Origin of the sequence: Janthinobacterium sp. EB271-G4-7A (assembly GCF_020858075.1) — a bacterium.
Lineage (GTDB): Bacteria > Pseudomonadota > Gammaproteobacteria > Burkholderiales > Burkholderiaceae_D > Janthinobacterium > Janthinobacterium lividum.
In genome coordinates this window covers 1,575,273-1,631,769 of record NZ_JACYMI010000001.1, presented here as the reverse complement: position 1 = coordinate 1,631,769, position 56,497 = coordinate 1,575,273, and the positions used below count along the sequence as shown (strand labels likewise).

The following is a 56,497-nucleotide window of genomic DNA, read 5'->3' as shown; positions in this document are numbered from 1 at the left end:
ACGGCCGGGTCGCCATTGAACAGGCCCAGGGTATTGTTGTTCTCCACGCCGTCGACCACTTCGGCCACGTCGTCGAGGCGGATGGCGGCGCCGTCGCGCCAGGCCACCACCAGGCTGCGGTAATCGGCGGCGCTGCGCCCGCCCGACGCCGTCGTCGCGCCCGAATAGATCTGCAGGCTGCGCTCGTCGCCGGAAATCGCCCCTTTCGGGCGGTTGGCGTTGCTGGCCTGGATGGCCGCGCGCACGTCTTCCATCGACACGGCATAGTGATTGAGTTGATACGGCAGCAGTTCCACGCGCACGGCCGGCAGCGAGCCGCCGCCCAGTTCCACGTCGCCCACGCCCTTGACTTGCGCCACCTTCTGCTGCACCAGGTTCGACACGGCGTCGTAGATCTGGCCCGGCGTGCGCGTTTTCGACGTCAGCGCCAGGATGATCACGGGCGCGTCGGACGGATTGGCCTTGCGGTAGGTGGGGTTGCTGCGCAAGGTGGCCGGCAAGTCCACGCGCGAGGCGGCAATCGCGGCCTGCACTTCGCGCGCGGCCGAATCGATCTTGCGGTTCAGGTCGAACTGCAGGTTGATGCGCGCCGACCCCGTGCCCGACGACGACGTCATCTCGTTCACGCCCGAGATCACGCCCAGGCGCCGCTCCAGCGGCGTGGCCACCGACGTGGCCATGGTCGCGGGGCTGGCGCCGGGCAGGCTGGCGCTGACGGAAATGGTCGGATAATCGACCTGCGGCAGCGGCGAGACGGGCAGCACGAAGAAAGCGCCGATACCCGCCAGCGCGATGCCGATGGTCAGCAGCACGGTGGCGATGGGGCGCTTGACGAACGGTTCGGACAGGTTCACGCGGCGCTCCCCGCGTTATCGCCCGGCTTGTCCAGGCTCACGCCACGTGTCTTTGAAGCGAAACGCTGGCCCAGGCGGTCGAAGCCTAGGTAGATGACGGGCGTGGTAAACAGGGTCAGCACCTGGCTGACGATCAGGCCGCCGAAGATGGCCAGGCCCAGCGGACGGCGCAACTCGGCGCCCTCGCCCCAGCCCAGCATCAGCGGCACGGCCGCGAACAGCGCCGCCAGGGTCGTCATCAGGATGGGGCGGAAGCGCAGCAGCGCCGCCTGGTGAATGGCTTCCTGCGGGCTCTTGCCCTCGTCGCGCTCGGCCTCGATGGCGAAGTCGATCATCATGATGGCGTTCTTCTTGACGATGCCGATCAAGAGGATGATGCCGATGATGCCGATCACGCCCAGGTCCTGCCCGGAGAGCATCAGCGCCAGCAAGGCGCCCACGCCGGCCGACGGCAGGGTCGACAGAATCGTCAGCGGGTGGATGTAGCTTTCGTACAGCACGCCCAGCACGATGTACACGCAGACGACGGCGGCCAGAATCAGCCACAGCTGGTTCGACAGCGAGTTTTCATACGCGCCGGCCGCGCCGAGGAAGGTCAGGGTCACCGATGGCGGCAAGGCGATGTCCTTTGCGGCCTGGCGGATGGCGTCGACGGCACTGCCCAGCGCCACGCCCTGCGTCGTATCGAAGCCGAGTGTCGTGGCCGGGTATTGCGCCACGTGCGTAATCTGCAGCGGCGCCTGTTTTTCGCTGACGCTGGCAAACGCGGACAGCGGCGTCGACTTGCCGGAACCCGTGCGCACCTGCAGGTCCGACAGGTCGGACGGCGTGGTGACGATGCCAGGCTGCGCTTCGAGGATCACGCGGTACTGGTTGGTTTCCGTGAAAATCGTCGAGATGATGCGCTGGCCGAAGGCGTTGTACAGCGCGTCGTCGACGGTAGCCGTGGTGACGGACATGCGCGCGGCGCTGTCGCGGTCAATGCCCACGGTGACGGCGGCGCCCGTGGCGCCCGCATCCGTGACGACATTGCGCAGCTGCGATTTTTCGCGCATGCGCGCGGCCAGCTTGCCGGCCCACTCGGTGACGGTGGCCGTGTCGGCCCCTTCGAGCGACACGCGGTACTGCGTCGGCCCCGATTCCGCATCGATGGTGAGATCCTGCGTCGGCTGCAGATACAGGGTCACGCCGGCCACCTTGGCCACGCGGTTGCGCAGGCGCTCCATGATCTCGTCCTGGTTGCCGCTGCGCGGACGCTTCAGGTTGATCAGCATGCTGCCCGTATGCAGCATGGTGTTGTTGGCCGCATCCACGCCCACCAGGGAACTGAGGGTATCGACAGCGGGATCTTCCAGCAGCGCGCTGGCGGCAGCCTGCTGCAAGGCAGCCATGCGCTCGTACGAGACGGCTTGCGAAGTTTCGATGCGCGCCTTCAGCTGCCCCGTGTCCTGCGTGGGGAACAGGCCTTTCGGGATGGTGATATACAGGACGACGGTCAGCAGCAAGGTGGCCAGGGCCACCAGCAGGGTCAAGCCCTGGCGTTTCAGCACCCACACGAGCGCATGGTCGTACTGCACGATGACGCGGTCGAGGAAGGCCTGGATGCGCTGGCCCGTGGCGCTGACCTTTTCATCGGCATGGCTTTTCAGCCAGCGCGCCGACATCATCGGCACCAGCGTGAGCGAGACCACGGCGGAAATCAGGATCGTGATGGCCAGCGTCATGGCAAATTCGCGGAACAGCCGGCCCACCACGTCGCCCATGAACAGCAGGGGAATCAGCACGGCGATCAGCGAGACCGTCAGCGAAATGATGGTAAAGCCGATCTGCGACGCGCCCTTCAGGGCCGCGGCCATCGGCGTTTCGCCCTCTTCGATGTAGCGGGCGATGTTTTCGATCATGACGATGGCGTCATCGACGACAAAGCCCGTGGCGATGGTCAGGGCCATCAGCGACAGGTTGTTCAGGCTGTAGCCGAGCAAGTACATGACGCCGCAGGCGCCGATCAGCGAGATCGGCACGGACAGGCTGGCGATCACCGTGGCGCGCATGCTGTGCAGGAAGGCGAAGATCACCAGCACCACCAGCAGCACGGACAACAGCAGTTCCATTTCCACGTGTTCGACGGAAGCGCGGATGCCCGTCGTGCGGTCGCTCAGCACGTCGAGCTTCATGGCCGCCGGCAGGCTGGCCTGCAAGTCCGGCAGCAGGGCCTTGATGGCGTCGACCGTCTTGATGACGTTGGCGCCAGGCTGGCGCTGCACGTTCAGGATGATGGCCGGCTGCTTGCCGGACCAGGCGCCCAGGCGCGTGTTTTCCGCACTGTCGACGACATTCGCCACGTCGGACAGGCGCACGGGTGCGCCATTTTTATAGGTGATGATCAGGCGCTTGTAGTCTTCCGCCGTGACCAGCTGGTCGTTGGCGTTGATGGTAAACGAGCGCGTGGGGCCGTCGAAACTGCCCTTGGCGCTGTTGACGTTGGCCGCCGCGATGGCCGTGCGCAGGCTGTCGAGGCCCAGGCCGTACGAGGCCAGCAATTTGGTGTCGCCCTGGATGCGCACGGCCGGACGCTGGCCGCCCGACAGCGAAACGAGGCCCACGCCATTGACCTGGCTGATCTTCAGCGCCAGGCGCGTGTTGACGATGTTCTGCACCTGCGTCAGCGGCATCGTGTCGGAGGTAATCGCCAGGGTCAGCACGGGCGCGTCGGCCGGGTTGATCTTCGCGTACACGGGCGGCGCCGGCAAGTCCGTCGGCAGCAGCGAGCCGCCCGCGTTGATGGCGGCCTGCACTTCCTGCTCCGCCACGTCCAGGGTCTGGCCCAGGGTGAATTGCAGGGTGATGATGGAAACGCCGGCCGCGCTGGTGGAACTCATGCGCTGCAAGCCCGACATCTGCCCGAACTGGCGCTCCAGCGGCGCCGTCACCGTCTGCCCCATGACTTCGGGACTGGCGCCCGGATACAGGGTCTGCACCTGGATGGTGGGGAAGTCCACCTGCGGCAAGGCGGCCAGCGGCAGGAACTTGAAGCCGACCAGCCCCGCCAGCACGATGGCCAGCATCAGCAGCGCCGTGGCGACGGGGCGCTGGATGAATGGCGTCGATGGACTCATTGCGCTGCGCCCTTCGCTGGCGCCGCGGCTGGCGCACTGGCCGGCGCGGATGCGGAGGCCGATGCGCTGGCCGCGCCGCCACTGCCATCAGCGTGCTGGCGGCGGTGGCGGCGTTCGCCGTTGGCGGTTCCCGCGCCACCTGCGCCGCCCATCGCAGGCTTGTCGCCCGCCAGGGTGACTTTCGCGCCTTCCTTCAGGCGGTCGGCGCCTTCCGTGATGACCTGCTCTCCCGCTTCCAGGCCGGCGCGGATTTCCACCATGTCGGTGGTGGCCTGGCCGCGCGTGACCATGCGCACGGTGACGGTTTTATCCGCTTTCAGCACGTAGACGAAGTCGCCGTTATTGCTGTGACGCAGGGCCGTCACGGGTACCAGCACGGCGCCCGTGATATTGCCCAGCTCCAGGCGCACGTTGACGAACTGGCTGGGGAACAGGGCCATCTTGTCATTCGTGTAGCGGGCCTTGGCGCGCACGGTGCCCGTCTGTACGTCGACCTGGTTGTCCAGCGCGCTCAAGCTGCCCTTGTCCAGGGTATGCGTGCGCGTGCGGTCCAGCGCCAGCGCCGCCAGGGCCGAACCCGAATTCAGGCGCTCCTGGATGGTCTGCACCTTATCCTGCGGCACGGAGAATTCCACGTCGATGGGCGAGAGCTGCGTCACCACCACCACGCCGCCCGTATCGCTGGTGCTCACCAGGTTGCCGATGTCGACCACCTTCAGGCCCGCGCGCCCGCTGATCGGCGACACCACCTTGGTGTAGCCCAGGTTCAGCCGCGCCGTGCCTTCGGCCGCGCGGTCCGTCATGACGGTGCCTTCCAGCTGTTTCACCAGGGCGGCCTGCGTGTCGACGTCCTGGCGCGCGATGGAATCCTGGCCCAGCAGGGTTTGATAGCGCTTCAGGGTCAGGCGCGCGTTTTCCAATTGCGCTTCATCGCGCTGGCGCTGGCCCGTGGCCTGCATCAGCGCCATCTCGAACTGGGCCGGGTCGATCTGCGCCACCACCTGGCCCGCCTTGACCATGCCGCCTTCCTTGAATTTCAATTCCTTCAGGATGCCCGACACTTGCGGGCGCACCGTCACGGTGGAGGCGGCCGTCACGGTGCCCAGCGCATCGAGCACCACGGGCAGGTCGGACTTGACGGCCGTGGCCACGCCCACGGTGGTCGAAGGGCCGCCGCGGCGCCCGCCCGGGCCGCCTGGCCCGCCGGCACCGCCGGGGCCGCCCATGCCGGGGCCGCCCTGGGCGCTGGTGCCGGAATGGGTCAGGTACCAGGCACCGCCCCCCAGCGCAGCCATCACGGCTAGCGCGATGACCGTGCCGACGATTTTCGAACGGCGGCTGCGCCGCGGGGTGTTGGGTGTTGTCTGCGAATCCATCGCTTATCCTTGTAGTGGCCGCTGGCACGGCGAGTCTGTGGCGCCGGCCGAGGTGGGACACACTCAGGTCGGACGACCGTTTTTCGGGGTTGTTTCGGTACAAAGCCGGGGGAATCAAGAGCTGAAAATCAGCTGAAAAAACATCGTTCCCTAGCGTGAAACGACTCTAGCATAGTCATGTAACTGTTTCATTTCTACTTGAAACAATTACACACAGCCAGGCAAGCATGGGAGGATCAGGCGGGCCGGCAGGCATGCCACCCCTGTGGGGGAACGGTGGAAAAATCAGGCTTGCGGGGCGCCGCAGGCGGACAACCGCGTGGCGAGGGCGACTCGCATGCAGATACAAACTCGCTACAAATCTCCCGCCAGCCGGCTTGACCTGGCGCCGCGCGGGGACGTTTGCGCTTACAACGTCATGCCGAGGATGACATCCTGATAGTCGGTGCGGCCCACGCGGAAGGTGCGCCGGCCCACCTGCGCAAAGCCGCAGCGCATATAGAACGCCAGCGCATCGTGGTTTTCCGCGTACACGCCCAGCAGCACCCGCCCTGCCCCGCTGGCGCGCGCTTGGCTCAGCGCCGCCTGCATCAGGCGCTGGCCCACGCGCTGGCCCTGGAAGCGGTGCAGCAGGTAGATGCGCTTGATTTCCAGGTCGTCCGGCTGCGGATCGGCCACCGGCAAGCCGGCGGGGCTGAGCACCAGATAACCGACGGGCGCCCCGCCCGGCGTGGCCTCGGCCAGCCACAAGCGCATGGCCGGCAGTACCAGCCAGTCGCGGTACAGCTGCACGTCGTGCTGGCGCTGGCAATGGGCGATGACGTCAGCGCCATCGAGGATGCCCGCGAAGGCTTCCAGGAAGGTGGCCTGCCCTACCAGCGCCAGCGCCTGTTCATCGCCCTTCACGCAAGGCCGGATGGTGATCGCCGCGTCAGTTTCTCCGCTCATGTCGCTTGCCATGCCTTGCTCCTCATCGCTGTCCTGCATATGAAACAAGCCGGGCGAAGCCGGCTTGGGTAGCTTGTCTATGCTGGTGTTACTTGCCGCCGAGTGGCACTTCGCACAGGCAGTGCGTGAGGGCCATGAACGGTTTGTGCTCGCGCGTGATGCCCGACAGCCAGCTCAGCTCCTGCGCCATGCCCAGCGCCGCGTCGGCCGGCAAGCCGGTCGTGGCCAGGCCCAGTTTCACGTGCTCGCCCAGCCCCAGTGTGGCCATGGCCTTGGAGCCGAACATGCCGATCAGGCGATCCACGTTCGACGTTTCCTGCTCCAGGTACGTCACGCGGTAGTCGGCGCCCAGGTTGGCGCGCTTGGCCGCCGAGGCCAGTGCATCGCCATAGCTGCCGATGCGGTCGACCAGGTTGCGCTCCTTGGCCTGCAAGCCCGTCCAGACGCGGCCCTGCGCCACTTCATCGATCTTTTCCGGCGTCGTCTTGCGCGCCTTGGCGGCCAGGTTCAGGAAGTCGCCATACACGTGGTTGATCGAACCCTGGATCACTTGCGCAAAGCGGGGGTCGAGCGGACGCAACGGGTTGCCCGCGTCGGCCAGCCAGGTGGTCGGCGAGCCGGCCGTGTGGATGCCCAGCTTTTCCACCACCTTGTCGGCCGTCGGCAGAATCGCGAAGACGCCGATGGAACCCGTGATGGTGGCCGCGTCGGCGATCACTTCATCGGACGAGGTGCTGATCCAGTAGCCGCCCGAAGCGGCCACGTTGCCCATCGAGACGACCACCGGTTTGCCGGCGGCGCGCGTCAGTTCCAGCTCGCGGCGGATCAATTCAGAGCCGAAGGCGCTGCCGCCCGGCGAATCGACGCGCAGCACGACGGCCTTGATCGATTTGTCTTCGCGTGCCTGACGGATCAAGCGCGAGGTGGACAGGCCGCCGATGGAACCCGGTGCCGCGATGCCGTCGCCGATTTCACCGGAGGCGATGACCACGCCGACAGCGTCGCCGATATGCACGGGGCGCAGGCGCGCCAGGTAATCGGCATAGTTCACCTGGCGGAAATTCGTGCCTTCCGTGTTCTTGGCGCCGCGCGCCATCATGAACTGGCGCAGTTCATCGCGCGTTTTCAGGCCGTCGACCAGCTTGGCGTCCAGCGACAGCTTGCCCAGGTCGCCGCCGGCGGCCGTCATCAGCGCTGGCAGCGCATCGATCGATTGCATGATGGCGCCGGCCGGCAGCTTGCGCGCCTTTTCCACGTCCGTCGTATAGGTGGTCCACAGGCCGTTGTTCAGGTAACGGTCCGCTTCAGCCGCCGCTTCGGACGGGCCGTTGGCGATGAAAGGCTCGGCCGCGCTTTTATACGTGCCCACTTTCAGCAGGTTCACCGTCACGCCCACTTTGTCGAGCGCGTCGCGGTAGTAATTGCGGTAGCGGCCAAAGCCTTCCAGCATGACGCCGCCCATCGGGTGCAGGAATACCTCGTCGGCCTTGGCCGCCACCAGGTACTGGCGCTGGTTGTAGCTCGAACCCCAGGCCGTGACTTTCTTGCCTGTGGCGCGGAAGCGTTCCACGCCGGCCGCCACTTCGCGCAGCGAAGCGAGGCCGCCGCCCTGCAACTCGTCGAGCAGGATCACCATGGAGCCGATGTTCTTGTCCTTGGCCGCCGTGTCGAGCACCGCCAGCACGTCGCGCAGCTGCACGTTTTTCTTGACTTCGCCGCTGACATTGGCCAGCACGGCCTCGCGCACGCCGCCCGGGGTTTCCTCGACCAGCGGGCCTTGCAAGTCCAGCACCAGGGTGGTCTTTTCCGCCAGGGGCTTGGCGCCGCCGCCAAAGATGGCGATCAGGATGGCGATGACGATCAGCAGGAAAATCAGGTTGATGACCGCGCGGCGGGTGGCGTCCAGCGCGCGCCAGAATGCGCCAAAGCCGCGGCGCAGCGGCGGGAAGGGGTTGAGTGACATTGATGCTCCGTGAGGTTATGTACCTAAAGGAAATCAATATAGCTGAAAATGGCCGCGATCGCCCTGGGATTCGTCTTATTTTGACAAGTGTGCCGCGCCTTGGCCGCCCTGCCCTGGCGGCGTGGAAATGAGGAACAGGCCGGCCAGCACGAGGGCGCCATTCAGTATCAGCAATTCCAGGCCGATGCGGTAATGCTCGAACAGCAGCGCCTGCTCCCCTTCGATCAGCGCGCACAGCAGCGGCCCGGCCACGGCCACCAAAGGCACCCAGCGGTCGCGCACGCCGCGCCGGCTGAGCAGGCCAAAAGCGAACAAGCCCAGCAGCGGACCATAGGTATAGCTGGCCAGCTTAAGGATCACGACTATCATGCTGGGATCATCGAGCCATTTGAAGGCCATGATCAGGATCAAAAACAGTGCGGCAAACCCCAGGTGCACGCGGCGGCGCCAGCGCATCTGCGCCGCCGGGCTCAAATCCTGCCTGCGCTGCAGGCCGAGGATATCGATGCAGAAGGTGGACGTCAGCGCCGTCAGCGCCCCATCCACGCTGGGAAACAGGGCGGAAATGAGGGCGATGAAGAAGATCAGCTGCACCACGGCGGGGAAATGCCCGAGTACCACGGCGGGAAACAGTTTATCCCCTGTCGCGGTGACACCCGCCAGCGGCGCATACAGGTGCAGCAAGCCGCCGAGGAAGAGGAACAGCAGCAGCACGCCGGTCAGCACCACGGTCAGGCTGAGCATGTTCTTTTGCGAATCGCGCAAGGTCCGCACGGAAATGTTCTTTTGCATCATTTCCTGGTCCATGCCCGTCATGGCGATGGTGATGAACATGCCGGCGAGAATGTGTTTCCACACATAGGCGGGACTGTCCGGGTCGACGGTGAAGATGCGCGTGAGACCTTGCGCGCGCATGCGCTCTAGGCTGTCGATGAGGGACAGGTCCATCTCGCGCAGCAGGAACACGCTGCAAATCACGAGGCCCGCCAGCATGCACGCCGTTTGCAGGGTATCGGTCCAGACGATGGTCTTGACGCCGCCTTCATACGTGTACAGCAGGATCAGCAGCAGCACGACGCACGACGTCAGCCAGAATGGCACGCCCAGGCTATCGAGAATGGTCGCTTGCAGGATATTGACCACCAGATACAGCCGCGCCGTGGCGCCCAGCAGCCGCGACAGGATGAAAAACGCCGCCCCGCTCTGGTAGGAACGCCGCCCCAGGCGCAGTTCCAGGTAGCGGTAAATCGACGTGAGCTGCAGCCGGTAGTACAACGGCAGCAAGATGAAGGTGATGGCCAGATAGCCCAGCACATAGCCGATCATCAGCTGGATATAGCCGAAACCGTTGCTCCCCACGGCGCCGGGCACGCTGATGAAGGTCACGCCCGTAAGCGTCGTGCCCACCATGCCGAAGGCCACCAGCATCCAGTTGCTGTCCTTGTTGCCGATGAAAAAACTGTCGTTGGTGGCATGGCGCGACGTGCGCCACGCCACGGCCAGCAGGATCAGGAAATACGCGAGGACGACGGCAAACAGGATGAGGGGGGACATGGAGGATACGGCGATGAACAAGGTGGGCGGCAATATACACTGGATTGCCGCGCCTGTTGCTGGCGGGCGGCTAAAAACCGCGTCCGCTAACTGACCCGCTAGCCACCTGAGGCGGCCCGCACGGCATGCAAAGCGGCCAGCGCCGTTCTGAAATGCACATTCGGCGTTTCCTGGAAAAAGTTGTCTGCTGTGCCGCCACCACCCAGCAACGGGCTCGACAGCGGCGCATAATGCATGCCCTGGCGCAGTGGTCCCTGCCGGCTTTCCAGCGCCAGCAAGCGCCGCGCATCGACCAGGGCAAAGCGGTCCGTCAGCACCTGTTCAAACAATTCCTGTGCGCTATGCGCAATCACGAACGCCTCAAAGGTATCAATGGCGAACAGCACATAGAGCACACTGTTGCCGTCGTAGCGATAGCCGAGTTGATCGCCAAAACAGGTCTCGGCAAAGAACACGGGACCGCCCTCTGCAGGACAGGGGAAAATATCCGGCCAGAAATCTTTACGATTCCAGTCCTGAAACGAATCACGCGGCGCGGGTCCATCGCCATCACCAAAAACATACAGATCATTACTGCCGAAATAGCCACCACCCACCTGCCGCAAGACTGCCGCAAGTTCTTCGGGCAAAGCCGCACCCAGCGCCTGCTCCGTAAAGGCGGCCATCTTGCCGGCATCGGCCGTCACCCGCTGCGCTGGGGGAAATGCGTGTAAAAACGCCTGGTACCTTACATCCATCCGTGCTGCTCCCATTCATGCATGCATCGCCCTCGCTGGCACTGGCCGGCGACGGACATTCAATCGGCAATTATAGAATCAGCAGCCGGTCGGTTTGACTTTCTCCACTTCCAGGCCGAACCACGGCCGCAAGCGCGTGCCGATGACGTTGCCGAGAAAGGCGCAGACCAGCCACAGCCAGCCGTGCAGGCTGCCCGAGACGATGCCGCTGAAATACGCGCCGATATTGCAGCCGTAGGCCAGGCGCGCGCCATAGCCGAGCAGCAAGCCGCCGACGACGGCGGCGATGATCGAGCGGCGCGGGATGCGCCATACGGGCGCATAGCGGCCGGCCAGCGCCGCCGCCAGCATGGCGCCCAGCACGATGCCGATGTCCATCACGGAAGTCTTGTCTTGCGTCAATGGCGCGGCCAGGGCGGCGGCATTCGCCTTGGTGGACCAGTAAGCCCAGCTGGCCGTGTCGATGCCGACCACGGATGCGGCCTTGGCGCCCCACAGGGCGAACGCGGACGTCACGCCCCATGGCTTGCCCGACAGCGCCAGGGTGGCGAAGTTCAGCACGACGAGCGCAACGGCGCCCGCCACCAGCGGCCACGGACCATGCAGCCAGGGTGATGCCTGTGCCGGGCGCAGGGGCGTGGCGACAAGCTTGCCATGGCGGTGCGTTTCCACCAGCACCGTGATGCCGGCGATCAGTGCGAAGACGATCCAGTTCAGCGCCAGCGCGGGCACCAGGCCCAGGGTCGTGACGAGGGAAATCGGCTGGAGCTGCGGCAGCGCCGTCCAGAACGGCATGTGCGCCGTGCCGATCACGGAGCCGACGATGAAGGCGGCCAGGGTGATGAGCATGCGCGTGCTGCCGCCCCCCACCGTGTACAGGGTGCCGGACGCGCAACCGCCGCCCAGCTGCATGCCGATGCCGAAGATGAAGGCGCCAAAGATGACGGAAGTGCCGGCGGGAGAAACGAGGCCCGCGACGGGCGTGCCGAACAGGGTCCCGGCCGACAGCGCGGGAAAGAACAGCGCCACGCCCACGGCCAGCATCAGCATTTGCGCGCGCAAGCCGTCGCCGCGGCCATCGGCGATGAAGACGCGCCAGGCGGACGTAAAACCGAAGGCCGCGTGATACAGGGTGATGCCGAGCAAGGCGCCCACCACATACAGCGCGGCCTGGTTGATGCCGACCGTTTGCGCCAGGTACCACGCGCCGAGCAGGATGAGCACAAGCGCAACGCCCAGCGGTTTCGGATTGATAGCGGCGCGCAAGCGCAGGGGTGACGTTGCTGTATCGGACATGGGGAGAATGGGCCAGAGGAAGGTAAGCCCTATTCTCGCCCGTTTTGATGTTTTCTGCCAGAAACTTACTGTACAGGCCGGGCCGCCAGAAATTTAATGCCCCACCGCATGGATCGACTTTTCACCGCCAGCACGCACGGGGATGGGATAGCGCCGATCCATCCGGCCGCTCAAGGCCGTCAAGCCGAACGCGCCCAGCACGACGATGGCGCCGATCCAGCCCGTGTGCACGAGACCCAGGTGTTCGACGATCAAGCCGCCGCCCCAGGCGCCGCCGGCGATGCCCAGGTTGAAAGCGGCGATATTCAAGCCCGAAGCCACGTCGACGGCGCGGGGCGTGAAGTGTTCGGCTTGCTGCACAACATACACTTGCAGGCCAGCCACATTACCGAAGGCCACGGCGCCCCACAGCAGCACGGTGATGACGACGAGTACGGGATGCGGCGCAGTGAAGGTCAACAGCAGCAAGACGGCCGCCAGCAGTAAAAAGATCAGTTTCAGGGCACTGACAGGGCCTTTCCTGTCGGCCAGCTTGCCGCCCCATATATTGCCGAACGCCACGGACACGCCATACACGAGCATGACCACGCCCACGGCGCCCGCGCTGAAACCCGATACTTGCTGCAAAATCGGCGCCAAGTAGGTAAAGGCGATGAAGGAGCCGCCATAACCGACGGCCGTCATGGCATACACCAACAGCAGGCGCGGCTGGCCCAATACCTGCACTTGCTGCAGCAAGGACGCCGGTTTGCTGTGGGCGATATTCGATGGCACGTACAGCAGGCTGCCGATGAACGCCACGAGGCCCAGGGCCGAGACGGCGAGGAAGGTTTCGCGCCAGCCAAAATGCTGGCCGATGAAGGTACCCAGCGGCACGCCCGTCACCAGGGCCACGGTCAAGCCCGTGAACATGATGGCAATCGCGCTGGCCGCCTTGTCCTTCGGCACCAGGGACGTGGCGATGGTCGAGCCGATGGAAAAGAACACGCCATGCGCCAGCCCCGTCAGGATGCGGGCGATGACGAGGGTTTCGTAGCCGGGCGATTTCCACGCCAGCAAATTACCCATAGTAAACAAGACCATCAGGGACAATAACAATGTCTTGCGCGGGATCTTGCCCGTCAGGGCCGTCAGCACGGGCGCGCCGACGGCGACGCCCAGCGCATACAGGCTGACCAGCAAGCCGGCCGATGGCAGGTTGACGCCCAGGTCCGCGGCGATGGTGGGCAACAGTCCGACGATGACAAACTCGGTGGTTCCGATGGCAAATGCGCTGAGGGTCAGCGCGAGCAAGGCAATGGGCATGGCAAACTCCGATAAATGATGTTGGCATGCAGTATCGGGGTTTTCTTTGTTTCGAAAAATACCTCATCAGGCAGAAGATAGTTGCGCATGGATCAATAATAGAGCGGTCTGCTACACTGGCCGCATCCACACGGGGTCACCACCATGAATTCAGAAAAACTGGCGCTGCTGGTCACGCGCGAAATGCCATATGGGAAATATCAGGGGCGCTTGCTGGCCGACTTGCCGGGCCACTACCTGGGCTGGTTCGCGCGCGAGGGCTTTCCCTCGGGCGAACTGGGCAGCTTGATTGCGCTGATGTACGAGCTCGACCACAACGATTTGCGCAGCTTGCTCGACCCCTTGCGCACGCGCAAGTCGCCGTGGCGGCCCGGGGAATAAGGTAGGCTAAAACTGGCGCACCTTCTTTGCCAGCATGGCGCTGAACTCGCCATTTTCCACCAGCTTTTGCAACTCGCCGGCACCACCGATGAGCACGCCATTGACAAAAATCATGGGAAACGTCGGCCAGCCCGTCCACATCTTGAGCGCATTGCGGCGGTGCCAGTGATTCAGATAACTGCCGTATTGCAGGTACTGGTAGGGCGTGCCCAGCACGTCGAGGATCTTGCGCGCCTTGCGCGGAAACGGATTGAGCGCCATGCCGACCACCACCACCTGGTGCGCGGCGATGGCCGCCTGCACCTCGCGCACGATGTCCTTGTGTTTGCTGCCGATCAAGGGGCGGGCGGCGGAATGGATCTGGGCTTCGTCAAGGATGGCGCGGGTCATGAAAGTCCTGGGATGAGTGGCACGTGGCGTGCGGATCACGCATTGTGCCATGCGCACTGCGTGGCGTGCGCTACACTGCGCCTCTTCTCCTCTTCACGTGAAATGTATGCCAGCAATCCACCCCATGCTTGAATGGCGCCGCACTCGCCGCCTGATCGGCTCTTTTCTGCTGGCGGCCAGCTGCGCCAGCGCCTTCGCCGCGGCCGAACCTGGGCTCGAAACGGGCTTGCTCCATGCGCTGCAGCTGAAAAAAGGCACCACGGAAAGAGTCGGCACCTCGGGCAAGGCCATCGCCGCCTACATGCGCGAAGGCTACCTTGGCAAGCACCCCGACCAGCGCGCCGACTACACCGATTACTATCTGCTGAAAAAGCCCGCCAGCTTCATGGGACATGAACTGGTGCTCATCGAGGAAGAATACATCACGCAGTACATCGGCTGCTGCGTCAGCCCCGGGGCCGGCGTGACGGTGAAGGTGCATGGCAGCACGCAGAAGCTGCAGGCGTTTGCCCGCGCCCAGCGCTGCACCTTGACCGACCCTGTCGATGTGCAACATGCACTGAACGAAGTTGCCATCAAGACCCGGCTGCCGAAAGGCCACTACGCGTCATTAAGCTGCCGGGAACGCGATGCCGAGCGCGAAGAGCCGTAAGCTGCCACTGCCGTGACGGCTGGCGGCATTCAGAACAGCTCGTCGAGCAGCCAATGAAATTGCAGCTTGCCTTGATCGGCATCAAGGATCCCATATTGCCGCAACAACCTTTGCTGTAGCGAGGTGTCCAACTCACCGAGACCGCGCCAGGCGATGGCCAGGTCCTGGTAGCGGTCAGCGACGCCCGCCCGCCCCACATCGAGGCAGCCGACGACGGCGCCTTCGTGCATGAGGATATTCTCCAGCGAGAAGTCGCCATGCGTGACGACGAGGTCGGGTGCGAGGGGTACACGCTCCTGCAGCGCCAGCCATACCTGCTCTGCCGTCCAGTCTTCCCGCCCGGCATCGAAATCCTCGGCATCGACCAGGCCTGCATCGATGCGCTGGCGCGCCTGGGCCAGCCGAACGGCAGGGCCGGCGTCGAACGGACAGGCGTTCACGGGCAGCGCATGCAGGCGGCGCAGGAAGGCCGCCAGCGCGTCGGTCACGGCGGGGCCAAGGGCGGGGTTTTCTTCCAGCACCGCTGACGCCGTTGTGCCTGGGATGGCCATCATCAGCAGCCATGCCTGGTCCGGGTCTGCCACGCGGGCGAACTCGACCACGGCAGGCACGGGCAGGTATTGCGCCAGCCAGCGCAGGCGCGCCAGTTCATCGGCGATGTCGGCGGCGGCACAACCCCTGCCGTGCTTCAGGTACAGGTCAGGCGCACCGTCCCTGCCCTGCAGCCGGTAGACGGCAGCGCCGGACTGGCCCGTGTCATCGCGCACCCATTCATAAGGGGCCACGGTGGCGCGCAGGCTGGCGGGCATGGCTGCCGTCACGGCGGCTTGCCTGCTTTTGGATAGCTTCATCTGCCTGGCCTTTTCTCTATCCCAGCGGCACGTACAAGCCCATCTTGAGACAGGTCAAGGCCACCGAGGTGCGGTAGCGCCGGATATTGTCGTCGCCGCCGAACAGGCGTTCCGTCAGCGCTTCGTATTCGGCCATGCTGCTGGCGGTAATGATCAGCAGGTAGTCGGCCTCGCCCGTGATGCCGTAGCACTGCTGTATGGCAGGCTCGGCCATGATGCGCGCGCGCATGCCGGCCGTGCGCTGCGGGTGCTCGTCGTGCAAATGCACTTCCACCGTCAGGATCAGGGGGCGGCCCAGGCAGCTCGCGTCGAGCACGGCCACTTCATGACGGATCACGCCGCTCTCGCGCAGGCGGCGGATGCGCCGCTGCACGGCCGGCGCGGACAAATGCACGGCCTGGGCGATTTCGCGCTGCGAGGTCGTGTTATCGCGCTGCAAGATGTCAAGGATCGCCAGGTCGAAGGTATCGAGGGCAAGGGAAGGCGTGAGCGAAAGTTGCGTCATGAAGGTCAAAATGCAGTGCAAATATCGGAGCAGACACAATAAACTTTCGCTATTCCGATATCAAGCCTTTTATCACCATGCCATTACGCCGCTATTCCTCGTTGATTCCCCTGCTGGCCATCCTCGGCTCAGTCACCTGCCTGGGACTGGGCACGTCATGGGCCAAGCACAGCCTGTTCCCGCTGGTGGGCGCACAGGGCACGACGGCCGTGCGCGTGGGCTTTTCCGCCCTGCTGCTGTTGCTGTTCTGGCGCCCGTGGCGCTGGCAGCTGAGCCGCGCCGACCTGCGCACCGTGGCCTTGTACGGCGCGGCGCTGGGCTTGACGAACCTGTGCTTCTACATGGCCTTGCGCACGATTCCGTTCGGCATCGCCGTGGCGATCGAGTTTTCCGGCCCGCTGGCCGTGGCCCTGCTCGCCTCGCGCCGCCCCATCGACTTCGTCTGGGTGGCCCTGGCCGTGGCGGGACTGGCGCTGCTGCTGCCGCTCGGCCACGACGTCAGCAACCTCGATCCTACCGGCGTGCTGTTCGCCCTGGGCGCCGCCGTCTGCTGGGCCTCGTATATCGTCTTCGGCAAGCGCGCCAGCCATTTGCATGCGGGCCACTCCGTGTCGCTGGGCCTGGCCATGGCTGCCCTGGTGGTCGTGCCCGTCGGCGTGATGCACAGCGGCGCCGCCCTGCTCTCGCCTGTCGTGCTGGCCGTGGGGCTGGGCGTGGCCCTCATTTCCAGCGCCATCCCGATCTCGCTGGAAATGGTGGCCCTGAAGCGGCTGACGCCGCAAGCGTTCGGCATCATGAGCAGCATGGAACCGGCCGTGGCTGCCATGCTCGCGTACATCCTGCTCGACGAGCGCCTCGGTGCCCCGCAATGGCTGGCCATCGCCATGATCATGGCCGCATCGATGGGCAGCTCTTACATGGCGCAGCGCCAGAAACGGGCGCCGGCCGCCGCCGTGCATACCTGAACCTCAGTGCACGGCCGCACCCGCCACATGGGCGGCCAGGTTCTTGCGCGCCAGCCACGCCAGCGGCAGCAAGGCGAGCAATGCGGCAGCCACGCCGGCCCACGGCGACGAGGCCATCAACTGGCGCGAGACCATCAGCGCCCCCAGCATGGAGCCGAAGGAAATGCCCAGGTTGAACGCGGAAATGTTCAGGCCCGAAGCGAAATCGACGGCTTGCGGCGTATAGCGCTCGGCCGTGGCCAGCATGCCGGCCTGCAGGGCGGGCGACAGGCCGAAGGCGAACACTCCCCAGACGAACAGCATCGCCGTCATCATCCATGGCGAGCTGATACTCAAGGCAACCCCCGCTTGCGTGACGGCCAGCAACAGCAGCATCGCGCGCAAGGCCTTTTGCCAGCCCAGGTGGCTGGTCAGGTAGCCGCCCGCCAGGTTGCCGGCAAAGGTGGCGACACCGAACACGATCAGCAAGGCGCTGGCCATGGTGGCGGAAAACCCCGTCACATCCGTCAGGATGGGCGTAATGAACGTGAACGCGGCAAAGCTGCTGCCAAAGCCGAACGTCGTCACCGCCATCATAGTGAGGATGGGGCCACTGCCGAGGGCCGCCAGCTGCGTCATGGCCTTGCCGCCCTTGCCCTGCTGTAAGCCGGCCGGCAGCCAGCACGCCATTGCCGCCAGACCCAGCGCAGCCAGCACGGCGACGGCAAAGAAGGGCAAGCGCCAGCCCATCAGGTTGCCGAGGAAGCTGCCGAACGGCACGCCGATCACCATGGCCAACGTCAGGCCCGCAAACATCACGGAAATCGCCCTGCCCGCCTGCGCCTTGTCCACCAGGCTGGCGGCCACGGTGGCGCCGATGGCAAAGTAGGTGCCGTGCGCCACGGCCGTGATGACCCTTCCCAGCAGCAACAGTTCAAACGTGTGCGAAAAGGCGGCCAGCAGATTACCGGCAAGGAACACGCTCATCAGTCCCAGCAGGGCCGCCTTGCGCGGCAGGCGCGACATCAGCAGCACCAGCAGCGGCGTGCCGATGGCCAGCGCCAGCGCATACAGGCTGACCAGCGAGCCGGCCGACTCGATGGAAATGTGCAAATCCTTGGCAATGGTCGGCAGGATGCCGACGACGATGAATTCGGTGACGCCGATGGCAAAGGCGCCGACGGCCAGCGCCAGCACGCCGGGCGGCATCTTGCTGGCTGAAGGGGAAACAGGGCTTGCGGTGGTCATGGTATTTCTCCGGCAGAGTTCAAGCCAGCCAGTGTATCGATGGAAACGCTTTTGATATAGACTCCAATAATGGAAACACCTGTGAAATGGATTCAATAATGGCCAGGCAAGACATCAACCGCGCGTTCGAGATGGCCGTGTTTGTGGCCGTGGTGGAAACGGGCGCCTTTTCCGCCGCAGCGCGCCGCCTGGCCTTGACGCCGTCGGCCGTCAGCAAACTCGTCAATCGCCTGGAAGCGCGGCTCGGCGCCCGCTTGCTCCAGCGCAGCACGCGCCAGCTGCACACGACGCCCGAGGGCGACGCCTTCTTCGTGCAGTGCAAGCGCATCCTCGACGATATCGATGGCGCCGAGCGCGAAGCGGCCCAGGGCGCGGCGCCGCGCGGGCGCTTGCGCATCAACTGTTTCGTGCCGTTCGGCGTGCGCCATCTGCTGCCCATCCTGCCCGAGTTCGCGCAGCGCTATCCCGATATCGTGCTTGACGTGGTGGTCAGCGATGCCATCGTCGACTTGCTGGAAGACCGCACGGACATCGCCATCCGCACGGGCAAGCTGAAGGAATCGAACCTGGTGGCGCGCAAGCTGGGTGAAGACGCGATGGTCGTGGTGGCCTCGCCTGCCTACGCGGCACGGCACGGCCTGCCGCGCACGCCGCAGGACTTATCCACGCACAATCTGCTGGCCTTCAATTTCCGCTGTCAGAACGAAACCTGGCCCTTTCTCGATGCGGCGGGCGACACCGTGCAGGTGGCGCCGCAGGGCAATACCTGCGTCAGCGATGGCGAAAGCATGCGCCAGCTGGTGCTGGCAGGCATGGGACTGGGACGCTTTTCGCGCCAGCACGTGCTGCGCGATATCGAGCAAGGCGATTTGATACCCGTGCTGCAGGACTACAATCCGGGCGACAAGGAACTCGTGCACGCCGTCTTCGTGGGGCCAGGCCTGCAAGTGCCGGCCAGGGTGCGCGTGATGCTCGATTATCTGCTGGAAAAAGTAAAACTGGGGTGAGCGCCGCCGACAAGCAGCGCGTCCTATAATCGGCCCTATCGTTGATATCGTTGAAACTTCAGGGAGCCGCGTCATGCACCATGACTTGATCCACACCTTGCAAATCCGCTTCAGCCAGCACATGCACCGCCATGCGGACTTGACGTGGGACAGCGTGCTGGCGCGCTTGAAGGCCGCTCCCGCCAGCCTGGCGGTATTGCGGCAAATGGAAGACACGGGCGGCGAACCGGACGTCATCGGGCATGCCGGCGACACGGGCGCCGTCACGTTTTGCGATTGTTCCGCAGAAAGCCCCATCGGCCGGCGCAGCCTGTGTTTCGATGCCGCGGCCCTGGCCGCGCGCAAGGCCAACAAGCCGGCCGGCAACGCGGTTGCCATGGCGCAAGCGATGGGTATCGCATTGCTGACGCAGGCGCAATACCGCCAGTTGCAGGAACTGGAACCGTTTGACCGCAAAACCTCGAGCTGGATCGCGACGCCGGACAGCATCCGGGCGCTGGGCGGCGCCCTGTTTTGCGACCGCCGCTATGAACAGGTCTTCGTCTACCACAATGGCGCCGAATCGTATTATGCGAGCCGGGGCTTTCGTGGCTTGCTACGCGTCTGATCGCCGCTTGCTCAGGCCAGCTCTTCCAGCCGCAACTGCCGGCCTTCATCGAGCATCAGCTCGAATTCGGCCGCCGGCACGGCCGGGCTGAACAGATAGCCTTGCAACTGGTCGCAACCGAGTTCGCGCAGGAAGCGCATCTGTTCGGCCGTTTCCACCCCTTCGGCGACGATTTCCTGGCGCAGCTGCTGCGCCATGGTGACGATGGCGCGGGCGATGGCGCAATCGTTTTCCTCGAACGGCAAACCGATGACGAACGAGCGGTCGATTTTCAAGGTACTGATGGGGAATTTCTTCAGGTAGGCGAGGCTGGAATAGCCGGTGCCGAAGTCGTCCAGCGCCAGCGCCAGGCCCATGGCCACCAGCTGGTTCATGATGTCGATCACCTTGTCGGCGCCGCGCATCAGCAGGCTTTCCGTGATTTCCAGCATGATCTGGTCGGGCCGCACGCCATAGCGTTCCAGCACGGCCGCTATGCGCGCAGGCAATTGTTCATCGAACTGGCGCGCCGACAGGTTGACGGCGATGGCCGGCATGTGCAGGCCCCGGTCTTCCCAGCTGCGGATCTGGCGGCACGCCTCGTCCAGCACCCAGGTGCCCAGCTCCAGGATCAAACTGGTTTCCTCGGCGACGGGGATGAAGACGCCGGGCGAGACCATGCCGCGCATCGGATGCTTCCAGCGCAGCAAGGCTTCCGCGCCGACGATGCGCCCGCTGGCCAGGCTCACTTTCGGCTGGTAGTGCAATTCCAGCTCCTTGTCGCCCAAGGCCAAACGCATTTCGCTTTCCAGTCGCAAATGTTCCTTGGCCCTGCGGTTCATGTCTTCGCGGTAAAACAGGAAGGTCGATTCGATGGTCTGGCTTGCCTTGGACACGGCCACGTCGGCAAAGCGGAACAGGGCCGGCGCTTCCAGGCCGTCTTCCGGATACACGGTGATGCCGATGCTGGCGCCCACATGCAGGGCGTGCGTATCGATATTGATCGGCGCTTCGAGCAAATTGAGCAGCTTTTGCGCCACATTCGCCGCGTGTTCGCGCTTTTCGATATGCAGCAGGGCCACGACGAACTTGCTGTTGTCGACCCGCGCCAGGATGTCCGCGTCGCGCAGGGCGCCACGGAACAGCTGGCCGATGGCGATCACCAGCTGGTCGCCCACTTCATGACCCAGCGTGTCGCTGATGGAACCGATGCGGCTGATGTCGATGACCATCAGCGCGCCATGCGTGCCCTGGCGTTTCGCTTCGGCCAGGCCCTGGTCGACCAATTGGTTCAGCAGGCAGCGGTTGGGCAAGCCCGTCAGGCTGTCGTAGTTGGCCATGCGCTGCATGCGCGCTTCGGCATCCTTGTGCACCGAGATATCGGAAAACAGGGAAAACACGTGGCTGATCTCGCCAAATTCATCGCGCACGACGCTGATGGTGACGTCTTGCGGGAACAGTTCGCCATTCTTGCGCTTGCCGATGATTTCGCCGCGCCAGGAGCCGTGTCCCCGCATGGCGGCGCGCACCTTGGCGCGGAAATCGGGGTCGTGCACGCCAGAACGCAGCAAGTCCGGCGTGCGGCCGATGGCTTCTGCCGGCGAATAGCCGGTGATGCGGCTGAAGGAACTGTTGATCGAGACGATGCGCTCTTCCGCATCCGTGATCAGCACGGCTTGCTCGCTGTCTTCGATGATGCGCGCGTGTAACCTGACCTTGTCCACGTCGGACAGCGGCTCGCTCATGGCCGACAGGCGCACGGCCATGCCGCATGCCTTGCCGGCCTGGTCGTGAATCACGTGGCGGTGCATGCGCAACCACGTCACCATGCCCGACTTCTTGCGCCGGCGCACATCGGTGGCCACGTCGCCCTGGGTGAAATGCAGCTCCAGCACGCTCGCTTCCGCGTCGTCTTCCGGATACAAAAACAGGATGTGCTGGCCCAGCGCTTCCAGTTCGGAATAGCCGAACATCTGTTCGGCCCCATGGTTCCAGCCGATCAAAAAGCCATCGGGATCGATTTCCAGCAAGGCGTCGGCCGGCGCCACGCGCACCACGGGGCGGCTGGCGCCGCGCAGCCGCTCCAGTTCTTCCTCCAGCCGCGCCATGGTGGCGGCCTGCTGCGGCCCCGCCTGTTCACGGGCATCCTGGGCCAGGCGCAGGCACAGCGCAACCTTCGCCTCAAGCATGGCAACCCCACTCTAGAGCCAGGTCAGGGGAACATATCAGGGGCGCTGCGGTGTGTGTAATCATCAAAATCCCACTATGGGGCGTGGAGGTCGGGCGGGAAATACTGTGAATATGGTAACTTAAAAGTGTTGGCGTATGTCAACATTTTAAGGCCTACGCCGAATGGCCCGGCAGATGCTGCGCCAGGCGGGCAAACACATCCGGTTCGCGCATGCGCGCCATCCACCAGCGCAGCGCAGCGCCATCCTCGCCCACTCGCCAGGCCAGGTAAAACGTTTCCGACGGTTTCGGTTCTTCCACGGCCTTTTCCACCAGCAAGCCGCGCGCGATGGCGGCGCGGGCGCACGGTCCCGGCAGGAAGCCAAAACCCAGCCCCAGCACCTGGTAATCGAACTTGACCTGCATGTTCGGCACGCTCAAGGCATCTTGCCCCAGCAGCAGCCCCACCGTGCGCGGCGCCATCTGGCGCGCCGAATCGGCCACCACCACGGCCCGGTGCTGCTGCAGGTGGCCGCGCGACAAGGGTTCCCGCACCTGCGCCAGCGGATGCGTGGGCGCCACGGTAAAGACGAAGTCGAGCATGCCGATCGGCTGCGCGATATAGCCGCCGCCGGCCGGCCCGTCGCCGGGCGCGCCCACCAGCAAGTCGGCGCGCCGGTCCAGCAGCGCTTCCCACGTGCCCGACAGGGTGTCCTGCGACAGGCGCAGCCGCGTCTGCTGCGCCACGTCGTAAAAGGCGCGCACGTCGTCGGCCAGGGCCACGGCGGAAAACATGGAGTCGATGCCGATGGACAATTCCGTTTCCCAGCCGGATGCCACCCTGCGCACGCGGTGCTCGAGGTCCTGCGCCGCCTTCAACAGATAACGGCCCTCCTTCAGCAATTCCTGGCCGGCCGCCGTCAGCATGACTTTCGGGCCATTGCGCTGGAACACTTGCACGCCCAGGTCGTCTTCCAGCTTGGCCACGGTATAGGAAATGGTGGACGGCACTTTATGCAGCTCCTTGCCGGCCGACGAGAACGATCCGCGGCGGTCGATGGCGTCAACGATTTGCAGGGCTTCCAGGCTCAGTCTTAACATTCGATTTTTTCGATCATAGGTCGCAAGATTTTCCGTTTTTCTTTCTCTGCAGAGGGGCCTATACTTTGCTCATCGTACAGCGAGGGGCAGAAAAGACGCCACGGCACAGCGCCAGGCAACGGTCCTTCGAAATTATCGCACATTAACTTATAGAAACGGAGTCCACCATGTTACAGATTCGTCATAGCGAAGAACGCGGCGCCGCCAACCACGGCTGGCTCAATTCCCACCACAGCTTTTCCTTCGGCAGCTACCACGATCCGCTGCACATGGGCTTTGGCCCCTTGCTGGTGATCAATGAAGACCGGGTCACGCCAGGCCAGGGTTTCGGCACGCACGGCCACCGCGACATGGAAATCATTTCGTATGTGCTCGACGGCGCGCTGGAACACAAGGACAGCATGGGCACGGGCTCCGTCCTGCACTACGGCGATGTGCAGCGCATGAGCGCCGGCAGCGGCGTGCGCCACAGCGAGTTCAACCACTCGGCAACGGATGGCTTGCACTTCCTGCAGATCTGGATCCAGCCGAACGTGACGGGCATTCCGCCCAGCTATGAAGAGAAACACTTCACGCCGGAAAGCAAACGGGGCAAGCTGCGCCTGATCGCCTCGAGCGACGGCCGCCAGGGTTCCGTGCTGATCCACCAGAATGCGGCCATCTACGCCAGCATCCTGCAGGAAGGCGAACAGGCCGAACATGCGCTCGACGAAGGCCGCCTCGCCTATGTGCACCTGATCCGCGGCAGCCTGGTGGTCAACGGCACGCCATTGAAAGCGGGCGATGCGCTGAAACTGACGCAGGAAGCCAGCGTCATCATCACGCAGCCGGAAGACGCGGAATTCCTCGTCTTCGACTTACCCAAATAATTGATCAATATAGAAAAAGAGAAAAATCATGGAAAACAAAACCAACGTCTTGCTGCCCCTCGGCCGTGCCGCCCTTGGCGTGCTGTTCTTTGTCTCGGGCTTGCTGAAAATCGGCGGCTTTGCGGGCGTGGCCGGCTACATGGCCAGCCAGGGCTTGCCGATCGCCAATATTTTGCTGGTGGGCGTGATCGTGCTGGAAGTGGGCGGCGGCCTGCTGCTGATCACGGGCTGGCAGGCGCGCTGGGCGGCGCTGGCCCTGGCGCTGTTCCTGATCCCCACCACGCTGATCTTCCACGCCTTCTGGAGCGCCGACGCGGCCCACTTCCAGGACCAGTTGACGAATTTCCTGAAGAACCTGTCCATCTTCGGCGGCATGCTGTTGCTGGTGGAGCGCGGTTTTCGCCAGGCCAAATAAGGCCAAGGCTGCCTGACCGGACGGGCCCGTCATGGACGCGCCCCGCCCGGCCGGCAGCCTGTCACCGTTTTGTCATCAAGCTGACATGGCGCTGTCACATTCGACAACTATCATGCGGTTGCCTTTAAATCACGCAACCACAGGACATCGCAGCCCATGAACAAGCCCAACGATCTGGCCATCAGCGCCACCGATCTGAACGACATTGACAGCAACGCGTCCCACGACAACCACTTCAACAGCATCCTGAACGCCCGCCTGAGCCGCCGCAACTGGCTGCGCGGCAGCGCCGTCACGGCCGCTACCGCCGTCATGGGTTCGATGGGCCTGTCCGCTTGCGGCGGCGGCAGCGATGCGATCGCCATCACGCCGACGCCAACGCCAACGCCCGAAAAACTGCTGGCCTTCACGGCCGTGCCGAAAAGCCTGGCCGACGTCGTGTCGGTGCCGGCCGGCTACACGGCCACCGCCCTGTATGCGCTGGGCGACTCGCTGCGCGCGGCAACGCCTGCCTACAAGAACGACGGCAGCGATACCGATTTCGACAACCGCGCCGGCGACCACCACGACGGCATGGAATACTACGGCCTCTCCGCCGCTGGCGCGCCGCTGGCGTCCGGCGCGGAACGGGGCTTGCTGGCCATGAACCACGAAGCCACCACCGACGAAAAACTGTCCTCGCACTTCCTGCACGTCAATGGCGGCACCACCACGCTGCCGCGTCCCGCCGCCGAAGTCGACAAGGAAGTGGCCGTCCACGGCCTGAGCGTGGTGGAAGTCAGGAAGACGGGCAGCGCCTGGGCCACCGTCAACGATTCCGCTTTCAACCGCCGCGTCACGCCGCTGACGGACATCGAGATTGCCGGCCCCGTACGCGGCAACGCCCTCGTGGTGACCAAGTATTCGCCGACCGGCACCAAGACGCGCGGCACCATCAACAACTGCGGCACGGGCAAGTCGCCATGGGGCAGCTACCTTTCCGGCGAAGAAAACTGGGCCGGCTATTTCACCCGCTCGGCCACCGACAATGCGGCGCGCGGCGACAAGTCCGTCGCTTCGCTGAACCGCTATGGCCGCAGCCAGGGCGGCGCCTCGCGCCACGGCTGGGAAACGGGCGGCAGCGACGACAAGTACGCGCGCTGGAACCTGAGCAAGATCGGCGCATCAAGCAACGGCAGCGACGACTACCGCAATGAATTGAACGGCATGGGCTACATCGTCGAAATGGACCCGTACGACAAAACCAAGGCTATCCGCAAGCGCACGGCCCTGGGCCGCTACGCGCATGAAAGCGCCGCCTTCAGCGTGCCGGCCGTGGGCCAGCAGCTGGCCGTCTACATGGGCGACGATTCGCGCAACGAATACATCTACAAGTTCGTCACGACCGCCGTCTGGGCCGCCGCGGACGCCAACCCGGCCGACCGCATGGCCACTGGCGACAAATACCTCGATTCGGGAAAGCTGTACGTGGCCAAGCTGGCCGCCGACGGCACGGGCCAGTGGATCGAGCTGGCCATGTCGAACGCGCTGATCCAGGCGTACAGCGCCTACAAGTTCGCCGACCTGGCCGACGTGCTGGTGAATGCCCGCCTGGCGGCCGACGCCGTGGGCGCGACGAAGATGGACCGTCCGGAATGGTGCTCGGTCAATCCTGCGAATGGCGAGATCTATTACACGCTGACCAACAACTCGAACCGCACCGTCAATCCGAGCGGCTCGTCGCAGCTGGCGCCGGACAGCGCCAACCCGCGCGCCTACACGGACATGAAGGGCAGCAGCGCGCAGAACGGCAATCCGAACGGCCATATCATCCGCTTCAAGGAAGGCACGGGCGCGGCCGCGGCCACCAGCTTTACCTGGGATGTCTACCTGTTTGGCGCCGAAAGCGGCGCCGACGCCAGCAAGATCAACCTGTCGAACCTGACGGCCGATCAGGATTTCTCGAGCCCGGACGGCCTGGCCTTCAGCCCGTACACGGGCATCTGCTGGATCCAGACCGACGATGGCGCCTACACGGATGTGACCAACTGCATGATGCTGGCGGCCATTCCCGGCAAGGTCGGCGATGGCGCCAAGTCCACCCTGAACTACGCGACGGCGGCCGGCGGCAACCTGGCGGTCGACACCTTCATCGGCAAGAAACCCACTGCCGACACGCTCAAGCGCTTCCTGGTGGGGCCGGTCGGCTCGGAAATCACGGGCATCAGCGAAACGCCCGATGGCAAGACCATGTTCATCAACATCCAGCACCCGGGCGAAAACACCTCGCTGGCGAATATCGGCGATCCGTCCAAATACACGAGCCAGTGGCCGGCCAACGCCGGCTATGGCGCCGGCAAGCGTCCCCGCTCGGCCACCATCGTGATCACCAAGAACGACGGCGGACGCATCGGCAGTTGATGTCCCGTGCCTGGCGGCGGCATCCGCCAGGCAAAGCCAGCAGTTCACCTTGTAAAAGGAGGAAGTGTCCCTAAGTAAGGCTTATCACCAGACATTGCAACGACCGAATGGCAGCCAGGGAAAACGTTTCCCTGCTTTTTGGTATGATGGCAAGGCGCGCCGGCACCGGAGTGGTGTCGCGCGCCTTTTATTTTTGATAATTACTTATATGAGCACAACCATGCAAAGCGGCGCAGACATCCTGGCGACAGGCGAATTGGATTACACGACTTCCTGCGCACTGCCGACGCCGTGGGCCCAGTTCACCCTGCACGCCTTTGTCGAGCACGCCACGGGCAAGGAACACCTGGCCATGGTGCTGGGCGATATCGGCAACGGCGAACCGGTGCTGGCGCGCGTGCATTCCGAGTGCCTGACGGGCGACGTGCTGTTTTCCCAGCGCTGCGACTGCGGCGCCCAGCTCGAAGGCGCCCTGAAACGCATCGCCGAGGAAGGCCGCGGCATCTTGCTGTACCTGCGCCAGGAAGGGCGCGGCATCGGCCTGATCAACAAGATCCGCGCCTACCGCCTGCAAGAGGCGGGGGCCGACACGGTGCAGGCGAATGAACAGCTGGGCTTCAAGGCCGACGCGCGCAACTACACCTTGTGCAAACCCATGTTTGCGCAGTTCGGCATCCACAGCTTGCGCCTGATGACGAACAACCCGCGCAAGATCGCCGCCATGGAAGCGCTGGGCATCACGGTGGCCGAACGGGTGCCGCTGCTGGTCAACCGCAACGCCTTCAACCAGCACTACCTGAATACCAAGCAAAGCAAGCTCGGTCACATGATGACGCCGGAAACGGCACCGGCGCTGGAAGACGGCGCCCTGTAGTGCCCCGGGCCGGTGCGTGCTCGATACCGCGCCGCGCCGGCCGCGCTCCTGCTCACGCACAAAGGATGCATGAAATTATCTAACCTCGCCTTCTTGCTGGCCAGCCTGTGCGCTGCCGCAGGCGCACACGCGGCCCCGGCGCCTGCGCCAGCCGCGGCCCCCACCGCTTCGACTCCCCCCATCAAACCGCCGCCGGCCACCGCCGCACCAGCCGCCACCGAACATGCGGCCCTGCCGCCGCCCTCCTCGGCCGCACAAAAGCTGTACACGGCCGCGCGCGCCGACATCCTGCAAGTGCGCGTGCTGCTGAAGAACGGCCGCACGCAGTCGTCCGTCGGCTCGGGCTTTTTGATCGGCACGGGCGACCTGGTGGTGAGCAACTATCACGTGGTCTCCCAGTTCGCCCTCGACCCGGACACCTATGTGGGCGAATGGGTCGACACGAGCGGCCAGCGGGGCAATGTGGAATTGCTGGCCGTCGACGTGCTGCACGACCTGGCGGTATTGCGCGTGAACCGCCATGGCACGGGCTTCTTCAAGATGCCGGAAGGGCTGGCGCCGCTGACGCAAGGCCAGTACCTGTATTCGATGGGCAATCCGCTGGACCTGGGCTTCGCCATTTCGGAAGGCTCGTACAACGGCGTCGTCACGCGCAGCTTCTACGACCAGCTGATGTTTACGGGACCGATCAATTCCGGCATGAGCGGCGGCCCCAGCGTGACGGCAAATGGCGACGTGGCCGGCGTGAACGTATCGAAACGCCTCGATGGCGAACTCGTCAGTTTTCTCGTACCCGCCCGCTATGCCCAGCAATTGCTGGCCAAGGTGGCGCAGCAAGGCAAGCCGCCGAAGGACTTCAAGCCGCTGGTGACGGCGCAGCTGCTGGCGCACCAGGAAGTCATGCTGGCGCGCCTGCTCGACACGCCATTGAGCCTGAAAACCATGGGCCCGTACCGCGTGCCCGTGCGCGAATCCAACCAGATGCGCTGCTGGGGCCGCTCCAACGTCAAGTCCGACAAGCCCTATATGCTCGACAATACCAGCTGCGCCATGGAATCGGCCATCTTCATCTCCGGCGCCCTGCAGACGGGGCAGGTGTCGATGCGCCACGAATTTTTGCGCAGCAGCGAACTGGGTCCGCTGCGCTTTTCCGAGCTGGCCAGTGCCTCGTTCAAGAATGAAAGTTTCGGCAGCTACAAGAGCGCGCACCTGACGGGTCCCCATTGCACCGAACAGTTCGTCAAGAACAAGACCTTGCCCTTGCGCGCAGTCCTGTGCGTGCGCGCCTACCGCAAGTTTACGGGACTGTACGACTTTGCCCTGCTGGCCGCCAGCACCGATGAGCCATTGATGAGCCTGCAAAGCCGCATCGACGCGCGCGGCGTGTCCTACGCCAACGGCATGCGCGTCACGCGCACCTTCCTCGAAGCGCTGTCGCGGGAAAGCGGACGCAAGCCATGAAAGCACCATACTTCATCGAAATCCTCGCCGAGAATGGCGAAGTGCGGCAGCGCCAGCGCATGGCATCCCTGCCGATCCGCATCGGCCGCGGCTACGACAACGACTTCATCCTCGATGATGCGCATACGGCAGCCGCGCACGCCATTGTCGAGGACGACGGCGCAGGCGGCCTGCTGTTGCGCGACCTGGGCAGCCAGAATGGCGTGATCCACCGGGGGCAGCGGCAACTGCAAGTGGCCATGACCGGCAACAGCATCGTGCGCCTGGGCCACACGCGCCTGCGCGTGCGCGCCAGCGACCATCCCGTGGCGCCCGAACTGGGCGACACCACCCGGCATGACTGGGAAGGCTTGCGCCCCGCCGTCGCCGGCCTGGCCATGATCGGCGCCTCGGCCGCCTTCAGCAACTGGCTCAGCGATGCGGACGCCTTCGACCCGATTTCCTACCTGATGATCATCGCCTACGCGCTGGCCGGCGGCCTCGTGTGGGCGTCGATCTGGGCCGTGGCAAACCGCCTGTTCGGCCATGTGGCGCGCTTCGGCCGCCACCTGTTCATCATCGGCTGCGGCTTGCTGGCCATGGAGGCGTGGGAACTGGGCAGCAACATGGCGGCGTATGCGCTGTCGCTGGAAGTGCTGACGCGCTACGGACGGCACATGTTCATCGTCATCGTCTGCGCCATGATCTACTACCATTTGTGCACGATCAAGCCGCAGCACCCGCGCCGCTTCGGCCTCGTTGCCGTCGTGCTGGCCATCCTTGGCTCGACCCTGATCCTGCTGAGCAATTTGCAGAGCAGCGGCCGCCTGGCCGACGAGCCGTACATGTCCGTGATCTACCCGCCGGCCTTGCGCCTGAGCCCGGATCACACGACGGACGCCTTCTTCCGCGATGCGGCCAGCCTGCAGCGCGCCGTCGATGCCGAGCGCGGCAAGGCGGCCAAGGGTGCCGACGAAGACGAAGACAGCGGCGATTAAGCCGCCGCCATGCAAAAAGCCCGCCGTGTCCTGACAGACCGGCGGGCTTTTTATCGCGCGCCATCAGGCGCGGCGAGGTCGGCGATACAAACTTAGAACTTGGATTCCTGCTTGCGGCGTGCCGTAAAGCCCAGCAAGCCCAGGCCGATCAGCAGCATGGCGTAGGTGGTTGGCTCTGGGACGGCCGAGATCAAGCCATCATTGGCGCCGAAGCTGACGAAATTGTTGTTGCCCGCCTTGAACTGCGCTTGCTGGCCGCCATCGCAGCAGCCTTCCAGGCCGTAGATGCTCAGGGTATGGTTGCCGGCCGCCAGGGTGCTCGAACCGCTGAGGAACTGGCTGCCATTGTTGTAGTTGCCTGCCCACCACATGTCATTGCTCTTGAAATCCAGCGCCACGCCGTCGAGGAACAGGGCGCCGCCCTTGCCGAAATCGACGCCGCTGCGGAAGCTCCAGGTGCCCGCATCGGCCGCGCCGACGCCAAAGTTGATGACGGATTTGAAGGCGATGTTCGAGCCGCTGCCAAACAGGCCGCTGTTGTTGACGTTGTCATAGCTGGCAATCGTCGTCGAGCCATAACCGGCGCCAGGCGTGGCCACGGCGGCATTCACAACGGACTGGTAGTCGGCGGCGGAGCTTTGCGCGCCGGCGCCCGAATAGCCGGTGGACAGGGTGATGGTGCTGGCGTTCGCGTGGGCAAACACACCGACAGCGATCAGGGACAAAGCGATTTTAGGCAAGTTTTTCATGATGGTATCCAGTAAGTAAGTATTCAGTGGGCGCAGCAAGGGGCGCTGGAGCTGAATACACGCTGCATTGAGGCGTGTCGGCGTAGCGCTAGGGATTGCAGGAATGAGCGGTCGGGGGCATGGCTTCCGCGAAACAGCGCGGACTTGCGGCGTGCCATGGCGGCACTGCAAGCGTCCTGAAAAGGGTTCGGGTTCCCGGGACAAGGCCAGACAATTGACGGGTCAGGTAAGACGATGAAGCTATTCTAGCTCAAATTCCTTGGAAGAAAAGTATTTTTCTTTTAACCATGAAAGATATTTTTATGGCAAGCACCTGTCCAGTGGCAGAAAAAACCCATCCCTCACTCTGGAGCGGCGACCATGCGCGGCACGTGACGTGTCGCGGCTGCACCACAGACCAGTCCGTCAGTGTCGCATCTTGCGCATTTCTTTTCGCATGCCTCTGCACCACGGGGCGAAACAGCATGGCAAAATGCAGTCACGCTGCTATCTGTCCGATGAGGGGGAAAGAGGAATGGTCGACCTGGAAGAACTACGCTATCTGGCACTGTCGTTTCCCGACACCACCGAGGAAGAACACCACGACCGTCCGGCGTTCCGCGTGGGCGGGAAGATCTTTGCCACCCTGCCCGATGACGAGCACATCAACGTGCTGCTCGATGCGGAAGCGGCGCATATCGCCACAGTCATCACGCCATCGGGTTGCGAAAAGCTGTGGTGGGGCGAACGCCTGGCGGGTATCACGGTGTGCCTGGCGGACGCCGAACTGGACATGCTGGCCGCCGCCCTGACGGCCGCCTGGCGGCGCAAGGCGCCCAGCGACCTGGCCAAGACCATCGCCCCGACAGGGTAGTTACAGCGGCCAGTTGCGCAGCAGCAATCCCACCATCTGCTGCAACTGCTCGCGCGAGACGCCGGCCGCCGCCTGGATGGCCATGCCCTGCGACAGGGTCACGACAAAGCGCGCCTGCTGCTCCGGGCAGGAATCGGGCGGCAAATCCCCCTCTTCCCTGGCGCGCCGCAAGCGGTCGCGCAGCTTGATTTCACCGCGCAGCCGGCGCGCAAACAATTCATCGCGGATCGGCAAGGCATCGTCGCTGCAGGCGAGCGCCGCATTGACGCCCATGCAGCCGTGCGGACCGTCCGGCATGGTTTGCGCGTCGACATATTGCGTCAGCAAGGCTTCCACCACCTGGCGCGCCGTCGGCTGTTCCAGCGCCGCATCGAAAAACCGCATGCGCGTGTCGCTGTAGCGCTCGAGCGCCTTGTGGAACAATTGCTCCTTGTTGCCGAAGACGGCATACAGGCTGGGCCGGTTCATGCCCATGGCTTTCGTCAATTCCGGCAGGGAGCTGCCTTCATAACCCTTTTCCCAGAATACTTTCATGGCGCAATCGAGCGCCTGATCCGCGTCAAACGTGCGTGGCCGCCCCGTTTTCGCCTTGACCGCTTCCTCATTTTTATCTTGTTTCATACCGTTCGGTAAAAAATTATTGACAACACTGTCTGCCTTCCCTGATTATATACCGACCGGTTAAAAACCTCCCGGCTTTTCAGGAACCCCTATGCACACACCTTCCAACGCTACTGGCGACGATACCACCGTGGCGCCATGGCTGGCCGTCTTATCGGTTGGCATCGGCGCCTTCGCCCTCGTCACCTCCGAATTCCTGCCCGTCGGCCTGCTGCCCGCCATGGCGGCCGAACTGGCCATCAGCAAGGGCCAGGCGGGGCTGATGATCACCACGCCCGGCATCGTTGCCGCGTTTGCCGCCATCTTTGTCACCGTCGGCTCGGGCCGCCTGGACCGCCGCATCGTGCTGCTGGCCCTCACGGCCCTGCTAGTGGCGTCGAATCTGCTGGTGGCGCTGGCGCCGTCGTATGCCTGGATACTGCTGGGCCGCGCCATGCTGGGCGTGGGCGTGGGCGGCTTCTGGGCCATCGGCAGCGCCATCGGCCCGCGCCTGGTGGCGCCGCAGCATGCGTCGCGCGCCATGTCCATCATCTTCGCCGGCGTCTCGCTGGGCACGGTGGCGGGCGTGCCGGCCGGCGCGCTGGTGGGCGAGCTGGTGGGCTGGCGGGTCGCTTTCGGCGCGGCCAGCGCCATTGCCGTGCTGGTCTTCCTCGGCCAGCTGTTGCTGCTGCCCAAGCTGCCGCCGACGCAGGCCATCCGCCTGCGCCAGTTGCCGATGATTTTCGGCATCCGCAAGGCCAGGCTGGGCCTGATCGCCACAGCCATGATCTTCACGGGCCAGTTCGCCGCCTACACGTATATCGCGCCGTTCCTCACGCAAATCTCGCACCTGGCGGCCGGCACGGTCAGCGCCATGCTGCTCGTGTATGGAGCTTCCGGCTTCATCGGCAACCTCGCGGGCGGCTGGGCCGCCGGCCGCTACGAACGGGCCGCGCTGATGGTGACCGGTGCCGTGCTGGGCTTGTCCACCCTGGCCCTGGCCGCGTTCGGCAGCCATTCACTTACCGCCATGCTGCTGGTGGCCGTATGGGGTTTCGGTTTCGGCGCCATGCCGATCGCCGTGCAGACGTGGATGTTCAAGGCGGCGCCACACCTGATGGAAGGCAGCAGCGCGCTGTTTGTCGCCATCGTGCAAGTGTCGCTGGCGTCGGGCGCCTTGCTGGGAGGCATGGCCGTCGACCGGCTGGGCGTATCGAGCGCGATGGTGGTCGGCGGCCTGTTCGCCCTCGGCTGCGCCTTGACGATCGCCATCTTTGGCAAGCCGCAGGCCAGCCCCAAGGCTGGCGCGGCCTGCGTCACATCGTAGGAATCAAATGCGGCCGCGGCGGAATTCGCCAAGAAATTTCGTCACTTCGGCCGGCGTCATCACGACGTCCACATCGCCGTGATACGCATACAGGAAGGGCGTGCCGCCCAGGCGATCCGTCAGCTTGGCAAAGAGCAGAAAGCGGCTGCCCAGCGGGTAGCGCTGCACGTCGACCAGGCGGCGCGAGCACTGCACGGCCAGCTCGGGCGAAAAAGCCTGGCCCGGCACGGGGCGGATTTCCACACGGCCATCAATGGCGCGCGATTCGACGGCGACGTGCCGGTATGCATAAGTATCACGGGCCATGCCGCCACCTTGAATGAAGTAAAGGCGCCATCTTAAGCGAAGATGGCGCCTGCCGTGCTACTGCGCCACGATGCGCAGCAAGCGGCCATTGTCTTCATCCGTCAGCGCATACAGATAGCCGTCCGGCCCCTGGCGCACGTCGCGCACGCGCGCGCCGATGGCCAGGCGGTCCTGCCCCGTCACCTTGCCGCTGGCATCGACGGCGATGCGGCGGATATCCTTGGCCGCCAGGCCGCCGCTGAAGATGCTGCCGCGCCAGGCGGCAATCTTGTCGCCCGTGTAGACGGCCAGGCCCGACGGTGCCGGCGACGGCACCCAGGCCACGCTCGGATTGAGCATGCCGGCCACTTCATGCTTGCCGACCGGTTCATGCGTCGTGTAGTCGGCGCCATAGCTTTGCAGGGGCCAGCCGTAGTTGCCTCCCGCCACCACCAGATTCAGCTCATCGCCGCCATACGGTCCGTGTTCCGTGGCCCACACGCGGCCGGAAACAGGATCGAGCGCCAGGCCCTGCACGTTGCGATGGCCATACGACCAGATTTCCGGCAAGGCACCCTTGGCCGCCAGCGGGTTGCCAGGTGCCGGCTTGCCGTCTTCCGTCAGGCGCAGGATGGAACCCTGGTGCGTGGCCAGATTCTGTGCCTGCTCGCGCGCCAGGCGGTCACCGATGCGCAACGGCGGGTTACCGCCATCGGCCACGCTCATCAGCAAAGTGCCGTCCGGCAGCCACAGCAGGCGCGAACCGAAATGCTGGCCGCCGCTCTTGTCCGTGGCCACCTTGAACAGGGTCTGGATGCCCGTCACCTTCCTGCCGTCGAACACGCCACGCACCAGGGTCGTGCGGTTGGCGTCATTCGTGCCTGTCGACACCGTCATGTAGACGCGCTGCTGCGCCTTGCCCGCATCCTGCGGGTGCAGGACGATATCGAGCAAGCCGCCCTGCCCGCCCGTAAACACTTTCGGCATGCCTTCCAGCGCCACGTCGGTAAAAGTCTTTCCATTCAGCAGATGCAATGTTCCCTGCTTGCTGGTGACGAGCGCGCGCCCCTCGCCCAGCCAGGCGATGCCCCACGGCTGGCGCACGCCCTGCGCGACGGTCTCGGCCTTCCAACCCTGTCTGGCGGCGGGCGGCTCGCCCGTGGCTTGCAGTTCGGCGTGGGCAGGCATGGCCAAGGCCGCGAAGGCTCCCAGCAGCAGGGCGGTGGCAAGGCGTGTGCGCTTGATGGTTGGCATCGGGAATTCTCCTGTGTCGTCAATAAAAAAGGCGGCCGCGATGGTCTTTGCCATCGTGCCGCCTTTAAAAATAGCACAGATTGCACGGCGGACGCGCCGCCGTTCTCATGCCATCAGCGATACACCAGATAGTATTTCGGGCGCGCGGTGGTTTTCTGCGCGCCACCCGTCTGCACCAGCGCTACAGGGTCGCCTGCGGCCGTGTGGAAGATGCCGATGCCATAACTTTGCTCGCCGCCAATCACCGGCAGGCTGACGCTGCCTGCTGGGAAGAGCAATTCACCGCTATATTTCTTGTAACTGCCCTGATATACCGTATCGTAGCCTGGATAAGCGTAGTCAAACGAACTTTCCATCAGCAGCACTTCCGCTTTGGTGGGCGAATAAGTCATCGATTGCATGCTGTTGCTGCTACCGCTGCTGCTTGATCCTAAGGTAAAGCGCCCCATGTATTGCAGCGTGTCGGCATTAAAGTAGGTACCGTTTCCGGTAAACAAAATATCTTCCTTCGGCGACAGGAAGAACGGTGACGAAATGTAATAGTCGCCATAGACAGTGCTGTTAGTGAGGATGGCATGCGTTTGCGGGTCAAAGGTGAAATACGAAAGCGTTGAGTAATTGCCCTGCGAGAGAAAGACCTTGTCCTTCGATGCCACAAACACGCCGCGCAGGACGCCATAGAAACCGCCATTGGCAAAATCAAGCGAAGGCAATGCCTGTCCCGTACGTGCGTTAATAACAGCAACAGCGGGCCGCGCGGATGGACCAATCGATTGGCCCGAGAGAAATACCACGCCAGCATTGGTAACGAATACCTCCGTCTGCGTGCCACCGGTGCCGGTCGATTTCAACAGGCTCCCCGACACCAGATCCACCAGACTGACCACGCCATCATGCAACACAGCGGCCAGCTTGCCATCCGGACTCAGATTCAGGGCCTTGACCGCTGTCGGCAGATCAACGCTGCTGGTCGCGCCGTTAACCGGATTGATGACTTTGACGGTGTACGGCTCGGCAGTGACGACGACAAGGCGGTCGGTAGCCAGGCTATAACGCATCTCAACCGGCTTGAACGGCAATGCGACCACACTCGAAGTCGACGTGACCGCATTGAATTTCAGGTAAGCGATCGCCGTCTGGCGGCCATTGCTCACTGTCAGCGACAGCACGTAAGCGCCAGCCACGTCCGGTGTAAATGCAGGAATCGCCGCCGTCGCTGCGCCCACCGCCGCGACAGAACCGGCGGGACGGGTATCGACCGCCCAGGCATAGCTCAGGGGAGCGCCACCCTCGTCATAACTGAGGATGCCGCTGGTGACCAGCGGCTGGCCGACGGGGACGGTCTGGTTGTTGCGGCTGACCACCGCGACCGTGCCTTGGATCACGCCCATCGGCATGCTGTTGTTGGCATCGAACAGGTACACCGTTTCGGCATACGCGCCCTTGCCGTCCGCACCGCGGGCACGCACTTTGTACAGGCCCAGCACATCGGGCGAGAAACGCGCCGTTTGACCGCTGACAAACAGCAGGGACGTACTGCCGGCCGGCTTCTGGATCAGTTCCCACGTCGTGGTTACCTTGTCGCCGTCGATATCGACGCTGCCCGTGGCATCAAGCACGATGCCGGAACCTGCCGAGACACTCACGGCATCCTTGACGAGCGGCTGCGCCGTAAACGTCGCATTGACCACCAGCACCGCATTCGGCACCCGGTTATTCACCAGCACGGTGGCATTCTTTTCCGCAAAACCGCCCTTGCCATTCGTCACGCGCAGCTTGAAGACATAGGTACCCAGCGCGTCGGGCTGGAAGTTCAGTTTCGGGGTCGAGACGGCGCCCATGTTCAAGCCGCTGCCGGCAGGTTTCGAGACCATGCTCCAGGCAAAGCTCAGCGTCCCGCCGTCGCTATCCTTGCTGCTACCGGCATCGAGTTCAATCTGTCCACCCATGCTGCCGACGGCATCGGCACCTTCTGCCGCCGCCGACACGGCACCGGCAAACAGGATGGCCGGCTGCGGCACGGCCGCCACGGGCGGCGGCGCCGCAGTTTCACTGCCACCACCTCCACCACCACACCCGGCCAGCATGGCCATGGCCAACATACCCGCTCCCAACCAGCGCGCGGCTGGTCCCTGCATACGACTACGCATATGATTCCGTTCTTTCAATATTTCCCGTGGTTATAAAGTGACGTCTTGTCGCGTCCGAAAAAGCGGACAAATATTATCATGACAATAACGTTAAATTTTCACCAAATTTCAATTTGGAAATATTAATTTTCAGGAATCCTTAAAAAGGAGCTGCCGGGCACGCTCAGGCGCGCAGCAGCAAGGCCACAGCCTCCGCCGCGATGCCTTCTTCACGGCCCAGGTAGCCCAGTTTTTCATTTGTCTTGGCCTTGATGTTGACCTGGCCCACACTCACGCCCAGGTCTTCGGCCACGTTGGCGCACATGGCGGCGATGTGCGGCGCCATCTTCGGGCGCTGGGCAATGATGGTGGCGTCGATATTGCCGATGATATAACCGGTCGCTTGCACGCGGCGCACGGCTTCGCGCAGCAAGGTGCGCGAATCGGCGCCCTTGAACTGCGCGTCCGTGTCGGGAAAATGGCGGCCGATGTCGCCCAGCGCGGCGGCGCCGAAGATGGCGTCCGTGATCGCGTGCAGCAATACGTCCGCATCGGAATGGCCGAGCAAGCCCAGGTGATGGGGGATTTTCACGCCGCCGATGATCAGGTCGCGGTTTTCCACCAGCACGTGGCAGTCATAGCCCTGACCGATGCGGAAAGGCAGTACGGGAGTCGTTGTGTTCATGCGGGTCTCTCTGGAATTCAAGGGTTGGCCAAATACAGCTCGGCCGTGTATATGTCGCGCGGCAAGGTCACCTTCAGGTTGCGCGGGTGGCCTTCAACCAGCCTGGGCGCCAGGCCCAGCGCTTCGACGGCGCTGGCGTCGTCGGTAATCGCTTGCGGGTCGGGCGCTTCGGATAAGGCTTGGTGCAGCAAGGCATAGCTGAACATCTGCGGCGTCTGCGCCAGCCATAGATGATCGCGCGGCACCGTCTGCGCCGACAGGCCGTCCGGCCCCGCCCGCTTGACGGTATCGACCACGGGCAAGGCCAACAGGCCGCCGGCCGGGTGGTCGCCCACCTCGCCGATGAGCTTTTCGATCAGGGCCGGCGTCAGGCCGGGACGCGCCGCGTCGTGCACCAACACCTGGTCGTGGGCACCGATGCTGCCGTGCACGGCCTGCAAGCCATTCAGGATCGTCTCCATGCGCGTGGCGCCGCCGCAGCGCAGCACAGTGACGCCCTGCTCCGGCACGACCGTGTCGATCACGCTATCCTCCGCGCTGACGACGACATACGTGTGCGCGATCAGGGGGCTGGCGAGAAAGGCGTCGAGCGCGTGGCGCAGCATGGGTTTGCCGGCGATAGGTAAATATTGCTTGGGACTGCCCGCTTCCATGCGCGTGCCCACGCCGGCGGCAGGGATCAGCGCAAAATAACGGACGGTGTTCGGTGCTGCTGTCATGCCATTCCTTGTCTAGTTGGCGGGCGCTGCCTTGCCCGCCAGGATGCTCTGGATTTCGCCCTTGCACGCCTTGCCCAGACGCGCATATTCTTGCGGAGAATCGATGGCCGCCTGCAAGGTTTCCACCTTGCGCATTTCAGCCTTGATATACGGCAACCAGCCCGTGTCGATCTCGCGCGCCAGCGCCGCCTTGGCCGTGCCGCTGGGCGCATACAGGGGCCGCGCCTCGAAGCGTTTGGCCAGCGCCGCGCGCACGGTCTTTTCCACGCGCGGCAAATGTTCCATATAGGTCCTCATGTGCCGCAGCTCGTGCGCGAGTATCTCATCATACGCGCAAGTGCCGGGGGCAAACTCGCGGCCGATATAGATCACCACGGGCGCATACGTGAGGGACACGGTAATCTGCGGCGCCACGCATTCATAGCCGCTGGCCGGGTCTTGCAGCATGGGACCGGCCAGGGCGATGGCCACGCGCGAATCCGTCTTCGTCAATCCGAGTACCCAGGTATTGGCGCGCGCCGTGCCCTTCATGACGGTCAGGGCCTTGTACGGCAGATGCGTGTCGATGCTGTAGCCATTCTGCTGCGCCGTCAGCACGGACACCGTCTTGCTGATCGTGTCTTCGCAGCGCACCTGGAACGGCGTGCGCGCGGCCCCGTGCGCGCCCAGGCTGGCAAATGCCAACAGCAAAAAGAGAGCCGCGCGCATGTGCGGAATCAGGCCGGTTGCCAGGCGCCGCTGGTGATCTTGTCGAGCCAGAAGATGCCGATGACGGTTTTCACGTCCGTGATCGTGCCATCCTTGACCCAGTCTAGCAGCTGCGGCACGGTGGCCGTAAAGGTTTCCAGGAATTCGCCCTCGTCGAGCTGGCGTTCGCCGGCCACCAGGCCGCGCGCCAGGAACAGCTCCAGGTGTTCATCGGAATACGCGATGGCGTTATGGATGGTGGAGACGAATTGCCAGTCGCTGGCCGTGTAGCCCGTCTCTTCCAGCAACTCGCGCTGGGCGCACGCCAGGTGCGACTCTCCCGCGTCGATCTTGCCGGCCGGGAATTCAATGAAGACGCGGTCCAGCGGATAGCGGTACTGGCGTTCCATCAGCACGGTACCATCGTCGAGCAGCGGCAGGATGACGACGGCGCCCGGATGCAGGACGAATTCGCGCGCCGTGATCTTGCCGTCCGGCAGCGCAACCCGGTCGCGCTGCACGCGCAGGAAGCCGCCCTGATAGACGAGCTCGCCGTCCACCTTGGTCTCAGTTAAATTCATATCCATGCGTTCAGTATCCATACCTTGATTATGCTCAATAAAAAAAAACGGCGCCAGAGGCGCCGCTTTCGGTCGATGGGGCTAATGTCGTTTGCGCAGGTAGCGGGTGACAAAGCCTGGGAAAGCCAGCACCAGGAACAGGCATCCCGTGATGGCATAGAACTCCCACGTCTGCGGGAAACCGTTGCCGATGCGTGCTTCGAGCGCGAACGCCACGGCGCCGACGATGAAGTACAGAATCACCATCTCCAGCAGGCGCAGCGCTAGCGGCTTGCGCCAGCCCTGCTCTGCTTGCGCCGCCCTTTTCAGGGGCACGGCGGCAAACAGTTTCTCGTTCAGGAAAGGCAGGTTGGCGCCCAGGATGCCCAGGGCGATCACCAGCCAGCTCGAAGCGGTGACATCCATCGGTCAGGACGCCAGCGTCTTGGTGATGGCGGTCGCGCAGGCAGCCAGGATGCTGTTAGGCATCACACCCAGCGCCAGGACGAACACGCCGTTCAGGGCCAGCACGACGCGCATGTCGCCATGCACGACCAGCACATTGCCGTCCGTCGGCTCGTCGAACCACATCATTTTCACGACGCGCAGGTAGTAGAAGGCGCCGATCAGCGAGAACAGCACGGCAGCGATGGTCAGCCACAGCTGGCCCGTCGCCAGCACGGAAGCGAGCACCGAGTACTTGGCCATGAAGCCCATCAGCGGCGGCACGCCGGCCAGCGAGAACATGAACAGGGTCATCACCAGCGCGAAGATCGGGCTGCGTTTGCCCAGGCCCTTGAAGTCGGCCAGTTCGTCTGCTTCGAAACCATTGCGTGCCAACAACATGATCACGCCAAAGGTACCCAGGGTGGTGAACACGTAGGTGATGACGTAGTACATCGAGGCGCCGTAGGCGGTGGCTGCGCCAGCCGCGTTCAGGGTGTTGTTCGGTGCATCCACGGTACCGGACAGCAAGCCCAGCAGAACGAAGCCCATTTGCGCGATGGTCGAGTACGCCAACATGCGCTTCAGGTTGGTTTGCGCGATCGCGGTGAAGTTGCCGATCGCCAGCGACATCACGGCCAGCACCAGCAGCATTTGCTGCCAGTCATGTGCCATCGGCAGCAAGCCTTCGGCCAGCAAGCGCAGGGTGATGGCGAAGGCGGCCAGTTTCGGCGCCGCGCCCAGCAGCAGGGTCACAGCCGTCGGCGAACCTTGATACACGTCAGGCACCCACATGTGGAATGGCACGACGCCCAGTTTGAAGGCCAGGCCGGCAACGAGGAACACCAGGCCGAAGACCATGATGGTGCCGTTGGTCTTGCCGTTTTCCAGCGCCACGCGCAGTTCACCCAGATCCAGGGTGCCGGAGGCGCCGTACAGCATCGAGATACCGTACAACATGAAACCGGAGGCCAGCGCGCCCAGGATGAAGTATTTCATGGCCGCTTCCGTGGCCTTGGCATTGTCACGGCGCAAGGCGATCAGTGCGTACAGCGACAGCGACATCAGTTCCAGACCCAGGTAGATGATCAGGAAGTTGTTGGCCGAGATCATGATCATCTGGCCCAGCAGTGCAAACAAGGCCAGCACGTAGAACTCGCCGCCCAGGTTACCCGACAGCATGCTGCGGTCGGTGGCATAGGCGCGCGAGTAGATCAGGGTCAGCGCCACGGCGCCGTACGAGAACAGTTTCAGCAACTGCGACATCGGGTCCGACACGAACATGTTGTGGAACGTGTAGACGGTGGTGCCCGCATTGAAGTCGCCCACGGTCAGCAAGGCGCAGCCGGCCAAAGTCAGCAGCGACAGCGCATAGGTGATCGAACGCTTCGCCGCAGGCAAGAACATATCGATCAGCAAGAGCGCCGACGTGGCGATCAGCAGAAAGATTTCCGCGTACAGCGGTACCAGATTAGGTGCATTAGTCATGTTATCGGTCTTCTATTTAAGGCAACTTGCTGGTGGCGACATGCTGCAGCAGGTCAGCAACCGAAGTTTGCATCGTGTCGGTGAACGGGGCTGGGTACAGACCCATCACGAGCACGGCGATGGCCAGCACGGCAAGCATGAAGAATTCACGTTTGTTGATGTCGGTCAGTTCGGCCACATGCTTGTTCTTGATCTTGCCGAACACCACGCGCTTGGCCATCCACAGCGAGTACGCCGCGCCCCAGATCAGTGCCGTTGCAGCCAGCAGACCGATCCAGAAGTTGTATTTCACCGCGCCCAGGATCACCATGAACTCGCCGACGAAGCCGGACGTCGCTGGCAGACCGCAGTTGGCCATCGAGAACAGCACGAAGAAGGCGGCAAATTTCGGCATGCGGTTCACGACGCCGCCGTAGTCGGCGATGTTGCGGGTATGCATGCGGTCATACAGCACGCCGATGCACAGGAACATCGCGCCGGAGATAAAGCCGTGCGAGACCATCTGCACGATACCGCCCTGCACCGAGATGTCGTTGAACATGAAGAAGCCCAGGGTGACGAAACCCATGTGCGCGATCGACGAATAGGCGACCAGTTTTTTCATGTCTGTTTGCACCAGGGCAACCAGACCGATGTAGATCACGGCGATCAGCGACAAGGCGATCATGAAACCCGACAGGTAGTGGCTGGCGTCCGGCGTGATCGGCAGCGAGAAACGCAGGAAGCCGTAGGCGCCCAGTTTCAGCATGATGGCGGCCAGCACGGCGGAACCGCCCGTTGGCGCTTCCACGTGGACGTCCGGCAGCCACGTGTGGACGGGGAACATCGGCACCTTGACGGCAAACGCCATCAGGAAGGCCAGGAAGATGAAGATCTGCTCGTTCATCGTCAGCTTGAACGCATGCCAGGCCAGGATGTCGAAGGTGCCCGACACATTGCGCAGGTAGATGATGGCAACCAGGGTCAGCAGCGAACCGAAGAAGGTGTACAGGAAGAACTTGAACGACGCGTACACGCGGTTCGAACCGCCCCAGATACCGATGATGATGAACATCGGGATCAGGGTTGCTTCAAAGAAGAAGTAGAACAGCAAGCCGTCCAGCGCGCAGAACACGCCGATCATCAGGCCCGACAGGATCAAGAACGAGCCCATGTACTGGGCGATGCGCTTCTCGATCACTTGCCAAGCGGAAATAACGACGATGACGGTGATGAACGCCGTCAGTGGCACGAACCACAGCGACAGGCCGTCGATACCCAGCGAGTACCAGATATTGAAGGTTTCAATCCACGGTGCTTTTTCGACGAATTGCATGCCGTGCGCGGCGTTGTCGAAATGCTGGATCAGCGGCAAGGTGCACAGCATGCTGAGCACGGCGCCAGCCAGCGACAGCCAGCGGGTAAAGCCCGCTTTGCTGTCACGGCCGAGAGCCAGGATCAGGACGCCGCAAATGATCGGCACCCAGATCGACAGACTCAGGTAAGGAGGTAGTGTAGAAATCGTAGACTGCATCATGGTTCTCAGTATTCTTTTATCAGGTCAGCTTACTTAGCGGGCCAGAATGGCAGGAAATAGATCAGGAAGCCCAGCACGCCCAGGATCATCACGAATGCATAGTGATAGATGTAGCCGGTCTGCAGCACTCGCGACAGCGAGGACAGCCAGGCGACGACCTTGGCGCTACCGTTGACCAGCAGGCCATCGATCAGCTTCTTGTCACCGAAGTTCCACAGGCCATTACCCAGCAAGCGGGCACCGCCGGCGAACACGACTTCATTGAACTTGTCCATGTAGTACTTGTTGTCCAGCAGGGTGTGGATCGCGTGGAACTTGGCAAAGAACCAGGCCGGTACACGCGGGTTGACCATGTAGCAGTAGTAGGCTGCCACCACGCCGGACAATGCCAGCCAGAACGGTGCCGTCGACAGGCCGTGGATCGCCATCGCCATTGCGCCGTGGAATTCATGCGACAACTCTTCCATTGCTGGATGGTTTTCGCCGACGAAGATCACGCCTTTGAAGAAATCGCCATGCAGCATCGGGCCGATCGTCAGGTAGCCGATGATCAGCGAAGGAATCGCCAGCATCACCAGCGGGAACCATACGACGAATGGGGACTCGTGCGGCTTCTGGCCAGGTTCCAGACCGTGGTGCGCGTGGTCGTCTTCCTCTTCTTCATGACCATGGTCGTCATGCGCATCGCCGTGCGCGCCATGGGCCGCTTTCGGTGCGTGATGGTCGTCATGGCCATGCGCATGCGCTTGGCCGAAACGTTCCTTGCCATGGAAGACGAGGAAATACATGCGGAACGAGTAGAAGGCGGTGACGAACACGCCAGCCAGCACGGCGAACTGGGCAAAGCCAGCACCCCAGATGTGCGTCGCTTCGACGGCTTCGATGATGCTGTCTTTCGAGTAGAAACCGGAGAACAGCGGCGTGCCGATCAGGGCCAGCGAACCGATCAGGGAAGTGATCCAGGTGATCGGCATGTACTTGCGCAGGCCGCCCATGTTGCGGATATCCTGGTCGTGGTGCATGCCGATGATGACGGAACCGGCGCCCAGGAACAGCAGTGCCTTGAAGAATGCGTGCGTCATCAGGTGGAACACGGCCACGGAGTACGCGGACGAACCCAGCGCCACGGTCATGTAACCGAGCTGCGACAGCGTCGAGTAAGCGACGACGCGCTTGATGTCGTTCTGGATGATGCCCAGGAAGCCCATGAACAGCGCCGTGATGGAGCCGATCACCAGGATGAAGGACAGTGCCGTGTCGGACAGTTCGAACAGCGGCGACATGCGCGAGACCATGAAGATACCGGCCGTCACCATCGTCGCGGCGTGGATCAGTGCCGAGATCGGGGTAGGACCTTCCATCGAGTCAGGCAGCCACACGTGCAGCGGGAACTGCGCCGACTTGCCCATCGCGCCGATGAACAGGCAGATGCAGGCAACGGTCAGCAGGGCCCAGTCGGTGCCTGGCATCGTCAGCAGCGCCAGTTCGTCTTTCTTGGCGAACACTTCCTGGTAGTTCATGGTGCCGGCGTAGGCCAGCAGCAGGCCGATGCCGAGGATGAAGCCGAAGTCGCCCACGCGATTGACGAGGAAAGCCTTCATGTTGGCCACGATGGCCGTCGGACGCTGGTACCAGAAACCGATCAGCAGGTAAGAGACCAGGCCCACGGCTTCCCAACCGAAGAACAGTTGCAGGAAGTTGTTGGCCATGACCAGCATCAGCATCGAGAACGTGAACAGCGAGATGTAGGCGAAGAAGCGGTTGTAGCCTTCGTCATCCTTCATGTAGCCGATCGTGTAGATGTGCACCATCAGGGAGACGAAGGTGACCACGCACATCATCATCGCCGACAGCGAATCGATCTGGAAGCCCACTTCCATCTTCAGGGTGCCGATCGTCATCCAGTTATAGATCGTGCCATTGAATGTCGCGCCATCCATCACTGCCAGCAGTGTCTGCACGGACAGGATGAACGCAATCAGTACGCCCAGGATCGTCGCGGTATGCGACGTCTTGCGTCCGACCAAATTACCCAGGAACTGGGTGCCAAGCAAACCTGCAATCGCGGCACCGGCCAGCGGCGCCAGCGGTACGGCAAGAAGGAGGTTAGGGTTGAGGAGTTGCCCCGCCATGATGAACCTTAATCGTTATTATTCGAGAGATCGAGTCTGAAAAACATCAGCCTTTGAGGCTGTCCAGGTCTTCGACGTTGATGGTATCCAGATTACGGAACATCACCACCAGAATAGCCAGACCGATAGCCGACTCAGCGGCGGCAACCGTCAGGATGAAGAAAACGAAGATCTGACCGGCCGCGTCGCCCATGAAATGGGAGAACGCGATGAAATTCATATTCACCGCCAGCAGCATCAATTCGATTGCCATCAGCAATACGATGATGTTCTTGCGGTTCAGGAAAATACCGACGATCGAGATTGCGAACAGGATCGCGCCCAGGACCAGAAAATGTGTGAGCGATAATGTCATGGTGCCTCCTTAACTTCCGGCTCAGCCGCAGGACGCTCGACGACCGCGTCCATCTTGATGATCTTCAGGCGGTCGTTGCGCTTGACGCGCACGGCATCGCCCGGAGCAAAGTGCTTGGTGTCCTTGCGTTTGCGCAGGGTCAGTGCGACCGCGGCAACGATGGCCACCAGCAGCACGACGGCAGCGATCTCGAAGGCGAACACATATTTCGTGTAGATCAGCAGGCCCAGTTCCTTGGTGCCGCCCAGGTTGACGTTGACCGGAGCGATGCTAGGCGCAAAGTTGCGGAAACCGTGCCACAGGACAGCGGCCATTTCCAGCACGATGATCACGCCCACCGTCACGGACAATGGCAGATAGCCCCAGAAACCTTCGCGCATGCGGTCGATATTGATATCGAGCATCATGACCACGAAGAGGAACAGCACCATCACGGCGCCGACATACACCAATACCAGCACGATGGCCAGGAATTCAGCTTGCAGCAGCATCCAGATGCCCGCTGCGGAAAAGAAGGACAGTACCAGGAACAGTACTGCGTGGACCGGATTACGGGCCGTGATGACGCGCGTCGCTGCCAGAATCAAGATCAGCGCGAAGGCGTAAAACAAAATTGTTTTAAAGTCCATAAAAAACCCAATAGACGTACAGATGAACGAGGGGCGCGCCGCAGCTTCTCAGCTGCGGCGCATCCATCAGCGATAAGGTGCGTCGGCGGCGCGCGCAGCGGCGATGTCATTTTCATAACGATCACCCACGGCCAGCAACATCTCTTTCGTGTAATACAAATCCCCGCGTTTCTCGCCGTGGTATTCCAGGATTTGCGTCTCGACGATCGAATCAACCGGGCAGGACTCTTCGCAGAAACCGCAGAAGATGCACTTGGTCAAATCAATATCGTAACGCGTGGTGCGGCGCGAGCCGTCGTCACGCTGTTCCGATTCGATCGTGATGGCCATCGCCGGGCAAACCGCTTCGCACAGTTTGCAGGCGATGCAACGTTCCTCGCCGTTCGGGTAGCGGCGCAGCGCGTGCAAGCCACGGAAACGCGGCGAGATCGGTGTCTTCTCTTCCGGGAATTGCACCGTGATCTTGCGCGAAAACATGTACTTGCCTGTCAACGCCATGCCCTTGATCAGCTCGCCTAACAAGAGGCTGCTGAAGAAATCTTTTACCTTATCCATTCGTATGCACTCTCTTACTTCCAAATATTCCAGGATGTCTGCATCCAGGCAGCGACGAAGACCAGGTAGACCAGCGTCAACGGGATAAACACTTTCCAGCCGAGGCGCATGATCTGGTCATAACGGTAGCGTGGGAAAGTACCGCGCACCCAGATGAACACCGACACGATGAAGAAGGTCTTGGCGAACAGCCAGAAGAAGCCGCCGAAACCACCCCAGAACTCAAGGAAAGCAAATGGTGCGGACCAGCCACCGAGGAACATGATCGAAGCCAGCGCGCCGATCAGGATCATGTTGGCGTATTCGGCCAGCATGAACATGGCGTAGGCCATGCCCGAATATTCAACCATGTGGCCGGCGACGATTTCCGACTCGCCTTCGACGACGTCGAACGGGTGACGGTTGGCTTCAGCCAGGCCCGACACCAGGTAGATGACGAACATCGGCAGCAGCGGCAACCAGTTCCACGACAGGAAGTTCACGCCCTTGTCGGCGAAGAAGCCGATTTGCTGGCCGCTGACGATGTCGATGAAGTTCAGGCTGCCCGACACCATCAGCACGATGACCATCACGAAGCCCATCGGGATTTCATACGAAATCATCTGTGCCGAAGCGCGCATGGCGCCCATGAACGAGTACTTCGAGTTCGAGGCCCAGCCGGCGATGATGATGCCGTAGACTTCCATCGAGGTAATCGCCAGCAGCATCAGCAAGCCTGCGTTGACGTTGGCCAGCACGGCTTGCGGACCGAACGGCACGACCGACCAGGCGGCCAGGGCCGGCATGATGGTCATGATCGGGCCGATCACGAACAGGCCCTTGGCGGCCTTGGACGGGATGATGATCTCTTTGAACAAGAGTTTCAGCGCATCGGCGATCGGCTGCAGCAAGCCCAATGGACCCACGCGGTTCGGGCCGACGCGGATCTGGATCCAGCCGATCAGCTTGCGTTCCCACAAGGTCAGGTAGGCAACCAGGCCCATCAGCGGCAGCAGCACGCACAGGATCTTGATCAGGGTCCAGAAGAACGGCCACGAGCCGCCCAGCAAATCCTGGCCGCTGCTGTTGATGACGTTTACAAATTCAGGCAGAGCCATCAGATTTTCCCCTCTGCTGTTTCAACTGTGATGTCACCGAACATGCCGCCCAGGCTAGCCGTCGAGGCATGCGCCGCCGACACTTTCACCACATTGGCTGGCAGGCCGGCATGGAGTGCCGCCACCAGGATGGCGCTGCCGGAGCCTTGCGCCACTTTGACCTTGTCGCCCGCCTTGATGCCCAGCTTGTCAGCCAGCGCCAGGGACAGGTGCGCTTGCGGTGCGGCGCCATCGACCGTGCGCAGCAGCGGTTCGGAGCGGCGCACGAGCGCGTCGGCGAAGTAGATCGGCACGTCGGCGATGCGTTGCAGCGCAGGCGAAGCCGGTGCGTAGCTTGCCGCTTCCGGCGCGTTCTTGGCGATGTTGTTCAGCTGTGCCGACAGATCGGTCACGCCGGCGCCAAACGCTTCATCGCGGATCGCTTCGGAAGTGTCGTAGTCGAAACCGGCCAGGCCCAGGATGTTGCCCAGGACGCGCAGCACTTTCCAGGCTGGACGGGTTTCCGCCAGCGGTTTCACGGTGCCGTTGAAGCTTTGCGCGCGGCCTTCGCAGTTGACGAAGGTGCCCGAGGTTTCAGCGAACGGAGCGATCGGCAGCAAGACATCGGCGTAATCCATGCCGTGCTTGAAGGCCGACATCGCCACGACCATGTCGGCGCCATCCAGGGCGGCGCGGGCCGCTTGCGGGTTGGCGGCGTCGAGTTCCGGCTCGGCGTGCAGCAGCACGTAGGCTTTTTTCGGCGCGGCAAAGGCAGCTTGCACATTGGCGCGCGGCTTGGCGACCAGGTGCGCGCCAACCGTGTTGGCCGCTTCCGTCAGGTAGCCGAGCTTGGCGCCCGTCTGTTCGGCGATCCATTGCGCAGCAGCATGCAATTGCGACGCTTGCGGGTGTTGCGTTGCCGCGTTACCCAGCAGTACGGCGCCGTGGTCGCCAGCCATCAGGCTGGCGGCGATGGCCACCGCCACATCCGAAGCGGTCACCGCTTCGAAACCGGCTGGCGCGGCGATTTCTTTGGCTTTGGCAACGGCGACGACTACTTCCGACAAGGCCGCCAGCCAATCGCTAGGCGCGACGATCATCTTGTTGGCGATGGTGATCAATTGATCATCGTCGGAGGCGTGTAGGATCGACAGCTTGGCGCCGCCCTTGACGGACGCGCGCAAACGCGTGGCCAGCAATGGGTGGTCCTTGCGCAGGAACGAGCCGATGACGAAGGCGCGCTTGATCTGGCCAAATTCGTTGATCGGCATGCCCAGCCATGGCTTGACGCCGGCGTCCAGCGCGAAGTCGGTCTGGCGCAGGCGGAAGTCGACGTGCTCGGAACCGAGACCGTTGACCACTTTTTGCAGCAGTACCAGCTCTTCGACGGTCGAATGCGGCGTTGCCAGCGCGGCGATGGCGTCAGCGCCATGCTCGTGCTTGATGTTTTTCAGGCCGTGCGCCACGTATTCCAGCGCCGTTTGCCAATCGACTTCTTTCCACTCGTTGCCTTGTTTCAGCATCGGGGACGTCAGGCGTTCGGCGCTGTCCAGCGCTTCGTACGAGAAACGATCCTTGTCCGAGATCCAGCACTCGTTGACGGCTTCGTTTTCCAGAGGCAATACGCGCTTGACCTTGCCAGCTTTCACTTGCACGATCAGGTTCGCGCCCAGGCCGTCATGCGGGCTGACCGATTTGCGGCGCGACAGTTCCCACGTACGGGCGCTGTAGCGGAACGGCTTCGAGGTCAGTGCGCCGACCGGGCACAGGTCGATCATGTTGCCCGACAGTTCGGAGTCGACCGTCTGGCCGACGAAGGACACGATTTCCGAGTGTTCGCCGCGGCCGATCATGCCCAGCTCCATCACGCCAGCCACTTCCTGGCCAAAGCGTACGCAGCGGGTGCACTGGATGCAGCGCGACATCTCTTGCATGGACACCAGCGGACCGGCTTCCTTCGGCTGCACGACGCGCTTGTCTTCCTTGTAGCGCGATTCGCTCTTGCCGTAACCCACGGCCAAGTCTTGCAACTGGCATTCGCCGCCCTGATCGCAGATCGGGCAATCGAGCGGGTGGTTAATCAGCAAGAATTCCATGACCGACTTTTGCGCCTGCACAGCTTTATCGCTGGCGGAGCGCACGATCATGCCGGCACTGACCGGGGTCGCACAAGCGGGCAAAGGCTTGGGCGCCTTTTCCACTTCGACCAGGCACATGCGGCAGTTCGCTGCGATCGACAATTTCTTGTGATAGCAGAAGTGCGGAATGTAGGTTCCCAATTTGTTGGCGGCGTCCATCACCATGCTACCAGCAGGGACTTCGACTTTTTTGCCGTCTATTTCGATTTCAACCATGGTGATCGTTACCTGACGCAGCTTAGATATATGCGGGCACTAAGCAATGCTTGTGCTCGATATGATATTCAAATTCTTCACGGAAATTCTTAATGAAGGCCCGTACCGGCATGGCAGCCGCATCGCCCAGCGCGCAAATGGTGCGGCCCTGGATGTTGTCGGCGATCGAGTTGAGCATGTCCAGGTCGTCTGGACGACCCTGCCCCTGCTCGATGCGGTGCACCATGCGGTACATCCAGCCTGTGCCTTCACGGCAAGGCGTACACTGGCCGCACGATTCTTCAAAGTAGAAGTAGGACAGGCGTTCCAGCGCCTTTACCATGCAGCGTGTTTCGTCCATCACGATGACGGCGCCCGAACCCAACATCGAACCGGCTTTCGCGATCGAGTCGTAGTCCAGGTCGGTCTGCATCATGATGTCGCCGCGGATCACCGGAGCGGACGAGCCGCCAGGGATCACGGCCTTGATCTTTTTACCACCGCGCATGCCGCCTGCCAGTTCCAGCAGGGTCGCAAACGGGGTGCCGAGCGGCACTTCGTAGTTGCCCGGTTTTTCCACGTCGCCCGAGATCGAGAAGATCTTCGAACCGCCGTTGTTCGGCTTGCCCATCGCCAGGTATTTCTCTGGACCGATGTTCAGCACGAATGGCACGGCCGCGAAGGTTTCCGTGTTGTTGATCGTCGTCGGCTTGCCGTACAGGCCAAACGAGGCAGGGAAAGGCGGCTTGAAGCGCGGCTGGCCTTTCTTGCCTTCCAGCGACTCCAGCAGGGCCGTTTCTTCGCCGCAGATGTAGGCGCCATAACCATGGTGCGCATGCAACTGGAACGAGAACTCGCTGCCCATGATCTTGTCGCCCAGGAAACCGGCGGCGCGCGCCTCTTCCAGCGCTTCTTCGAAACGCAGGTATTCCTGGAAGATTTCACCGTGGATATAGTTATAGCCGACGGTGATGCCCATCGCGTAAGCGCCAATGGCCATGCCTTCGATCAGGGCATGGGGATTGTAACGAATGATGTCGCGGTCCTTGAAAGTGCCCGGTTCGCCTTCATCTGTATTGCAGACGAGGTATTTTTGACCCGGGAACTGGCGCGGCATGAAGCTCCACTTCAAGCCGGTAGGGAAACCCGCGCCGCCACGGCCGCGCAAGGACGAAGCCTTGAGGTCGGCGATGATCTGTTCCGGCGTGATTTTCTCTTCCAGGATACGCCGCAGGGCACTGTAGCCGCCGCGGTTCACATAATCTTGCAAATGCCAGTTCTTGCCATCCAGATCCTTCAGGATCAATGGATCGATATGGCGGTTGTGGAGTGACGTCATTTCTTGAGTTCCTCCAGCATGGCGTCGATCTTCTCGTTCGACATCCAGCTGCACATGGTTTTATTACTGACCAGCAAGACAGGCGCATCGCCGCACGCACCCATGCACTCGCCTTCAACCAGGGTGAACTGGCCGTCAGGGGTGGTTTCGCGGAAATCGATACCCAGCTTCTGCTTCAGGTAGTCTGCAGCGCGCACGCCGCCCGACAGGGCGCATGGCAGGTTGGTGCACACGGTGATCTTGTGCTTGCCCACGGGTTTCACGTTGTACATATTGTAGAACGTGGCCACTTCCTGCACGGCAATCGCCGGCATGCCGATGTAATCGGCCAGTTCCTTCATGGTTTCCGGTGCCAACCAGCCCAGTTCATCCTGGGCATGGGCCAGCGCGGCCATGACGGCGGATTGACGCTGGTCGGCCGGGTACTTGGCCAACTCACGGTCAATTTTCTTATAGCATTGCTCTGATAACAACATACTTTTTGCCTCTTAGCGGTCAATACTGCCGAACACGATATCTTGCGTCCCGATGATGGTCACGGCGTCGGCAAGCATGTGCCCACGCGCCATCTCGTCGAGCGACTGCAAGTGGGCGTAGTCTGGCGCGCGCAGTTTCATGCGGTACGGCTTGTTGGCGCCATCGGACACCAGGTACACGCCGAACTCGCCCTTCGGATGTTCCACGGCACTGTAGGCCTCGCCTGGCGGCACGTGGAAACCTTCCGTAAACAGCTTGAAGTGGTGAATCAGCGATTCCATGTTGGTCTTCATGTCGACGCGGCCCGGAGGCGCCACCTTGCGGTTGCTGGTCATGACAGGACCTTCATTGTTGCGCAGCCACTCCACGCATTGCTTGATGATGCGGTTCGACTGGCGCAGCTCTTCCACGCGGACCAGGTAGCGGTCGTAGCAATCGCCATTGGTGCCGATAGGAATGTCGAAGTCCATCAAGTCGTACACTTCGTACGGCTGTTTCTTGCGCAAGTCCCACTGCACGCCCGAGCCGCGCAGCATGGCGCCCGTAAAGCCCATGGCCAGCGCATCTTCCGGCGAGACCACGCCGATGCCGACGGTACGCTGTTTCCAGATACGGTTGTCGGTCAGCAGGGTTTCGTACTCGTCCACGGAGTTCGGGAAACGGCGCGCGAAGTCTTCGATGAAGTCCAGCAGGGAACCCTGGCGGTTTTCGTTCAGCTTGCCGATGGCCTTGGCGTTGCGGATGATCGATGCCTTGTGCTGCGGCATCGCGTCCGGCAAGTCGCGGTACACGCCGCCCGGGCGGTAGTAGGCCGCGTGCATGCGCGCGCCCGACACTGCCTCGTAGGCGTCGAACAAGTCTTCGCGGTCGCGGAAGCAATACAGGAACGGGCCCATGGCGCCAACGTCCAGCGCGTGGGTGCCGAGCCACATCAGGTGATTCAGGATGCGCGTCATCTCGTCGAACATGACGCGGATGTATTGCGCGCGCAGCGGCACTTCCAGGCCCAGCATCTTTTCGATGGCCATCACGTACGCATGTTCATTGCACATCATCGACACATAGTCGAGACGGTCCATGTACGGCACGGATTGCAGGTAGGTCTTCTGTTCGGCCAGCTTTTCGGTGGCGCGGTGCAGCAGGCCGATATGCGGGTCGGCGCGCTGGATGACTTCGCCGTCCATCTCCAGCACCAGGCGCAGCACACCGTGCGCGGCCGGATGCTGCGGCCCAAAGTTCAGGGTGTAGTTCTTAATCTCAGCCATTATTTCATCCCGTAATGTTCTTCGCGGATCACGCGCGGCACGTTTTCCCGCGGCTCGATCGTCACGGGCTGGTAAATCACGCGCTTTTGTTCCGGATCGTAACGCATCTCGACATAGCCGGAGACGGGGAAATCCTTGCGGAACGGATGGCCGATGAAACCGTAGTCGGTCAGCAGGCGGCGCAAGTCGTTGTGGCCTTCGAAGAGGATGCCCAGCAAGTCGAATGCTTCGCGCTCGTACCAGTTGACGGCACGCCAGATGCCCACCACGGAAGGCAGCAGCGGCATGTCGTCGTCCGGTGCGAACACGCGCACGCGCACGCGCCAGTTGTGCTTGACCGACAGCAAGTGCGACACGGCCGCGAAACGCAGGCCATCCCAGCTACCGTCGCCATAGGTCGAGTAATCGACGCCGCACAGGTCGAGCAGCTGCTCGAAATGCAGGGTCGGATCGTCGCGCAAGGTCTGCATCACGGCCAGGTAGTCCTCGGCCTTGACGACCAGGGTGACTTCGCCCAGCGCAACCGTCGTGCTAACGCGATCGCCCAGGGCAGTGCCGAGGGCGTTTTGCAATACTTCTAAATGTGTTGTCATAATCTGAAGCGGCCCCGTTAGCGTGCGATCGTGCTGGTACGCTTGATCTTGTTCTGCAACTGCATGATGCCGTACAGCAAGGCTTCAGCGGTCGGAGGACAGCCAGGCACATACACGTCGACGGGCACGATGCGGTCGCAACCGCGCACCACGGAATAGGAGTAATGGTAGTACCCGCCGCCATTGGCGCAGGAACCCATCGAGATGACCCAGCGTGGCTCTGCCATCTGGTCGTAGACCTTGCGCAGGGCCGGCGCCATCTTGTTGCACAGGGTGCCGGCAACGATCATGACGTCGGACTGACGCGGCGACGGACGAAACACGACGCCGAAACGGTCCATATCGTAGCGGGCTGCGCCCACATGCATCATTTCGACCGCACAGCAGGCCAGACCGAACGTCATCGGGAACATAGACCCGGTGCGCGCCCAGTTGATCAGCTTGTCGGCCGAGGTGGTGATGAAACCTTCGCTTAATACGCCTTCAATAGCCATGGCTTATTCCCAGTCAAGGGCACCTTTCTTCCAAATGTACCAAAATCCGACCACGAATTCAGCGATGAACACCATCATCGTGACGAAACCGGCCCAACCCAGGTCGCGCATTGCAACGCCCCATGGGAAAAAGAATGCCGTTTCCAGATCGAACAAAATAAACAGGATTGCGACCAGATAGTAGCGCACATCAAATTTCATGCGCGCGTCTTCGAATGCTTCAAAGCCACATTCGTACGGGGAGAGTTTTGCTGCGTCAGGCTTGTTAGGACCTAACAGGCGCCCCAGGAGCTGGGGAGCGATACCGACACCAAGGCCGATAATAATGAACAGCAGGACGGGGAAGTAATTTTCGAGGTTCACGATTGATGAGCTTATATTGAACGATCGGTTAAATGAGGACGCTGCGATCATTTGCAGCGTATCTAACGCACGACCCCAATCAAAGCTAAGACCAGGATCGAACGACACATCCTCGTAAAAAAAGCCAGCAACTTTGTACGAGCCATGGCTCGTGCGCCGTTGCTGGCTTCTGATTTCTGGTGCCGACGACGAGACTCGAACTCGTACAGCTTTCGCCACTACCCCCTCAAGATAGCGTGTCTACCAATTTCACCACGTCGGCGGTAAGGCCCGTATTCTACTCTGCTTTGCCGCTAAAGTTAATGCACAAATGCATCAAAACACAGATAAAAACGATAAATTTTTACATCTTCCAGCGCGTCACGATTTTTTCCTGCCGCACTGCTAAAACATTGAGCAATAATCTGCCCGTAATGAGAATTACTCTCGATGAGGTATCGAGTTAATACAGAATTACTTCGGAATCGCGCCGGCCGGGGTGCTGGCAACCGGTGCCGCCGCCGCTGGAGCGCTGGCCGCTGGTGCCGCAGGGGCTGCTGGCACCGTCGTCGGGATCGCGCCCGCGCCGGTGACCGGCACTGGCTTGACGACTTTATCCATCACGCCGCCGCCCACCGTGGTGGCGCGCTGATTGGCCATCAGCGACAGGGCCAGGGTGGCGCCGAAGAAGATCGCGGCGGCAACGCCCGTCGATTTCGACATGAAGTTCGACGAACCCGTCGCACCGAACAGGCTGCCCGAGGCGCCCGAACCGAAGGCGGCGCCCATGTCGGCGCCCTTGCCGTGCTGCAGCAACACCAGCGCGATAATCGACAATGCCGAAATAACCTGTACTACCACTACCAGATTGAACATCATGTTCATTGCAATTCCATTCTTAGTTTAAATTAATTCAATCAGCGGCGTGAATAATTGCCAGGAAATCCGCCGCCTTCAATGCTGCTCCACCGATCAGACCGCCATCGATATCCGGCATCGCCATCAATTCTTTTGCGTTCTCCGGCTTCATGCTGCCGCCGTACAGGATTTGCACGCCGGCGGCCGCTACCGCATTCTTTGCCACCAGCTGGGCGCGCAATACCTGATGCACGTCCTGCGCCATTTGCGGCGTGGCGGTCTTGCCCGTGCCGATGGCCCAGACTGGCTCATAGGCCAGCACCAGTTTCGCCACGTCGTCGGCGGAAATCGCCGCCAGCACGGCGCCCAGCTGCTGCGCCACCACGGCATTGGTCTGGCCCGCTTCGCGCTGCGCCAGGGTTTCGCCGATGCAGACGATAGGCGTGATGCCTGCCGCCAGCGCGGCAACCGTCTTGGCCGCCACCTGCGCATCGCTCTCGCCATGGTAGGCGCGGCGCTCGGAATGCCCGATCACCACGTAGCCGCAGCCAAAATCCTGCAGCATGGCGGTCGAGATTTCCCCCGTGTAGGCGCCGCTGGCATGCGCGGACACATCCTGCGCGCCCCAGCCGAGCGCCGTGCCTGCCAATTGCGCCTGGCACTGCGCCAGATACGGCGCAGGCACACAGACGGCGCTGGCGGCGCCAGAGGCAGCCAGGCCAGCAACTATTTCAGACAATAACACCGCGTTCGAGGTGCGACTGCCGTTCATTT

At 62.7% G+C, this 56,497-nt stretch carries 54 protein-coding genes and 1 tRNA gene (2 of these 55 only partly in view); 13 read left to right on the top strand and 42 right to left on the bottom strand.

What is annotated here, in order from left to right:
- The 9 genes from IGS58_RS07425 to IGS58_RS07385 all read right to left on the bottom strand — a co-directional run.
- Positions 1-854, bottom strand: partial view of an efflux RND transporter permease subunit gene (locus IGS58_RS07425; RefSeq protein ID WP_230520983.1) — the 5' end (the start) only. Its footprint begins 2,398 nt before the window's first position; only the first 854 of its 3,252 coding nucleotides appear in the window; it begins with the start codon at positions 852-854; its stop codon lies beyond the left edge, outside the window.
- Positions 851-3,970, bottom strand: coding sequence for an efflux RND transporter permease subunit (locus IGS58_RS07420; protein WP_230520982.1), 3,120 nt, complete (start codon positions 3,968-3,970; stop codon positions 851-853). The genes IGS58_RS07425 and IGS58_RS07420 overlap by 4 nt, the downstream gene beginning before the upstream one ends.
- Complete coding sequence (locus IGS58_RS07415) at positions 3,967-5,346, bottom strand: efflux RND transporter periplasmic adaptor subunit (RefSeq protein WP_230520981.1); 1,380 nt, start codon at positions 5,344-5,346, stop codon at positions 3,967-3,969. The genes IGS58_RS07420 and IGS58_RS07415 overlap by 4 nt, the downstream gene beginning before the upstream one ends.
- A gap of 408 nt (positions 5,347-5,754) precedes the next feature.
- Positions 5,755-6,294 (bottom strand): GNAT family N-acetyltransferase, encoded by a 540-nt coding sequence (locus IGS58_RS07410; RefSeq protein ID WP_230520980.1) that lies wholly within the window; start codon positions 6,292-6,294, stop codon positions 5,755-5,757.
- Between the two features lie 88 nt (positions 6,295-6,382).
- A complete protein-coding gene (sppA, locus tag IGS58_RS07405) occupies positions 6,383-8,257 on the bottom strand; it encodes a signal peptide peptidase SppA (RefSeq protein ID WP_151096494.1) in 1,875 nt (624 codons plus the stop codon).
- A gap of 75 nt (positions 8,258-8,332) precedes the next feature.
- Complete coding sequence (locus IGS58_RS07400) at positions 8,333-9,811, bottom strand: sodium:solute symporter (protein WP_230520979.1); 1,479 nt, start codon at positions 9,809-9,811, stop codon at positions 8,333-8,335.
- A 98-nt stretch (positions 9,812-9,909) separates the two neighbouring features.
- A complete protein-coding gene (locus IGS58_RS07395) occupies positions 9,910-10,563 on the bottom strand; it encodes an SMI1/KNR4 family protein (protein WP_230520978.1) in 654 nt (217 codons plus the stop codon).
- A gap of 63 nt (positions 10,564-10,626) precedes the next feature.
- On the bottom strand, positions 10,627-11,844 hold the full coding sequence (locus tag IGS58_RS07390; RefSeq protein ID WP_230520977.1) for a YeeE/YedE family protein: 1,218 nt from the start codon (positions 11,842-11,844) through the stop codon (positions 10,627-10,629).
- Positions 11,845-11,937: 93 nt separating this feature from the next.
- Complete coding sequence (locus IGS58_RS07385) at positions 11,938-13,149, bottom strand: MFS transporter (RefSeq protein WP_230520976.1); 1,212 nt, start codon at positions 13,147-13,149, stop codon at positions 11,938-11,940.
- A gap of 144 nt (positions 13,150-13,293) precedes the next feature.
- Between IGS58_RS07385 and IGS58_RS07380 the strand changes: the two genes are divergently transcribed.
- The gene (locus IGS58_RS07380) at positions 13,294-13,530 is read left to right on the top strand and encodes a DUF3820 family protein (RefSeq protein ID WP_034749909.1); all 237 of its coding nucleotides are present in this window, start codon (positions 13,294-13,296) and stop codon (positions 13,528-13,530) included.
- Between the two features lie 6 nt (positions 13,531-13,536).
- Here IGS58_RS07380 and IGS58_RS07375 read toward each other — a convergent pair whose 3' ends face one another.
- Positions 13,537-13,920, bottom strand: coding sequence for a glutaredoxin domain-containing protein (locus tag IGS58_RS07375; protein WP_230520975.1), 384 nt, complete (start codon positions 13,918-13,920; stop codon positions 13,537-13,539).
- Between the two features lie 124 nt (positions 13,921-14,044).
- Between IGS58_RS07375 and IGS58_RS07370 the strand changes: the two genes are divergently transcribed.
- The gene (locus IGS58_RS07370) at positions 14,045-14,572 is read left to right on the top strand and encodes a hypothetical protein (RefSeq protein WP_230520974.1); all 528 of its coding nucleotides are present in this window, start codon (positions 14,045-14,047) and stop codon (positions 14,570-14,572) included.
- 29 nt (positions 14,573-14,601) lie between these two features.
- Here IGS58_RS07370 and IGS58_RS07365 read toward each other — a convergent pair whose 3' ends face one another.
- Together IGS58_RS07365 and IGS58_RS07360 are read right to left on the bottom strand one after the other, a co-directional pair.
- Positions 14,602-15,423 carry an APH(3') family aminoglycoside O-phosphotransferase gene (locus IGS58_RS07365; protein ID WP_230520973.1) on the bottom strand — a complete coding sequence of 274 codons (822 nt, stop codon included), beginning with the start codon at positions 15,421-15,423 and terminating at the stop codon, positions 14,602-14,604.
- 16 nt (positions 15,424-15,439) lie between these two features.
- Positions 15,440-15,928, bottom strand: coding sequence for an Lrp/AsnC family transcriptional regulator (locus IGS58_RS07360; protein WP_230520972.1), 489 nt, complete (start codon positions 15,926-15,928; stop codon positions 15,440-15,442).
- 77 nt (positions 15,929-16,005) lie between these two features.
- On the opposite strand from IGS58_RS07360, the gene IGS58_RS07355 reads away from it, so the two are divergent.
- Positions 16,006-16,893 (top strand): EamA family transporter, encoded by an 888-nt coding sequence (locus IGS58_RS07355; RefSeq protein WP_034779458.1) that lies wholly within the window; start codon positions 16,006-16,008, stop codon positions 16,891-16,893.
- A 3-nt stretch (positions 16,894-16,896) separates the two neighbouring features.
- Here IGS58_RS07355 and IGS58_RS07350 read toward each other — a convergent pair whose 3' ends face one another.
- Complete coding sequence (locus IGS58_RS07350) at positions 16,897-18,120, bottom strand: MFS transporter (RefSeq protein ID WP_230520971.1); 1,224 nt, start codon at positions 18,118-18,120, stop codon at positions 16,897-16,899.
- Positions 18,121-18,218: 98 nt separating this feature from the next.
- Here IGS58_RS07350 and IGS58_RS07345 point away from each other — a divergent pair, with 98 nt between their 5' ends.
- Together IGS58_RS07345 and IGS58_RS07340 are read left to right on the top strand one after the other, a co-directional pair.
- Entirely contained in the window at positions 18,219-19,127 is a 909-nt protein-coding gene (locus IGS58_RS07345) for a LysR family transcriptional regulator (RefSeq protein WP_230520970.1), read from the top strand.
- Between the two features lie 73 nt (positions 19,128-19,200).
- Positions 19,201-19,734: a DUF4256 domain-containing protein gene (locus IGS58_RS07340; protein WP_230520969.1), complete on the top strand. Its 534-nt coding sequence runs from the start codon at positions 19,201-19,203 to the stop codon at positions 19,732-19,734.
- Positions 19,735-19,745: 11 nt separating this feature from the next.
- On the opposite strand, the gene IGS58_RS07335 is transcribed toward IGS58_RS07340, so the two are convergent.
- Both IGS58_RS07335 and IGS58_RS07330 read right to left on the bottom strand, forming a co-directional pair.
- Positions 19,746-21,902: a putative bifunctional diguanylate cyclase/phosphodiesterase gene (locus IGS58_RS07335; protein ID WP_230520968.1), complete on the bottom strand. Its 2,157-nt coding sequence runs from the start codon at positions 21,900-21,902 to the stop codon at positions 19,746-19,748.
- Positions 21,903-22,056: 154 nt separating this feature from the next.
- Entirely contained in the window at positions 22,057-22,983 is a 927-nt protein-coding gene (locus IGS58_RS07330; protein WP_034749931.1) for a LysR family transcriptional regulator, read from the bottom strand.
- Positions 22,984-23,150: 167 nt separating this feature from the next.
- On the opposite strand from IGS58_RS07330, the gene IGS58_RS07325 reads away from it, so the two are divergent.
- The 6 genes from IGS58_RS07325 to IGS58_RS07300 all read left to right on the top strand — a co-directional run bounded on the left by IGS58_RS07325 (position 23,151) and on the right by IGS58_RS07300 (position 29,979).
- Entirely contained in the window at positions 23,151-23,852 is a 702-nt protein-coding gene (locus tag IGS58_RS07325) for a pirin family protein (protein WP_034779472.1), read from the top strand.
- A gap of 28 nt (positions 23,853-23,880) precedes the next feature.
- The gene (locus tag IGS58_RS07320; RefSeq protein WP_034779474.1) at positions 23,881-24,267 is read left to right on the top strand and encodes a DoxX family protein; all 387 of its coding nucleotides are present in this window, start codon (positions 23,881-23,883) and stop codon (positions 24,265-24,267) included.
- Between the two features lie 156 nt (positions 24,268-24,423).
- Entirely contained in the window at positions 24,424-26,667 is a 2,244-nt protein-coding gene (locus IGS58_RS07315; protein WP_230520967.1) for a PhoX family protein, read from the top strand.
- A 220-nt stretch (positions 26,668-26,887) separates the two neighbouring features.
- Positions 26,888-27,541 (top strand): GTP cyclohydrolase II, encoded by a 654-nt coding sequence (gene ribA, locus IGS58_RS07310; RefSeq protein WP_034749940.1) that lies wholly within the window; start codon positions 26,888-26,890, stop codon positions 27,539-27,541.
- A 69-nt stretch (positions 27,542-27,610) separates the two neighbouring features.
- A complete protein-coding gene (locus IGS58_RS07305) occupies positions 27,611-29,002 on the top strand; it encodes a S1 family peptidase (RefSeq protein ID WP_070255582.1) in 1,392 nt (463 codons plus the stop codon).
- Positions 28,999-29,979: an FHA domain-containing protein gene (locus IGS58_RS07300; protein WP_070255585.1), complete on the top strand. Its 981-nt coding sequence runs from the start codon at positions 28,999-29,001 to the stop codon at positions 29,977-29,979. The genes IGS58_RS07305 and IGS58_RS07300 overlap by 4 nt, the downstream gene beginning before the upstream one ends.
- Before the next feature lie 92 nt (positions 29,980-30,071).
- On the opposite strand, the gene IGS58_RS07295 is transcribed toward IGS58_RS07300, so the two are convergent.
- Entirely contained in the window at positions 30,072-30,728 is a 657-nt protein-coding gene (locus tag IGS58_RS07295) for a CCXG family PEP-CTERM protein (RefSeq protein WP_034779740.1), read from the bottom strand.
- Positions 30,729-31,242: 514 nt separating this feature from the next.
- On the opposite strand from IGS58_RS07295, the gene IGS58_RS07290 reads away from it, so the two are divergent.
- Positions 31,243-31,581: an MmcQ/YjbR family DNA-binding protein gene (locus tag IGS58_RS07290; RefSeq protein ID WP_131687304.1), complete on the top strand. Its 339-nt coding sequence runs from the start codon at positions 31,243-31,245 to the stop codon at positions 31,579-31,581.
- Here IGS58_RS07290 and IGS58_RS07285 read toward each other — a convergent pair whose 3' ends face one another.
- Positions 31,582-32,202, bottom strand: a complete 621-nt coding sequence (locus IGS58_RS07285; RefSeq protein WP_034779484.1) for a TetR/AcrR family transcriptional regulator — start codon at positions 32,200-32,202, stop codon at positions 31,582-31,584.
- A 91-nt stretch (positions 32,203-32,293) separates the two neighbouring features.
- On the opposite strand from IGS58_RS07285, the gene IGS58_RS07280 reads away from it, so the two are divergent.
- A complete protein-coding gene (locus IGS58_RS07280) occupies positions 32,294-33,508 on the top strand; it encodes an MFS transporter (protein ID WP_052139967.1) in 1,215 nt (404 codons plus the stop codon).
- Between the two features lie 3 nt (positions 33,509-33,511).
- On the opposite strand, the gene IGS58_RS07275 is transcribed toward IGS58_RS07280, so the two are convergent.
- The 25 genes from IGS58_RS07275 to tpiA all read right to left on the bottom strand — a co-directional run.
- The gene (locus IGS58_RS07275) at positions 33,512-33,814 is read right to left on the bottom strand and encodes a hypothetical protein (protein ID WP_230520966.1); all 303 of its coding nucleotides are present in this window, start codon (positions 33,812-33,814) and stop codon (positions 33,512-33,514) included.
- Positions 33,815-33,871: 57 nt separating this feature from the next.
- Positions 33,872-35,101 carry a PQQ-dependent sugar dehydrogenase gene (locus IGS58_RS07270; RefSeq protein ID WP_230520965.1) on the bottom strand — a complete coding sequence of 410 codons (1,230 nt, stop codon included), beginning with the start codon at positions 35,099-35,101 and terminating at the stop codon, positions 33,872-33,874.
- A 59-nt stretch (positions 35,102-35,160) separates the two neighbouring features.
- Positions 35,161-37,149, bottom strand: a complete 1,989-nt coding sequence (locus IGS58_RS07265; protein ID WP_230520964.1) for a PKD domain-containing protein — start codon at positions 37,147-37,149, stop codon at positions 35,161-35,163.
- A 211-nt stretch (positions 37,150-37,360) separates the two neighbouring features.
- A complete protein-coding gene (gene ispF, locus IGS58_RS07260; protein WP_230520963.1) occupies positions 37,361-37,861 on the bottom strand; it encodes a 2-C-methyl-D-erythritol 2,4-cyclodiphosphate synthase in 501 nt (166 codons plus the stop codon).
- A 17-nt stretch (positions 37,862-37,878) separates the two neighbouring features.
- Positions 37,879-38,580 (bottom strand): 2-C-methyl-D-erythritol 4-phosphate cytidylyltransferase, encoded by a 702-nt coding sequence (gene ispD, locus IGS58_RS07255; RefSeq protein WP_230520962.1) that lies wholly within the window; start codon positions 38,578-38,580, stop codon positions 37,879-37,881.
- Positions 38,581-38,592: 12 nt separating this feature from the next.
- Positions 38,593-39,288, bottom strand: a complete 696-nt coding sequence (locus IGS58_RS07250; protein WP_230520961.1) for a hypothetical protein — start codon at positions 39,286-39,288, stop codon at positions 38,593-38,595.
- Positions 39,289-39,296: 8 nt separating this feature from the next.
- Complete coding sequence (locus IGS58_RS07245) at positions 39,297-39,854, bottom strand: NUDIX domain-containing protein (RefSeq protein WP_070255807.1); 558 nt, start codon at positions 39,852-39,854, stop codon at positions 39,297-39,299.
- A 75-nt stretch (positions 39,855-39,929) separates the two neighbouring features.
- Complete coding sequence (locus IGS58_RS07240; protein WP_070255601.1) at positions 39,930-40,253, bottom strand: DUF2818 family protein; 324 nt, start codon at positions 40,251-40,253, stop codon at positions 39,930-39,932.
- Positions 40,254-40,256: 3 nt separating this feature from the next.
- Entirely contained in the window at positions 40,257-41,759 is a 1,503-nt protein-coding gene (gene nuoN, locus IGS58_RS07235; protein ID WP_034779502.1) for an NADH-quinone oxidoreductase subunit NuoN, read from the bottom strand.
- A gap of 16 nt (positions 41,760-41,775) precedes the next feature.
- Positions 41,776-43,275 carry an NADH-quinone oxidoreductase subunit M gene (locus IGS58_RS07230; RefSeq protein ID WP_034749975.1) on the bottom strand — a complete coding sequence of 500 codons (1,500 nt, stop codon included), beginning with the start codon at positions 43,273-43,275 and terminating at the stop codon, positions 41,776-41,778.
- A gap of 29 nt (positions 43,276-43,304) precedes the next feature.
- Entirely contained in the window at positions 43,305-45,407 is a 2,103-nt protein-coding gene (gene nuoL / locus IGS58_RS07225; protein WP_230520960.1) for an NADH-quinone oxidoreductase subunit L, read from the bottom strand.
- A gap of 46 nt (positions 45,408-45,453) precedes the next feature.
- Positions 45,454-45,762, bottom strand: a complete 309-nt coding sequence (gene nuoK / locus IGS58_RS07220; protein WP_010399724.1) for an NADH-quinone oxidoreductase subunit NuoK — start codon at positions 45,760-45,762, stop codon at positions 45,454-45,456.
- A complete protein-coding gene (locus IGS58_RS07215; RefSeq protein WP_034779507.1) occupies positions 45,759-46,391 on the bottom strand; it encodes an NADH-quinone oxidoreductase subunit J in 633 nt (210 codons plus the stop codon). Before IGS58_RS07215 ends, nuoK begins: the two co-directional genes overlap by 4 nt.
- A 66-nt stretch (positions 46,392-46,457) precedes the next feature.
- Entirely contained in the window at positions 46,458-46,946 is a 489-nt protein-coding gene (nuoI, locus tag IGS58_RS07210; RefSeq protein WP_010399726.1) for an NADH-quinone oxidoreductase subunit NuoI, read from the bottom strand.
- A 14-nt stretch (positions 46,947-46,960) separates the two neighbouring features.
- Positions 46,961-48,043, bottom strand: coding sequence for an NADH-quinone oxidoreductase subunit NuoH (nuoH, locus tag IGS58_RS07205; protein ID WP_070255609.1), 1,083 nt, complete (start codon positions 48,041-48,043; stop codon positions 46,961-46,963).
- Positions 48,043-50,376: an NADH-quinone oxidoreductase subunit NuoG gene (gene nuoG, locus IGS58_RS07200; RefSeq protein WP_230520959.1), complete on the bottom strand. Its 2,334-nt coding sequence runs from the start codon at positions 50,374-50,376 to the stop codon at positions 48,043-48,045. Before nuoG ends, nuoH begins: the two co-directional genes overlap by 1 nt.
- Positions 50,377-50,398: 22 nt before the next feature.
- Positions 50,399-51,694, bottom strand: coding sequence for an NADH-quinone oxidoreductase subunit NuoF (gene nuoF, locus IGS58_RS07195; protein ID WP_010399729.1), 1,296 nt, complete (start codon positions 51,692-51,694; stop codon positions 50,399-50,401).
- Positions 51,691-52,170, bottom strand: a complete 480-nt coding sequence (gene nuoE, locus IGS58_RS07190) for an NADH-quinone oxidoreductase subunit NuoE (RefSeq protein ID WP_034779513.1) — start codon at positions 52,168-52,170, stop codon at positions 51,691-51,693. The genes nuoF and nuoE overlap by 4 nt, the downstream gene beginning before the upstream one ends.
- A gap of 12 nt (positions 52,171-52,182) precedes the next feature.
- Entirely contained in the window at positions 52,183-53,436 is a 1,254-nt protein-coding gene (locus tag IGS58_RS07185) for an NADH-quinone oxidoreductase subunit D (RefSeq protein WP_034749992.1), read from the bottom strand.
- A complete protein-coding gene (locus tag IGS58_RS07180; RefSeq protein ID WP_034779526.1) occupies positions 53,436-54,029 on the bottom strand; it encodes an NADH-quinone oxidoreductase subunit C in 594 nt (197 codons plus the stop codon). The genes IGS58_RS07185 and IGS58_RS07180 overlap by 1 nt, the downstream gene beginning before the upstream one ends.
- A 17-nt stretch (positions 54,030-54,046) precedes the next feature.
- Positions 54,047-54,523 (bottom strand): NuoB/complex I 20 kDa subunit family protein, encoded by a 477-nt coding sequence (locus tag IGS58_RS07175; RefSeq protein WP_010399733.1) that lies wholly within the window; start codon positions 54,521-54,523, stop codon positions 54,047-54,049.
- 3 nt (positions 54,524-54,526) lie between these two features.
- A complete protein-coding gene (locus IGS58_RS07170; protein ID WP_010399734.1) occupies positions 54,527-54,886 on the bottom strand; it encodes an NADH-quinone oxidoreductase subunit A in 360 nt (119 codons plus the stop codon).
- A gap of 177 nt (positions 54,887-55,063) precedes the next feature.
- Positions 55,064-55,148 (bottom strand) — tRNA-Leu (locus IGS58_RS07165).
- Positions 55,149-55,339: 191 nt separating this feature from the next.
- On the bottom strand, positions 55,340-55,750 hold the full coding sequence (secG, locus tag IGS58_RS07160) for a preprotein translocase subunit SecG (protein WP_070255615.1): 411 nt from the start codon (positions 55,748-55,750) through the stop codon (positions 55,340-55,342).
- A 28-nt stretch (positions 55,751-55,778) separates the two neighbouring features.
- On the bottom strand, positions 55,779-56,497 hold the 3' portion of the coding sequence (gene tpiA, locus IGS58_RS07155; protein WP_230520958.1) for a triose-phosphate isomerase. 31 nt of this gene lie beyond the right edge of the window; 719 of the gene's 750 nt are visible here — the last part of the coding sequence; its start codon lies off the right edge, out of view; it ends in the stop codon at positions 55,779-55,781.

What these genes read in the sequence shown, in the direction of transcription:
- IGS58_RS07420 (WP_230520982.1), bottom strand. Translation starts at nt 3,970, where the DNA reads ATGAGTCCATCGACGCCATTCATCCAGCGCCCCGTCGCCACGGCGCTG.
- IGS58_RS07415 (WP_230520981.1), bottom strand. Translation starts at nt 5,346, where the DNA reads ATGGATTCGCAGACAACACCCAACACCCCGCGGCGCAGCCGCCGTTCG.
- IGS58_RS07410 (WP_230520980.1), bottom strand. Translation starts at nt 6,294, where the DNA reads ATGAGCGGAGAAACTGACGCGGCGATCACCATCCGGCCTTGCGTGAAG.
- sppA (WP_151096494.1), bottom strand. Translation starts at nt 8,257, where the DNA reads ATGTCACTCAACCCCTTCCCGCCGCTGCGCCGCGGCTTTGGCGCATTC.
- IGS58_RS07400 (WP_230520979.1), bottom strand. Translation starts at nt 9,811, where the DNA reads ATGTCCCCCCTCATCCTGTTTGCCGTCGTCCTCGCGTATTTCCTGATC.
- IGS58_RS07395 (WP_230520978.1), bottom strand. Translation starts at nt 10,563, where the DNA reads ATGGGAGCAGCACGGATGGATGTAAGGTACCAGGCGTTTTTACACGCA.
- IGS58_RS07390 (WP_230520977.1), bottom strand. Translation starts at nt 11,844, where the DNA reads ATGTCCGATACAGCAACGTCACCCCTGCGCTTGCGCGCCGCTATCAAT.
- IGS58_RS07385 (WP_230520976.1), bottom strand. Translation starts at nt 13,149, where the DNA reads ATGCCCATTGCCTTGCTCGCGCTGACCCTCAGCGCATTTGCCATCGGA.
- IGS58_RS07380 (WP_034749909.1), top strand. Translation starts at nt 13,294, where the DNA reads ATGAATTCAGAAAAACTGGCGCTGCTGGTCACGCGCGAAATGCCATAT.
- IGS58_RS07375 (WP_230520975.1), bottom strand. Translation starts at nt 13,920, where the DNA reads ATGACCCGCGCCATCCTTGACGAAGCCCAGATCCATTCCGCCGCCCGC.
- IGS58_RS07370 (WP_230520974.1), top strand. Translation starts at nt 14,045, where the DNA reads ATGCTTGAATGGCGCCGCACTCGCCGCCTGATCGGCTCTTTTCTGCTG.
- IGS58_RS07365 (WP_230520973.1), bottom strand. Translation starts at nt 15,423, where the DNA reads ATGAAGCTATCCAAAAGCAGGCAAGCCGCCGTGACGGCAGCCATGCCC.
- IGS58_RS07360 (WP_230520972.1), bottom strand. Translation starts at nt 15,928, where the DNA reads ATGACGCAACTTTCGCTCACGCCTTCCCTTGCCCTCGATACCTTCGAC.
- IGS58_RS07355 (WP_034779458.1), top strand. Translation starts at nt 16,006, where the DNA reads ATGCCATTACGCCGCTATTCCTCGTTGATTCCCCTGCTGGCCATCCTC.
- IGS58_RS07350 (WP_230520971.1), bottom strand. Translation starts at nt 18,120, where the DNA reads ATGACCACCGCAAGCCCTGTTTCCCCTTCAGCCAGCAAGATGCCGCCC.
- IGS58_RS07345 (WP_230520970.1), top strand. Translation starts at nt 18,219, where the DNA reads ATGGCCAGGCAAGACATCAACCGCGCGTTCGAGATGGCCGTGTTTGTG.
- IGS58_RS07340 (WP_230520969.1), top strand. Translation starts at nt 19,201, where the DNA reads ATGCACCATGACTTGATCCACACCTTGCAAATCCGCTTCAGCCAGCAC.
- IGS58_RS07335 (WP_230520968.1), bottom strand. Translation starts at nt 21,902, where the DNA reads ATGCTTGAGGCGAAGGTTGCGCTGTGCCTGCGCCTGGCCCAGGATGCC.
- IGS58_RS07330 (WP_034749931.1), bottom strand. Translation starts at nt 22,983, where the DNA reads ATGTTAAGACTGAGCCTGGAAGCCCTGCAAATCGTTGACGCCATCGAC.
- IGS58_RS07325 (WP_034779472.1), top strand. Translation starts at nt 23,151, where the DNA reads ATGTTACAGATTCGTCATAGCGAAGAACGCGGCGCCGCCAACCACGGC.
- IGS58_RS07320 (WP_034779474.1), top strand. Translation starts at nt 23,881, where the DNA reads ATGGAAAACAAAACCAACGTCTTGCTGCCCCTCGGCCGTGCCGCCCTT.
- IGS58_RS07315 (WP_230520967.1), top strand. Translation starts at nt 24,424, where the DNA reads ATGAACAAGCCCAACGATCTGGCCATCAGCGCCACCGATCTGAACGAC.
- ribA (WP_034749940.1), top strand. Translation starts at nt 26,888, where the DNA reads ATGCAAAGCGGCGCAGACATCCTGGCGACAGGCGAATTGGATTACACG.
- IGS58_RS07305 (WP_070255582.1), top strand. Translation starts at nt 27,611, where the DNA reads ATGAAATTATCTAACCTCGCCTTCTTGCTGGCCAGCCTGTGCGCTGCC.
- IGS58_RS07300 (WP_070255585.1), top strand. Translation starts at nt 28,999, where the DNA reads ATGAAAGCACCATACTTCATCGAAATCCTCGCCGAGAATGGCGAAGTG.
- IGS58_RS07295 (WP_034779740.1), bottom strand. Translation starts at nt 30,728, where the DNA reads ATGAAAAACTTGCCTAAAATCGCTTTGTCCCTGATCGCTGTCGGTGTG.
- IGS58_RS07290 (WP_131687304.1), top strand. Translation starts at nt 31,243, where the DNA reads ATGGTCGACCTGGAAGAACTACGCTATCTGGCACTGTCGTTTCCCGAC.
- IGS58_RS07285 (WP_034779484.1), bottom strand. Translation starts at nt 32,202, where the DNA reads ATGAAACAAGATAAAAATGAGGAAGCGGTCAAGGCGAAAACGGGGCGG.
- IGS58_RS07280 (WP_052139967.1), top strand. Translation starts at nt 32,294, where the DNA reads ATGCACACACCTTCCAACGCTACTGGCGACGATACCACCGTGGCGCCA.
- IGS58_RS07275 (WP_230520966.1), bottom strand. Translation starts at nt 33,814, where the DNA reads ATGGCCCGTGATACTTATGCATACCGGCACGTCGCCGTCGAATCGCGC.
- IGS58_RS07270 (WP_230520965.1), bottom strand. Translation starts at nt 35,101, where the DNA reads ATGGCAAAGACCATCGCGGCCGCCTTTTTTATTGACGACACAGGAGAA.
- IGS58_RS07265 (WP_230520964.1), bottom strand. Translation starts at nt 37,149, where the DNA reads ATGTTGGCCATGGCCATGCTGGCCGGGTGTGGTGGTGGAGGTGGTGGC.
- ispF (WP_230520963.1), bottom strand. Translation starts at nt 37,861, where the DNA reads ATGAACACAACGACTCCCGTACTGCCTTTCCGCATCGGTCAGGGCTAT.
- ispD (WP_230520962.1), bottom strand. Translation starts at nt 38,580, where the DNA reads ATGACAGCAGCACCGAACACCGTCCGTTATTTTGCGCTGATCCCTGCC.
- IGS58_RS07250 (WP_230520961.1), bottom strand. Translation starts at nt 39,288, where the DNA reads ATGCGCGCGGCTCTCTTTTTGCTGTTGGCATTTGCCAGCCTGGGCGCG.
- IGS58_RS07245 (WP_070255807.1), bottom strand. Translation starts at nt 39,854, where the DNA reads ATGGATATGAATTTAACTGAGACCAAGGTGGACGGCGAGCTCGTCTAT.
- IGS58_RS07240 (WP_070255601.1), bottom strand. Translation starts at nt 40,253, where the DNA reads ATGGATGTCACCGCTTCGAGCTGGCTGGTGATCGCCCTGGGCATCCTG.
- nuoN (WP_034779502.1), bottom strand. Translation starts at nt 41,759, where the DNA reads ATGACTAATGCACCTAATCTGGTACCGCTGTACGCGGAAATCTTTCTG.
- IGS58_RS07230 (WP_034749975.1), bottom strand. Translation starts at nt 43,275, where the DNA reads ATGATGCAGTCTACGATTTCTACACTACCTCCTTACCTGAGTCTGTCG.
- nuoL (WP_230520960.1), bottom strand. Translation starts at nt 45,407, where the DNA reads ATGGCGGGGCAACTCCTCAACCCTAACCTCCTTCTTGCCGTACCGCTG.
- nuoK (WP_010399724.1), bottom strand. Translation starts at nt 45,762, where the DNA reads ATGACATTATCGCTCACACATTTTCTGGTCCTGGGCGCGATCCTGTTC.
- IGS58_RS07215 (WP_034779507.1), bottom strand. Translation starts at nt 46,391, where the DNA reads ATGGACTTTAAAACAATTTTGTTTTACGCCTTCGCGCTGATCTTGATT.
- nuoI (WP_010399726.1), bottom strand. Translation starts at nt 46,946, where the DNA reads ATGGATAAGGTAAAAGATTTCTTCAGCAGCCTCTTGTTAGGCGAGCTG.
- nuoH (WP_070255609.1), bottom strand. Translation starts at nt 48,043, where the DNA reads ATGGCTCTGCCTGAATTTGTAAACGTCATCAACAGCAGCGGCCAGGAT.
- nuoG (WP_230520959.1), bottom strand. Translation starts at nt 50,376, where the DNA reads ATGGTTGAAATCGAAATAGACGGCAAAAAAGTCGAAGTCCCTGCTGGT.
- nuoF (WP_010399729.1), bottom strand. Translation starts at nt 51,694, where the DNA reads ATGACGTCACTCCACAACCGCCATATCGATCCATTGATCCTGAAGGAT.
- nuoE (WP_034779513.1), bottom strand. Translation starts at nt 52,170, where the DNA reads ATGTTGTTATCAGAGCAATGCTATAAGAAAATTGACCGTGAGTTGGCC.
- IGS58_RS07185 (WP_034749992.1), bottom strand. Translation starts at nt 53,436, where the DNA reads ATGGCTGAGATTAAGAACTACACCCTGAACTTTGGGCCGCAGCATCCG.
- IGS58_RS07180 (WP_034779526.1), bottom strand. Translation starts at nt 54,029, where the DNA reads ATGACAACACATTTAGAAGTATTGCAAAACGCCCTCGGCACTGCCCTG.
- IGS58_RS07175 (WP_010399733.1), bottom strand. Translation starts at nt 54,523, where the DNA reads ATGGCTATTGAAGGCGTATTAAGCGAAGGTTTCATCACCACCTCGGCC.
- secG (WP_070255615.1), bottom strand. Translation starts at nt 55,750, where the DNA reads ATGAACATGATGTTCAATCTGGTAGTGGTAGTACAGGTTATTTCGGCA.